Raw genomic sequence first — 57,671 nt, forward strand, 5'->3', positions numbered from 1 at the left:
TCTATCCCAGGCTGGTAGGCCAAAGGAGCGTCAGCATCATCGCTGTCTGTCACTTCCTCTTCTTCATAGAATCCACTTACGCTGGCGGTGTTCTCTATGTTGCCATCGTCGTCGTCACTGACATCGCCAAACTCTGCATCGCCTCTGCTGTCCAGATCCTCCTGCGTTACTTGGTAGGTTAGATCTACTGTTCCACCCAATCCATCACTGTCGCCGTCATCGATTGTGACGACTTCACCTACCTCCAGATCACCGACCAAAATGTTTACCCCAGTCAAGGGGTCAGTCACAGTAACGCCAGCCAGAGCCAGATTGCCCGTGTTTTCGATCACCAATTGATAAGTAATTTCATCCCCGGCATCTTCAGCTATTCCCTCAGAGCCTTCACCGTCCACATCGACAACCGTTTTGGTAATCATTATTTGTGGATTTGGAACCAAGTTTCCGATCTGGACAAAATCTGTATCTCCGGCCTCGGAAAGGTTCGCGACCCAGAAATAGGGATCATCGCCTTGACCATCCAAGGTGCCGTTGGTTGGCTCGGAGCCCGCCTCTAAACTAGAAATATCCTCACGAATAATTATATCGTCAGAACTAGTCGCGACTCCAAAGAAAGTGAAGTTACCATTTTCATCCGTGACAGTTGCGCGTTCAGTGTCTGCATCAAATATGCCATTATTGTTGCTGTCTATGTATACAACAACACCTTCCAGCCCGCTTTCTCCATCTTCTGGTTCGTAAACACCGTCGCCATCAAGATCCCCGAACTTGAAGCCATTAATCGTCCCAGCGCTTTGGATGTTCCACTCATCAAAGCCTGCCTCTTCGTCATATTCACCTGGGCGGCCCATTTCCGTATAAAGGTAGAAATAGTAATCTCCAAAAGACTCACTGGGGTTTGCTAAAAAGTACGCATCGATGACGCTTTTTTCGATCAATACCGTGTAGTCGTCAGTGCCGCTGCCTGTAGATGTTTCGGCCAAAAACAGAGTAGTTGGTTCAATTGCATCAATATCGTAGACCAAATTTCCAGTCGAAGTCAGGTCATTGTAGGTTCCGATTGTGCCATCGTCGGACAGGTAAACTTGAAATGTTTCTAGTGTTATGAGATCGTCGCTATTGCTCTCATTCAAATCCAAGCGAATTTCATAATATTCAACTCCGTCAACAACGGTGACGGGAATATCAGTCAGCTTAACTTCTCTCGTCTTTTGTTTGTCTAACTCGTTGTTACCAAATGCATTATTTATCGCGGAATTTGAATCGTTTACGGTATTGAATCCAGCGGCAACACCATTTGATGTGCTCGCTTCGTCGCTTGTAGCCAAAAAAGGTTCGAAATTTCCTGTACCGGATCCCTCATTTGGAGAGTTGATAAATGTCACTCCACCAATGGTTTCTCTGGAACCTTCCGCTTCGAGATTAAAGTCAGCCATAATGCCCCCCGGCAAACTATGAAAAAATCTCTACTCTGGGGCTTCAAACCATATTCTCATCTGCACTCATTATGTTTTTTTGACCTTTAGCCGAGGTACGCCTTTTGGCACCAAACAGTAAAAGCTCCCGCTAAAAGTATCGGAACGATAGAAACTCGTTAAAACTGAGTCAACAAACTAAAGGATTTGAACGTGCAAAACACGCCAATCGAACAGCGACTGGACACGACGGCATCGAAAAAAGTCCAGTGACGGCTGGTCCGCTTACGTCGCTAGGAATGTCTCTTTCCGGCCCTCAAAAAATACGGGAAATACCAACTTAACTTTCCCTGAGAGCGCGTCGAAAATAGTTGGCCAAAGGCTGAACGAGGTACGAAATCGGTGCACGTGCATCAGTTTTGATAAATGCCTCCACAGGCATTCCCGGAACGAGCAAAACATCCCCTGTCGCAGTCAGAGACTTTGTGTCGGGTTGCAACACCGCTTCATAATAAGGCACCTCCTGTGCATCATCTGTAAATGTATCAGCTGATATCCTGACTACGACACCAAGAACTTCAGGCGTTGTACGTTGGTCAAAGGTAGTAAAACGAAGTGAAACCGGCTGACCTTCGTAAACTTGGTCAATATGCACGGGGTCAATTCGCGCTGATACTTGAAGTGGTCTATCCTTTGGGACGATGTACATAATCGGATCAGCAGGTTTGATAACAGCCTGTTCCGCGAAAACCGATGACCCAAAAACAACGCCTTCGGACGGTGACCTAACTTCCAACCTCGAGAGTCGTTTCTTCAAACTTTGACGATTTTCCACCAAAGGGATCTCGCTGAAACGTAAATCACGCAATTCTGTAATGGCGCCTTCCCGGCGCCTATTTTCCAAGTTTATAATTTCGATTGAAACGCCCGTTTGCCGCCCTTTCGCCTCGGCTTTTGCAGCTTCTAGCTGGCCTATCTCTCCCTTTAGCCTCGCCTGCTCTCTCCTGAGTGCCAAAACCCGAGACGCTTGAACCAACCCTTGCTCCAACAGGGCCTCAAGATCCTTGATTTCGGTCTCGACCAGATCCAATTGATCTTTTAGCGCGCTCACTTGAGCCTCCATACCTCGGACTTGATCCTCGATTTGAAATGACTGTTGTTTCAGTTGATCGATTTCGCTCTTGTGTGAAGCCAGTTTCGCGTTGAAGAGGTTTCTTTGACCCTCAAGCTGTGAGGTCATCCATTCGTTGTCCAGCGTTGAAAATTCTCCTAAAGCGATATCCTGAAGATTTGAAAGCTGGTCTCTCTCAGCCTCCAACCTGAAACGTCGCACGAGAATTTCCATCAGTTGTCGTTCCACGACTTGCAACTCAGATCTTAGAAATGTGCCGTCAAGTTTGACTAATACGTCGCCCGCCTCCACTGAATCTCCATCGCGAGCTAAAATCGCTGAAACAACGCCTCCGTCTGGATGCTGAGCGACTTGTCTTTCGGTTTCTACTTTCACAGTACCGCTAGCAACAACAGCACCGGAAATCCTAGTAAATAAACTCCAGTAGCCAATCCCAAAAATCAAAACCGCTATTGAGGTCACGCCAATGTAAATAGGAACTAAGGCACTCCAATCAGCTACTTCTTCAATGTCAGTGTTTTTTCCTGACTGACTTAAAGCCTTGTGCTTTCTGTTTACCCAACTTTCTTTTACGGATTGAACGAAACTCTTTACTTGCTTTCGAAACTTTTCGATGCGCCCCGGCAGATCTAAACTCTTCGTTTTCATTGGCTTGAATTTGCCTCTTTATCGACATCACGTTCTTGAGCGAGGAACCAAGTACTTGGTCGCGAGGACCATAATCTTTTGTTTGACCGCCTTGGAGAATAAGTAACTTATCACATTCTGAAATAGCGACTGGGCGATGAGTCATAATCAGAACTGATTTGTTCGCGGCTTTCAACTCTGAAACGACTGCATTCAACGCATCAGACCCCTCTTTGTCCAATGCGGAATTGGGTTCATCCAGCACAAGGATCTTAGGATCACCATAGAGAGCGCGAGCAAGGGCAAGTCTTTGCTTTTGACCTCCTGACAACTTATCATCAAGTGGTTCAATAACTGTGTTGTATCCTTCATCAAGATTTAAAATGATACTGTGAACCTTAGCCCTTTTGGCAGCTATCACCACTCCTTCAGGAGAAATTTCGAGTGACATCTGAGCTATGTTTTCTGCAATCGTTCCAGCAAAAAAATGAACGTCCTGCGGTAAGTAACCAATCTGCTTACCCATTTCTTCCGGACCGTATTGCTTAAGCGTAGCGCCACCTAAACGTACTTCTCCGTTATGTGGACTAACCAATCCCATAACAACCCTAGCTAAAGTGCTTTTTCCTGAACCACTTTTCCCCAAAATCCCCAACGCTTCGCCAGGTGCTAGATGGAATGAGACATTTCCCAGAACAGGGTGTTCGCGCCCTCGCGCAAAGACCGTGACGCCATCGACTGTTAACGACGCTTCAGGTTTCGGCAATGTAGTCACTTCGTCATCGAGCTTTAATTGTTGCAACAGCTCATCTAGCCGACGCCAACCTCGTCTCGCCTTTTGCGCCAGCGACCATTGTGGAATACACTGTTCGATTGGAGCCAGTGCCCTGCCTAGTAATATTGAAGACGCGATCATCGCGCCTGCAGTCAGTTCATTTTGCAAAACTAACCAAGCGCCAAGCCCAAGCATCGCCGCTTGGAGAAAAAACCGAAAAGCTTTGGAAAAAGACGCAAAACCACCTGTCCAGTCATTTGCTAGAATTGAAGAATGAAGCGCTGCATCTTGAAGCTTTTTCCAACGCTTTTCCAAGTCTGAAGCCATTCCTTGCGACCAGGCCAAATCGCTCATTTCTTGGACTTGACCGGCAAATCTGTTTGCTGACTGAGAGATTGATTGGGCTTGTAGCGTTTTATTAACGGTTAAAATCTGGTTTATCAAAGCTGCAGCAACGAGCACGCAACCCCCAGCAAGCGCGAGCCAGCCGAGATAAGGATGAAAGATAAAAACTGCGACTAAAAAAATGGGCGTCCAAGGTAGGTCAAAGATAGCCAACAATAACGGGGACGAGAAGAATGCCTTAAGCGCTTCAATGTCCTGCAACCCGTGGCTTTCGATTCCCGAGCTTCTTTTGAGCGCCGAACGTTCCAGAAGCGCTTTGAACGCAAGCGGCCCGAAGGTGCTCTGAATTCGGGCACCTATCCTCGCAGAAACGCGTCCACGTGCGTATTCTAGAAACCCATAAATTGTGAATAACAGCGTCACCAAGCCGAATAGAACCAGTAAGGTTTCTTCAGAACGAGAGCTTAAAACTCTGTCGTAAATCTGAAGCATGAATACCGGGCCTGTAAGCATAAGAAGGTTAGTAAAAATGCTAAAAGCCATTGCAATCAACAACAAGTCACGACTTTTTGCGGCCGCAAGAGAAATTGATACGCGATGAGGATCGGCTTCTTCCAAACGGGTACTCGCTACAGTAAACACTGGAAACACAATCATTGTATACAAGAGCCACACGTTTCAACAGTGTTGTGATAAATTATAAAGGTGATCTACGAGCCCGATAGGCGGCCCAGGCGCGTTAAGTTCACCTAAAGCGAACTGACTAAGATACAGGCTGGGCTCCGAGCAGCACTCAGATAGGATGAACGTCAATTTCCACCTAAATGGAAACCAAGTACAAAACTCGTCAATTGTTACCCAAGTTGTCACCCAAACCCTTGTTAAAAAACAAAAACCAACGCTCAGACAAACTGCAACGAATAACTAAAACGCGCCAAAAATGGCATAGATAATTAGCGCAGCATTTGTCGCTCATGGCAGGAATCTGACGTTCTCCGCGGGTGAAAATTGGAAGTTTTTTGGCGCGTTCATTTGGCTTCCCAACGGTTCATAAGCTTAGTGGCCTCTCCACAAATTGCTACGGATAATACCCATTATGTGCGAATGTTGGCGGGCGGACTTAAGTCGTCCAAATACTCATTGCTTGGTATAGAATTGATGAAAGAATGCATCGACTAGTAAAGATCGCTCGATCCGGCAGTAGAGTATGGCCCTCGAATACAAGTTTCGATGTTTTTTTAACCATTCGGTGCTCATAGAATGCGAAGGCGCAAGGGGGAAGTTTTGACTAAAGTCCTATTGGGAGAAGACAATGAGCGGCCCCAAGGACGTGTGTGGAACCTGTGGATACAGCATGCGCGTCCCAGGCTCTGCTACGATCAGGCGGGTTAGAGCGTCTGCAATCCAGTTTTCTGAACTCAACCAATCACCGTAGTTGGTGCCTGAAGTCCTTTCGAGACTGGCTCGCAGTGTCACCAAGTCCTCCATCGAAATTTCCGCTGCTCCGGGTGTGTCATCCGGTGGAAGAATGCCGGGCGCGACCTCGCCAAGAGTCGAAGTGATCGACGGGATTTCGCCGTTTTCGATCGCCGCCCCGAGAAGCAGAGAGACGATGCTCTTTGAGCAGGATTTTATGTTTGTAGGTCGATTGCGACCGGGGCCGCGAGGCGCTTCGGCAAAGACAGTTTCGTCGCCTTTTTTGACCTGGAGGGAATGTAGCGGTGGGAGCTGACCAATCGCTTCGCTTAGCGCGTCGGGCCGCGCCCTCGCGATGTACGGAGCAGCAAGGCGGTAGTTGCAATAGCAACAAATTCTCGGCGGCTAATTATACTAGCAAATGTGGTTGTGTTTGCAGGAGTTTCCAGTCGTGCCGGTCGCTCAAGTTGTGAACTTAGATTGCCCTAATCTCTGCGCAACTTTCTACATGCAGACATCGCAGCCTTTGGTCAGAGGCAATCTCCTAGCTTATGACATGTTTTTTCCTATCTCTTAAATTTGCATGCGCGTACTCGATCGTTTTTTCATAGGCATCTTGAAACCTATAACTTTCTGGATACGGGTGGATTGCGGCGCAAAACACGCGACCAGTGTTTGTCTAGCCAGAATGTCCACTCTTGAGGATATAGTCTCAGAAGATGTTCAAGTTCACTAATCCAGTTTTGAGTTGTGGATACTAGATCCCCTCCAGCCATAACACTTTGGCCCAAAACCAAATGCAATTCCGTTTCGGTCTGCACTACAGTCGCAGGTAGTATCGGGACCCCTGCCTTTTGGGCATATCTTGCTGGCCAGGTTTGAACACCAACGATCTCACCGAACGCCGACACAGCGGCAAGATCACGTGCTGGGCTCAAGATTTGCGTGGGCGGCTCATCAATGCGATCAACCATCGCGACCACGATCCCGCCTCGCTTTAATGTTCTCAAAATGATCCTTGCAACGGAAGTTGGATCCGCTTCCCGCACATCTACAAACTCGCATCCAACACTATGATAAAGTTTATGTTGAGCTTCGGCACGGTTTTTGTCTTTTGACACCCGAACAATCGATAATATGGGGTACGAGTTCGAGAGGCATCGGGCCATCGGTATCGCACCGTGGGCGTGAGGTAAGACGAGGATAAAACTCCCATTCTCAAAGAGCCGTTCAAATCTTTCACGATCCTGGACAATTAAAGTTTCGTCGATTTCTTCACCGAAGCCATGCCGTATCCTTTCTGCACGATCAAAACCCAGCAAAAGCTTCCGCACGTATTCCTTAAACAATCGCCTAGGTGAGGGGTGGTCCACATGCGCCGATAGTGCGACTGCGGTATATCGGGCATGATTTCCCGGAAGCACGTAGATCAATCTAAGAACCCAACCGACAACGGCATAGGAGAACTTTCTGACAGGTCTGGAACGTCGGGCAAGCCAGCCGGAAAACGTTTCATAGGCGAGAAATATGCGGTCTTTTGTTTTGGAGAAACTCATATAGGCTGCCCAATTCTGAAAATACTAATACACAGTAAGCGATCAGTTTCTGCAACATCCTCATTTCTGCCTAGCCGCGGTACAAAAAAGGCCGAGCAATTATGATTGCCAAAATGTCAGCTTCTTCCGTTGGCACCATGAGAGTTCGCACATACAGAAAATGTCCAAAAACTGTTTACCTTAGAATGCCGTGAGTGAGATTGAGGTCCGCTCAGGACTCGAAGCGGTTTCGCGCTCTGTTTTGAATAAAGGCTGCTTAGCAGTCAATCTCGCTGCGATCTTTGTTCAACGCGCGATTGGCTGCTTCAAAAAGATCACCTAGAGCGAGAAGAGAAGGTGCTAGGTCGGCTACGTCAATTTCACCATTGTCGACCGACGGCCCGTCAAAACCAATTCGAAATGTACTCAGTGCTCAAACCTCGTTTTCGTCCTGTATTACATATGGACTCAGGTGGAGCTACGGATTTCTGAACTAAGCCAGGAATGGCTATTGCACACAAATGTTGCGGGATCGGTTTGAATCCCCCCCCCGACGGATTCGAACTTTAAAAACAAGAAGTTTTTTATCTTCAATCATTTAGGGGAAACCAGTGGCGGACCGAGGAACCGCCCTTACGTTGGCACAATTTATCTCCATACAGAGCATTATTTATTGAAAACATGAGATATTTTAAGATTCTCTGAAATTTCCTGTTGCAAACTGTAACGCCCAATATCATACTTTTTGGCGGGTAGGTTGGCGGGACAGGAACAGCAGGAATCGAACTATGCCAAAAAAGGCCAGAGAACTTTCTGCTCTTGAGGTAAAACGGCTTGAACACCCCGGCCACGGGAGCAACGCCACCATTGCTGTCGGCGGCGTCGATGGGCTTCTCTTGCAGGTCACGCCAAGCGGCGCTCGGTCTTGGTTGCTCCGGTGCAAGGTTGGCAACCGGCGACGTCACATTGGTTTGGGCGGATATCCCGACGTTCCGCTGGCAGAGGCGCGTGAACGAGCGCGAGAGGCGCGCCAGATGATCCGCGAAGGGACCGACCCCGTTGAGCAACGCAAAGCCAACAGAGCGGCACTCATAGCTGCTCAGAAGCGCGGCATGACGTTTGCTCAGGCGATGGAAAAGTTCTTGGTGGGCAAGCTGAAAGAGTTTGAAAACCCCAAGCACAAGAAGCAGTGGCGCGCGACCTTGGACAAATACGCCCTTCCGGCAGTCGGAAACATGCTGGTCGCGGATATCGAAGTCTCGGACGTTCAACGCATCCTGGAACCGATCTGGCTGACCAAGAACGAAACCGCGTCCCGACTGCGCGGGCGCGTCGAGGCCGTTTTGGCATGGGCCACGGTTGCAGGGCACCGGGCAGGCGACAACCCGGCCAGGTGGAAAAACAATCTGGACGCAGTTTTGCCGAAGCCGTCCAAGGTGGCGAAAGTCGAACATCATCCAGCCCTCAATTTGGACGATGTGGCGGATTGGTTTGCTGACGTTCGATCACGTTCCGGTTTCGCCACACGAGCGCTGGAGTTCATGGCAATGACCGCGGCCAGGTCCGGTGAAATCCGCGGTGCGGTGTGGTCCGAGTTCGATTTGGACAAGGGATTGTGGATTGTGCCGGCGGAGCGCATGAAGATGCGAAACGAACACCGGATACCGTTGACCGGTGAGGCCGTGGACCTGCTGCGCAATCTGGACCTGATGCTGGGCAGCGAGTTCGTGTTCCCCGCTGCAAGGGGCGGGATGCTGTCGGACGCGGCCTTATCCGCCTGTATGAAGCGGATACATGCGGCCAAACCCGACCGTTATCTGGACCGCCGTTCCGGGCGTCCTGCGGTGCCGCACGGGCTGCGCAGCACTTTCAGGGATTGGGCGGCGGAGCGGACGGAATATCCTAGCGACATGGCCGAAATCGCGCTGGCTCATTCGGTTGGTTCGGAAGTTGAACGGGCCTATAGGCGCGGCGACATGATCGAGAAACGGCGTGGGATGATGGCCACATGGGGGCGCTTTCTGTGCGGTGAGGCTAGTACCAAGATCTTGAAGATGGAGGTAGGGCAGTGACTGAAAGATTCATCGGCTTAGATGGGTATCCATGCGACTTTGCGGCCAGCCCTGTTGGGAAAAAACTTATATCCGCAATGAAATCTCTGGACGGAGCAGAAAGCATTTCCAACGCTGAAATTACTGCGAAAGCGCGAGCAATCTATTCGGCGTCTGAGTTCGGGAAAAACCAAGAGCTGCCCAGAAACCGGAAGGCCACTCGCAATAAGAGTGAAGACGAACTAAGGAAATTGTCGAAGATAACTGACAGCTTGTTGCAGCACATTAGCAATATGCGCGAACCGGCGGTTTCTGCGTTATACCGACAAGGCTGGGACTTGTTTGCTGTTGAAAGGGCGCTCGAACTTTGGCCTGAGGGATCGTTACGCGCAATCTCTGAGCTTGACGATGACCAAGGCCATTTTGGCGCGCCACAGAAGGCAGCTGCGGATAACGTCACAGCAATGGTTGCCGCATATTATTCCCAGGCTACCGGTCGCAAACCAACCGTGATCAAAGATGTTTATTCCAGTGAAGCATATGGGCCGTGGCCAACCTTTTTAGATCAAGTGTTCAGCGCATTGAAAATCAAAGCCAGCGCCGAAGGCCAAAGTAAAAAACTATTTGGGAAAAAAGGGTAGCAAGAATCCACCCCTTAACTCCCTTGGCCAGAAGGTCGGTCTTACGTGTACTTGGTTTGGTACCAGCAACAATCAGGTGCCGACATGACCGATACATACCTCACTGACACTGACATTGCGAAGCGTTACAACATCGCCCGACCGACCGTCTGGCGCTGGCATCGCGAGCGTCCCGACTTCCCCCGCGTTGTTCGGCTGACGCCCGGTTGCGCGCGCTGGAAATTGTCGGATCTGGAAGCCTGGGAGAAGGCCCAAGCAACGGAATCCGCAGCATAGAAAACCCCCGCCTGGGACAGTGCGGCGGGGGTTTCGCATTTCAGATGCATGGAGAGCGTCTAACCGCGAAATTACCACTCTGCGCCGTCAAGGGTAAACCTTTGAGGCAAGAGCAATGCAGACACTTCAAGTCAAACTATTGATGCGCTGCCACGGGTTGACAGAAGCCCAGGCAAGCGCGTTGGCCTTCCTGATCTGGGGAGGTTGAACCATGGCGGAAAAGCGGAAACTCACCCGGCAGGAGCAGTGGCGTCGGCACAACCCGAAAAAGGTTTGGGCGCATGTTGCAACCCAATCGGTCCTGCGGCGCGGCCTGATCCAGCGCAAGCCATGCGAGATCTGTGTGGAAGAAAAGGCCGAAGCCCATCACCACGATTATGACCGCCCCCTTCTGGTGAAGTGGCTATGCCGCAAACACCACAAGCAGGCGCACAAGCTTTCGGGGGCGCTGAAGTGATGGCCGGCAGTATTGGCATTTTCGCACAACATGCCGAGGCATATGCTGACGCTGGCCTGCCCGCCTTCCCGGTGGACACACGCAACAAGCGGCCCGCAGTTCGGGGATGGAAGAACGCCACCCCTCAGCGGGCGCGGACATGGGCAAACATTCCTAACCTCGGCGGTGCCGATGGCCTTGGTATCGTCATGGGCAAACCGTCAGGCCTGACCGAGATTGACGTTGACGGTGTTGGGGAGGCTTGGCTTGCCTTGGCGGTGGAGCGCTTCGGGAAAACACCCGTTGCCATCCGCACAGCCAGCGGCAAGGCAAAGCTTTGGTATCGCCACAATGGCGAAGGGCGGCACATCCGCCCGTTCCAAGGCCAACCGATAGACGTGCTGGGAAATGGGTTCACCATCGCACCGCCGTCATGGCGAGAGGATCTAGCAGCATCCTACACGTTCAAATCTGGCGGTCTGCATGACGTTGCCAATCTGCCTACGATCCCCTCAGAGGCGTTAGAGGTTGTCTCTGGGCATCGGGCAATTCTCACCCTGCCCGGTGAACGCAATCAAAGCCTATGGCGCTACTGCATGGCTCAGGCGCGCCATTGCGACCGCTTAGACGATCTCGTGGATGTTGCACGGACCTGGGCCAGCGCCTTCCCCGAGCCGCTGTGCGCAGCAGAGATTGAGCGCTGCGCACAGTCCGCTTGGAAATACGAGGCCACGGGCCGCAATTTTCTCGGTCTTCGCAAACCCCAAGTCACCGATGGAGACCGGATTATGGATGACCTCATAGACCATCCCGAAGCCTTCACGCTGTTTCAAATGTTCCAGCGCTGGCATGGCAACCGTTCGTCGTTTGCCATTGCACCAAGGGCCATGAGCGAGGCCGGAAGCCCGCCTTGGTCACGTCACAGGATCGCAACCGCGCGCGATGTTCTGTTGCAGCGGGGCTTTATCGAGGAACTGGCAGCCCCAGACAAGTTGCGCCGAAAAACGGGCCTCTATCGCTTAGCGACTGACTATCCCAGATCTGAGCACAATCACTATACACCCCTTTCCCCCCGCTATGGGCACCAGTCTGGCGAGGGCTTGGGGCAATCATTCAACCAATCGACTGCAAAGGAGGTCGGACAATGACGACCGAGAACGAACTGCAATTTCAGGTCGAGGCCAATCGCTCAATGGCAACACCGGAGCAGGCGCTTTCCACCTTGGATCAGGTCGACGGTAAAATCGCCATCTTCAGCTCATCGGTGTTGAGTTCAATCACAACGGCTCAGGGGGGGGGTGGTTTGATCTCTCAGGCTATCATTCAGGAAACCGTCGCCCCCGCTCTTTGCACACATCCCCAATTCAGAAATTTGAGGTAGAACATGCCACGACCTAAGACACCTATAGCCAAGGCCAAGCTGACAGGGGCTTATGACAAGCATCCAGAGCGCTACAGAGGCCGTAACGAGCCCCAAGGGCTGGCTGAGCTTGGCGAAGCTCCAGACTATCTCAGCGAAACAGAGAAAGAGGCTTGGACAGCCTTTGCAGAAGAACTGCCGTGGCTCGTTTACAGCGACCGCGCGTTGCTTGAATCGGCCTGCATTCTAAGGGCGCGAGTTCGGGAAGAAGATGTGGTGACCGCTTCTCTGCTACGCGAGCTTAGATTGCACGTCAGTGCTTTGGGTGGTTGTCCGACGAACAGGAGCAACATTCAGGTGCCAGACGACGAAGTCGATGACGAGTGGGCGCAGTTTCTCTAAGGCCAACGTCTGCTTTGGCTTTCAGAGCAGCCGTTCAAGCAAGTTGCAGCGAATGACTGCATTGAGCCCAAAGTGACTGATGCTGCGCGGCGAACGAAAGTCCGGTCTACCAGAGTGCTTAGTTGCCCTAAGGCTTTGTCGCAATCTGGCTTACGTAAGACATGAAACCGAAGAAGGTCTTCTCAGCCACCCGGCGTCTTGCCTCCGCCTTCAACGCCTCCGCTGTTTCGGGAAACAGTACGCGCTCTTCGATCATGCGGTCAGCACCTCGGTCTATGACAGTCAGGAAGTATGTCGCTTCTGCTTCGGCGACGTATCCATGCCCTCTTCTTGCCCCAAGTTGAAAGCCGGTCTTGGCGAGCATTCCGGAGACCTGACGCATTATCCAAAGGTTGGTGACATTTTGATTGATCATGAACCGAATGAGTTGATCCAGCGGATCGAAATCTGCAATCTGCGCCGTCGCTGTGTCGTAGTCGCCATCACAAATCGCCAATACACCACCCGGCTTCAGGATGCGGAATGCTTCCTGAACAACAACTTCGGGGTCAGGCACGTGACACAACAGGGTATGCATTAGGACAACGTCGAATGATGTGTCCTCAAACCCCGTGTCCTTTGCATCGCCGATATCGAAGCTGAGCCGCGCATCATCTCCAAAGCTCTTTTTCGCCCGTTCAACCATCACCGGTGAAGGTTCGAGCCCATGCGCTGTTTTCGCGCCTGCAACGTCCAGTAGGTCCTTAGTTACGTGGCCTGTACCGGACCCGAGTTCCAACGCACGTGCATTGCTCGGGAGCTTTAACTCACTCAAGTAGGCCTTGCGAATTGCGACCTGTGCAGGCTCAAGGCAACGGGCTTCCATCGCTGCTGCAATACGTTCCTGAAGCGCGGTGTCTTGTGCGCCAAGATCAGAATATGGATCAGACATGGCTTAGCTCTCAAAATACATCCTGCAGAAATGCTAAACACACTTAGCCACGAAATCAAAAGAAGCGGACCTGTGGGCAACCCGATCAAACGGCAGCAAAGTCCGCATAGCCGTCGCTCACAGCGAGTGCGGCGACTGTCTTCTTCAGAGTCCAATTTGACCGATGCTGCTCGATACCCCAACTACAGCAATGCGCAGTATGCGGACTTTGCAAAGTCTTTGGTACGGGTCGCAACAGAAGCCTATTTTCGCAGTATTGAACAAGTGCCCATTCTGTGGAGAACTCTGTTGTGTTCTCCTATTTCGATGTCGCGCTGAAACTGACAATTGTTCAAACGGTTATCGTGCCCTGAGGAGAGTTTCAGAAGGGCTTTCACCAAACAATTCACGATAATTCTTTGCGAAACGTCCAAAGCTTACAAATCCGTATTTCAGTGCGGCCTGCTTGACAGATTGAGGTGGGTCAGAAGGATCTGACAGCCACTCTTTAGCGCCAGTCAGTCGCAACTTATAAATGAACTGCATAGGTGTAATTCCATAAACTCCTTCAAACGCTTGATATAAGGTGGTTCTTCCTACTCCGGCGCCTTCACACAGAGTAGCCAAATTAACATCTTCATATCTGTTCTTTCGCGCGAATTGGAGAGCTCGACCCACAGTCTTAAAATCGCGGCTTGGAAGCAAATTCTTGTAGGCCTTCTTAGGCACGCATTCGAGAAGAAATTCGCCTAGAAAGGAAAACATATCTTTTTCATGTGTTGGTGGCATAAACAAACCGCCAGTGAAGTCTCTATGGAATTTAGTGACGGAAAACATGCGTGTAATGCGGGATTTAAGTTGGTGTAGTTGATTGTCGTGGAGTTGCATTAGCACGTGGTTCGGGTCGATCTCGATGAAATTAGATCCAGCAATGCGGTGAATCGCTTCGATCAACCGCGTTCTGCGTATTGCAAGCATAATGGATGTACGGTTGCTAGCGCTGGTAGTGAACTCAACTCTGCCATCAAGCAGGAACACATCTCCTGGTGCTGCTTCCCAACCATCCAGTTTGTAGGTTCCTTGCCAAGTGATTGGCAGGACAAGCCCGACCCAGTCTTTTGCAGCGAGCATTCTCCAAACTGTATTGGCATCACATTTGACCTTTGAGAGGACAGCGTCGGCGCCAAATACCATCTCTGCACCCAAAGCAAGCGGCCCACCACCCAGTTGAACCAACTCGGTCTCTCTGACCGGGAAGTCATTCATATAGGTGTGAAAAGTCGTTTTAGGTGACCACATTGCAATCAAAAATCTTTCAGACTCTCGGCGGTTATTCTGAAGAGTGTAATTCACGAACTTTAGTTGTCCCAACATTAATGCAAACTCGAAGTCGCAAAAATTTTAAGCAACGGAAGAATCGAACACTGAATCCTCTTTGATGAGAGCATCTTTCGTGGAAGCATCGCTAATTAAGCGGGTTAAAACCATTTAAATGCAGGAACTTAAGCAACTTTCTCCGAGGGCTTACGAGAGCTCGGTTCTCACGACCATTGGAGCAAATAGGTAAAGAAAAGGCGGGGGAGTTCCCCTGATGGGAGGCAAGAATGAACAAGAAACCATTAATTTCAGCAATTGGGCTTTCTCTTCTGTTAGCGCCATTTGCTTACGCCCAATCCTTTGACATCGTAATCAAAAATGGCCGCGTAATGGACCCCGAAACGGGTTTCGACGCTACGGCCAATGTTGGAATCAACAACGGCTTTGTTACTGAAATAAGCACTGACAACTTGGAAGGCATTAGAGAGATTGATGCGTCCGGACATGTGGTTGCGCCTGGGTTCATAGATTATCATTCACACGGTCAGGACCTATTTGCCCAACGCCTATATGCTCGTGATGGCGTAACAACTCCCATGGATTTGGAAATCGGTCAGTATCCGATAAACAGCTACTACGACTATTGGGACGGAAAATCGATTGTAAACTACGGCGCCAACGTATCCCACGCTTTCGCCAGATTGGCTGTTCTGGATGGATTGGACCCCGGGGGAAGGGTTTTTTACGAAGGTTCGGCCACGCGCGCGATGGATGATGGTCAGCAGTGGAAAACGAAGCTGTATGATCCCCTGGACGAGGCCGCAATTTTGGAGGCGGTCGAAGAAGGATTGCAGCAGGGTGGTATCGGGATTGCATACCCGATTGGGTACTACACCGTTGTTGGAAGTCCGGAGGTCATGGCCGTTACTTCTCTAGCGGCAAAGTACGATCTCCCGATAACAACACACGTTCGGTATCTCTCTCAAATTCCACCCAGCGGCTTCATGGGTATTACCGAAATGCTGACAATTGCCAGGGAAAACAACGTTCCGCTGCTGGTTCACCACGTTCCAAGCAATTGCCTTGGCTTGACAGAGAAGTGTTTGGATTTAATCGACAACGCACGTGCGCAAGGGCAGAAGGTCATCGGTGAATTCTATCCGTATAATTACGCAGGAACCTACGTGGATGCAGACTACAACAAGCCCGGATATAAGGAGCGATTGGGCGTTGAAGCGTCAGACTACATTGTAACAGAAACTGGAGAGCCGCTGAACGACGAAGAGTTTGATCGACTGCGGACGGAAGCGCCTGAAACACAGTTGCTAATGTACACAATGAAAGACGAGTACATCATGGAGGCGATGACCAGGCCTGGTGTAATCGTTGGTTCAGACGCGATGCCCTACATAGTCGACGGCGGGCTGAATGGTGATTTCGAGACGCCGTACGGTGCGGGCGCCGGGCACGCTCGGGGTGCTGGTACTCATGCAAAAGTACTCCGCATGGCGCGGGAAACTGGCGCCATCTCGCTGATGGACGCGCTTTCTAAGATGACCTACGAGCCAGCGGCATTTCTGGAAGACCACGTCCCGCAGATGAAACTTCGCGGGCGCATTCAGGAGGGCTCAGTCGCGGATATTACAATTTTCGATCCGGAAAACGTGACCGATAATTCCGGGCCGGAAAACGGAAAAAACTCTCTCCCATCGTCAGGTATTCCCTATGTGATAGTCAATGGCACCATCGTTGTGGACGACTCAGTGGTTCAGAATGTCTCGGCCGGCGTACCGATTAGAGGCGAGGTGAGCCAGTAGCCATAGCCGGTATACCCGACTCAAAACAACAAATGTCACACCTCATCAAGCTCCATGGCGCCGCTTAACCGAAAAATCTTTGACCGGTAGAGAGCCCTCCAAATCAAGGAGAACATCATGACTTGCAACAGATTATTCGGAGCAATTTTTTACACGGCCTCGATCTTTGGAGCCACAGCGAACGCGCAAGATAGCTCTGTACTCATTACCAATGTTGATGTTTTTGACGGCGTAAATGAAACGCTCATAGAAGATGTGAACGTCCTCATCGACGGCAATATTATCTCAAAGATTTCGCAAGAAGAACTTTCGGCAAACGACGGCCTGGTTGTTGAGGGCAATGGGCACACTCTGATGCCCGGCATCATTGAGGGACACTCTCACTTAGCTTTGTCTGGGATTACGTTCGCTGACGTGCTTTTCGAGTTGCCAGGTTACCAATCCATCCGTTCGGTCGATACGGCTCGAAACATGCTGATGAATGGTGTGACCACAGCACGCGATATGGCCGGTGAGGTTTTTAGCCTCAAGCGTGCGATTGACGAGGGTTCTATTGTCGGACCTCGTATTTACCCGTCAGGTTCAATGATATCTCAAACAAGCGGCCATGCGGATTTCAGATTTAGGAACGAGCGCAACCCATTGCTGGGTGGAGAACCGCCAATCACCGACTTAACGGGAAACAGTACACTGGTAGATGGGGTCCCAAAGGTGCTCGCCGCGACACGCGAGCAACTGCGGCTTGGAGCATCACAGGTCAAACTTGCTATTGGCGGTTCAGTTAGCGGACCCAATGACCCATTAGACACTACGCAGTTTACGTTTGAAGAAATCCAAGCAGCTACAGCAGCCGCTGAAAACTGGGGAACTTACGTTACCGTACACGGCTACACTCCTCGAGCCGTTAATCAAGCAATTGATGCCGGAATTAAGGTGGTCGAGCATGGTCAACTTCTCGACAAGCCAACGTTGGAGAGGATGGCGAAAGATGGGATCTGGTTGAGTATTCAACCGTTTACGCTATGCAGCGAGCCTGGACTGAATGATGCGCAGAACGCAAAACAAGCTATTGTGTGCCAAGGTACGGGATCAGTCTATGAGTGGATCAAGGGGCTTCCTGAACTAAAGGTTGTCCACGGAACCGACATCTTTATCAGCCCTGGGCCAGGAATTGGTGTCAGTGAGCAGGTCGAACAGATGGAACGGCTGCTGGACTGGTTTACGCCCTACGAAATACTGAAAATGTCGACCGGTAACTTTACAGAGTTGCTCCAGCTTTCCGGGCCAAGAAACCCATACCCAGGTGTGATCGGGCGCGTTGAAGAAGGCGCGTTGGCAGACTTGTTGCTAGTCGACGGCAATCCTCTCGAAGACCTAAGCTCAGTGACGGATCGCGAAAACATCAAAATCATTATGAAAGACGGGGTGATCTACAAAAACACTCTCGAGTGAAGATGTTGTACGCAATCGGAAGGGATGAAAAGTGAATTTTCTCGAACCCAAAAATCTACCACAACTTACACTATCTACCCTCGCCGCAGCGACACTTACAGCATCCACGGCAGCAGCTGAGGAAGATTGGCAATGGGGTGCCCAACTCTACTTCTGGGGAGCGTCCGTTGGGGGAGAAACCACAACTGGTGGCAATGTCGATATCAGCATAGACAAGATTGTCGAGGACCTGAATTTTGGTGTCATGGGCACTCTCGTCGCGCGAAACGACCGATTGTCTTTGATAGCTGACGTCATCTATCTTGATGTTGATGAGTCTGATAGCACTTCCGTCAACTTGGGCGGAGCAAGTGTTCCAGTTACTGCGGATATTGGTCTCAAAGGCTTCATAACCACACTTGGAGCCGGCTACCGCGTGCTTGAGACTAGTGGTGGGTCTCTTGATATCACCGGTGGTGCAAGGGCCTTGTATTTAGACGGCGACGTAAGTGTTAGTGGACTTGGCGCTCCAATCGCCGAGTCGGAATCTGGCACAAACTGGGATGCGGTTATTGGCTTCAGAGGTGAGACAAATATCAATGAGTATTGGTATTTCAGCTACTACGCAGACATCGGCACCGGCGACAGTGATCTAACGTGGCAAGCAGCGGCAGCCATTAACTACAGGTTAAATTCCGTCGACCTAACCGTCGGCTACCGATACTTGGACTGGGACTTAGGCGAATTTGGACCTTTCAGTGAAGTTACCCTTTCCGGCGCATTTTTGGGAGTAAAAGTACCTTTCTAACGTTGCGGTACGTAAAAGTTGAGCCCCGCGAAACTCGAATGGTTCAACTTAAAAATCTGAACGGAAGGGATTAGCCGGATGCCAAGATTCTCGATGCGCGGAGCCGCAATGGCTTTTCTTACATTCGCTTTCTTCTTTGCGGCAGTGCCGTTGCTGGCCGCAGAAGATAACCTTGTTTCGTGGGATGCCCTTGTGCCCTCGGTAGAGCCTTATGACGACCCGTTTCTGGAAATGAAGTACGAGCATAAGTCCGACCTGCGGAAAATTCTGCTTGACCAAATTGCCAAGGAACAAGGCCAAAATGACCCCGAAGCTAGCAAAGCAGCCGAGCAGGCCCGCAACAGGTTAGATGCAGCTGGGCTCAATGCTGACCAGCTTTTGGAACAGCGTCTAGTTGTCATGGAGCGGCGCGAAGAAGAATCAACGGGTGTGACCACCAGACTCCTAGGTGCTGAGCTGACTTTGGACGGCTATGCGCCGCCACTGTCTGTCACGGCGGGAAAAGTTTATGAATTCCTTCTGGTGCCTTGGATAGGCGCTTGTATCCACACTCCGCCTCCACTGCCAAACCAGATCGTCCATGTGTCGGTCCCAAAAGGTTTGATTCTAGAAAACCGTTTTCAAAGTATTCGTTTGTCCGGCGTTCTGCGGCACGAGCCTGGGGTACATCAACTGTTCCTCGTCGACGGATCTACTGACATCCCTGTGTCATACAGTATGGCAAACGTCACAATATCCGGAACGCCGCAGAATATTGTTGCATCATCAATGTCGGATCTGCCTGTTCTGGACCGCGCGCAGGTATGGGTAAACAGCCTTTTCACAACGGCCATGACATCTATCCGGAACGGAGAAACAACCGGGGCATTGTTTACAGCCTTATTTCTTGCCTTCGGATACGGCGCTTTACACACCTTGGGCCCGGGGCACGGAAAAGCGGTCGTTATTTCCTATTTTATCGGCTCTGGCGGTAGCTTGCGGCGCGGACTCGTGATGGGCTTCCGTATAGCAATAATTCACGTTGTTTCGGCCGTGGTAGTTGTGTTCTTGTTGGATTTCGCCGTACGTCAAACCACTGGTGCAGCACCTTCAGACTATCGAGCCATTCGCCTAGTCAGCTACGGGCTGATTATTGCGATTGGTATGTTCATGCTATGGAAAGCGCTTTCAGCAACGCGGCTTGCGTTGAAAGCTGGGGATCTCGGAGCCCAGGCACATGATCACGATCACCACGATCACCATGTTCACGGATGCGCCGCCTGCGCCGCGAGCACTGCTCCAGCGGGCAGCGTTTGGATCGCGGCGGCTGTCGGTATAGTGCCGTGCACCGGCGCTTTAATTGTCATGCTTTTTGGGCTTGCAAACGACTTAATCGTACCAGCAATTCTGATGGTTTGCGCAATATCACTCGGCATGGCTATGGCAATGTCAGCCATTGGCATTGCTGCCCTTTGGGGCCGCAGCTGGGCCCATGGCCGCTTTGACATGACGGATAAGCGGCGACAAACCTTCGAACTGAGTACGCGCTTGGTAGGTGCCATTTGTGTTCTTGCAATCGGCGTGACCCTATTCTGGATCAACTACAAGCATTCACCCGTTGCGACTTTGCCTCAAGCAGAGTTGGCTTCAAGCTTTTATTAGCGAGAGTTTTTGTAAATTGACGACAGCAGGTTTACTCGCCCCGCTTCTATTAATCTTGATCTGGCGAGCGGTACGTCGAGCTAGAAGAATTCAACATGTTCTGACAGCTCACCTGTGGATCTACGCAATTTGGAGAAAAAGCGTTCCACACATATTTGCTCTCGGTAACAAAGTGAAACGATTTGGTACTGTCAAACTTGAGAGTTCGCAGACCAAGGACCTGTCGAAAGCAACATGTAACCTTGAGCTAAGCGGTCGGCTAAAATCCTTTTTCGTGGCTTCCTTATTGTTGGTTTTACCCTCAACCCTGTGGGCCTTGGATCCAGCTAACCGAGCCGTGAGGATTACTGATGATGTAGCAACTGACTCCGACGTGGGCGTTCGAAGTGGAGATTTTATAGCTGCACCTATTCCGTTTTCGAACGAAACGATAGGAAGTGGCGCAACACTTGGCGCTGGATACCTATTTGCCCTCCCAGGATCAAAGACTTCCGGTATTGGTGCCGGATACTTCGGAACGAATGAGGGATCCTCGGGATATGGAATCGGAGGAACGGTTAACTTCAATCAAGGGAGATGGACTGTAGGTGCAATTTATGTAGATGCCGATTTGAATTACGATCTACCGATATCCGGCAGCTTTGAACTACCTTTAACGCAGTCAGTTGATGGTTATGCCATTCGTATGGAGTATGGTTTCACAGACACGACCAAAATCGGGTTTGGATATGCTTTTGCGGATTCTCAGTTGTCACTCAACTCCGATTTCATCCGCCAACTCCCAGATTTTCTACAACCCGATTTGCATATCCTATTGAAAAGGCTGACATTCGATGTTGTGCACGACACAAGGGACGATACCTTTTATCCAAGTTCAGGACTGTTGGTGACCGGCAACTTCTCGTATGGCGATGTCACAGACAAAATTCTCAATGATAGACTGACAATAAGTGACAGAAACTACGGTAAAGGTGTCCTTTCGTTGGCGTCCTACAATCCGGTGGGACGGAAAGGCGTTATCGCTTGGCGGGCGGTAATGTGCGGTGCAGCTAAAGAAGCTCCATTCTTTGATGGGTGTGGTGTCGGATTCGTCGATGGGTTGAGGGGGTTTTCTGCATTTGATGCTCTCGCTGACTGGTCGACATCCGCACAGATCGAATACCGCGGCCGCCTCTCTCAACGTTTCGGATATGTCTTGTTCGCAGGAGCAGGTGGTGGTGGATCAGGTTTGGATTCCTTGTCATTTGACCGAGGTGGTGCCGGGTATGGTGCAGGCTTGCGTTATCGGTTGTCGAAGCAGAACAGGCTCGACTACTCTATCGACTACGCCTTCAATGACGATGGTGATGGCTTGCTCTATCTATATATCGGCCAGCGTTTCTGAGACGAAAATGAAATCTGGGGCAAATGAGAAATTGATTCAAGCAAACGGCTTTAACTGTCTTGGCTCTGACTCCAAAAAAATGGTCCCAGCCCGTGTCATCGCTAAAATCAAGGTAAGCGTAGAAGATACCGATGTCTAATCCATCCGATGTTTTGACGGCAGAGTCAACACAACTCGTCCTCGCCTTTGCGGCCGTCGTTTTTCTTCTTGTTTGGCGCCTTGCGTTGCTAAGCCCACACATTCGAAATTGCGCGCGCGTTCATCTTTGGCCAGCAGCCATACTTGACATGTTCCTCCTGCCAGCTGGGGCACTTGGACTTTATGAGTTAACTGCCGCCCTGTCAGAAATCGGTGAGTCATTCTACTGGACGCGACATGTCCTGACACTATCCGAACTCCTTGTGTACCTCGCTGTCGCATCCAGTCTCGCAAGGCTGGTTGAAACCTGGGTTCGATATCACACGTACAGTGGCCACTCTGGCCAACACTCGCATCTTACACTGACAATTCTCTATGCACTCTTTTGGCTCATCGGCGTTTTGGTCTTTCTTGCAGTCAAGGATATAGCACCAACCGAGCTGTATTTGTCGACAGGGGCTGTTGCCGCAGTTTGCGCTTTTGCAATGCAACAAACTCTTGGTGACTTTTTTGCCGGGATAGCCGTGGGAATGGAACGGTCTTTCAAAATCGGCGATTGGCTGCGGTTCGATGATGGAACGGAAGGCAAAGTCATCGACATCAATTGGCGCTCTACTCGGTTAAGAGGATGGAGCGGAGGAACTTATGTCATTCCAAATGGACAGCTGTCACGACAGCGTTTTTTGAACCTTCACGGTCAAAACAGCCCATATGCGGAAGTGTTCGAAGTACAAATTTCCAACAAAGCAGACCCTACCACCATAGTTAATCTGCTTTCGGATGCGGTTGGAAAGTGTAGCACGGTCATGAAATCACCACAGCCGTCAATTCGCTTGAAGAACGGATCAAGCCAGCCCTACATCTACTATGCATGGGTATTTTTCCCTAACTATCCCAGCATGTTCCAAGGCCGGGAGGAGTTGTACACAAACATCCATGAAGCGCTGCTGAACGCCGGATTGGAAGTATCTGCGGATGTTTACGAAATCAACAGCAACAAAGTATCGAACAAAGACTAATCGTTCTCCCGCAGCACCTTTTGTTATTCATCCGATCTTCGAACACTCGAATACACTTAACAGTTCCACCGCTTTTTGTCGGATGTCAGGAACGGCGTCGCTAGATCAGTGTTAGACGGGTCATGTGTGGCTTACTGCAAAATTCCCCTCTAAGCGACTTTCGGATACGTACCTCTTCCTGCATCTCTGGAGTTGCGAGTTCCAGTATCGAATGTCCGGTTTGGGCTGCGACCAGTCAATCATGCAAGCCGCAGAGAACGGAAACACTGAGCCCATAGTGCTCAATGCCGCTGCGTTATCAAACACCCCATGATACATGCTTGAGAGCTACTGGAAAGCCCACCGGTGGTGTGGCTTTAGAGTGCGAGGCTTAAAGAGGTCTGATACTCTAAAGGCAGCATCATTTTCTATGTGGGAACATATCGTGCTCGATCCGATTCAGCCGAAAAAAGAGAGACAAGGCATTGCATGTGCGGGGAATTGGATACTTGATACAGTTCACTCAATTTCGCACTGGCCTGAAAAGTCAGGTCTAGCACTAATAAAAAACCAGCATGTCGACCTTGGTGGCGGACCCGCCAATGTAGCCTTGGGCCTGAAAGCCATGGGCGTGTCTTACCAAGTAATTCCAATTGGTCTGATAGGCGCAGGCGCTTTGGGCGACGAAGTCTTGCGTCTATGCGCAGAAGCGGGGTTGCCTTTAGACGGCCTACTGCGAACAACGCGTGCAACAACATCCCAGACCCATGTGATGAACGTGCAAGGTGACAGCCGCACCTTCTTTCACCACCGAGGTGCTAACAGTTTATTTGATGCGGCGTCGGTTAATATTGATGAGCTATCGGACGCCGGGATTAAGTTATTGTATCTTGGCTATTTAACGTTACTAGACAAACTGGATGAGGTCCTGCCAGAGGGCAAAACTAGAGCAGCATTGCTGTTGTCAGCTGCCCGCGCCAAAGGCATGAGCACTTGCGTTGACCTCGCATCGTTCAGGTCCGACGCCTACGCGGATATTGTGTCAAAGACGCTTGCCGAAATCGATTTTCTGTTTGCGAATGAGCTCGAAGCCGAGGCGGCAACAGGCATTAATCTCACGCAAAAGTCTGATCCCAACGAAATGATGAAAGCAGCTCGCTTTCTAAAATCCGGTGGGGTCAATCGAGCGGTCATTATTCATAGCCCAACGCAAATCGTATGTTGTGAAACCGAGGTTGAAATTGCCTTCGCGCCGGACCCGATACCTGCTGAAGAAATCATCAGCCCAGTGGGAGCGGGTGATGCTTTCTGCTCCGGCGTTGTTCATGGTCTCCATGAAGATTGGCCCATTGAGAGTTGTCTTAAATTTGGTGAGAAAGTTGCCGCCGCCTGCTTGTCTGGGCATACCGCCACCGATGGACTCAAAACAATCTCAGTTCCGTCGAAACCTCCATAGAAAAGTCGCTCAAACCAAAAGCGGCTATGTCCGCATCTTAGAGGGTGCAAAGCTCATAGTGAAGGTCCGCTTCGGGCTGTCTCCAGTCATCTAAACGGGAGGCAGCGAAGGTCGATTACGAGCCCATACCTACCAAATGCTGCACACTGCACGAATGGCCACTTTCGAGCCGACCTACGCCCGAATCTCTTCACGCATAAACTCCACAAAGGCCCTTACACGCGGCTTTCGAAAGGCCGAAGGTAACTGCACGCTTTGGATCGGCAAAGTGCGGGAATGGAACTCCGGAAAGAGTTGCACAAGACGTCCGGTTTCAAGGTCGTCCCCCAAAAACACATCTGGGCATATGAAGATGCCGCTCCCGGCACGCGTCGGTACGAGGCAGGCGGGAGGACTGTTTGCCAGAAATGGGCCAGAGACAGGCACCTGCACGGTTTGCCCTTCGATCTGGAATGGCCAGCGGTTTGGATCGGGGTTGTTCGCATCTCGAATGCAAATGTGGTCCGAGAGTTCCGCAGGATGTGAAGGTGTGCCATGTTCTTCAAGGTAGCAAGGAGTCGCGACGACTTTCATATGCGTTTCACCGAGCTTGCGAACGACCAAACTGGAGTCGCTGAGCGCGCCGATCCGTATTGCGATATCGAAACCGCCCTTGGCCAGATCAGCATAATGATCCGACAAGTCCAATTCGACTGTGACGTCCGGGTGTTGCTCTACGAAACGGCTTGCTGCTTTAGCCACCGCCGTGTCGCCATAGGTAAGGGGCGCCGCCACACGAACGATGCCCTTCAAGCCCTCTGAAGCGTCAAACTCAGTCTCCAACTGCTCCAATTCAGCCAGCACCCGTCGCGCTCCTTCCAGATATCGCTCCCCCTCGTGGGTCAACGACATAGACCTGGTGGTGCGATGGAGAAGATTCAGCCCAACCATGTTTTCGAGCTGGGCCACACGTTTGCTGACCAGCTTGTTTGAAATGCCAAGCCGTTGTCCGGCGGCGGCAAAAGAACCGGATTCCACAACAGCCACGAAGCTCTGCATCCCGTCGATCCGGTCCATAGCATTGTCTCCATTTGTGCGATACACACTCGCTCTTATCGCCATTTCATGGAGAAAAGACCATCGCTAAGTTCCTCTCAAGCTGAATCGCAGGAGAAAAGAACATGGCAACGTCAGACGCCCCCATCTCAATAGGTCAGGTCGCCCTGACGGTGCGCGATCTGGATAAGACCGCAACCTTTTATGAAGACGTGATCGGCCTTGGCCTAGTCGAACGCAACGGTGAAAGCGCCCGCCTCGGCACCGAGGCCGGCACGCTGATCGAGCTGCGCCAGGACCGCAATGCCAAACCCTTTCCCAAAGAGGCGGGGCTGTTTCACACCGCATTTCTGTTGCCGTCCAAACAAGACCTCGGCGCATGGCTGATCTACGCGGATGAGCGCGGTGTTCGCCTGGATGGCGCATCCCACCACGGTGTCAGCGAGGCGCTGTATCTGAACGATCCCGAAGGAAACGGCATCGAAATCTATCGTGATCTGCCTCGCGAAGCGTGGAAACGCCAAGGCGATACCATCCACATGACAACGCACCCGCTCGACCTGAAATCACTAACGGAGGATGCCACACAGTGGCAAGGCGCACCGCAAGGCACAGTCATCGGACACGTTCATTTACGTGTCGGTGATGTCAGCAAGGCAGCCAAGTTCGTTACTGACGAGCTGAGTATGGTTCAGACATTTGAGCTGCCCTCAGCCCGCTGGTTCGGGTCCGGTGGCTACCATCACCATCTTGCCGCGAATGCTTGGCAATCAAAGGGGGCAGGCCCGCGCTCTGTCGAAACCACAGGTCTCGCGAGTGTTGAGCTGTTGGCTGACCCCGCAAGTCTCACGCCCGGCCAGAAGGTCGATCCCTGGGGCACAGAATTCACGATCACCTCAGTGCAGGCTTGCGCCGCGTGAATGTCGTCAAATCAAACCAAGAGAGGACTACAACAATGACACCTAAAGAACTCGTAATGGAGGCCGTAGCCGCCATTTTTGTCAACTTCGACGCAACTGCCGCCGAACAGCTTCTGGCAAAGGACTATATCCAGCACAACCCAGCCGTCCCCACGGGGGCTGCGCCGATCCTTGGCTTCATTCCTGGTCTGAAAGAAAGCGGGATCGAGGTGGATATCCACCGGGTGATCGCGGAAGGCAACATGGTTGTCCTGCATACGACCTACAACAACGCTCAGGCGTTCGGTGCTGACACTCTGGTGGGGTTCGATGTTTTCCGCGTCGAGGACGGAAAGGTTGCAGAGCACTGGGACAACCTGACCCAAATTACACCGCCAAATCCTTCGGGGCATACTCAGACCGATGGTTCAACTGAGATCACAGATCTGGACAAGACCGCTGAGAACAAAGCGCTGGTCACAGACTTTGTGAACACCATCCTGAAAGATGGCGACGTTGACCGGATCACCGAATTCCTGTCCACGGAGACCTACATCCAGCACAACAGCAACATTGCTGACGGTCTGGACGGTTTACGTGCTGCTCTTGCTGGCATGGCCGAGCAAGGCATCCAGATGATCTACACGGATGTCCACATTGTTGTGGCCGAGGGTAACTTTGTCTTCACCGCCTCTGATGGAACGTTCGCTGACAAACCAACAGCGTTCTATGATCTGTTCCGCGTCGAAGACGGCAAGATCGTTGAGCATTGGGACGTGATCGCCGATATCCCTGCGGAAATGGCTCATGACAACGGCAAGTTTTGATCGGGTGCCAATATGAAAGCGTTCCTGATCACCTTAATGATGACGCTGGGAGGCGCGGCTATGGCTCAAGATGCTGGTGTAATCGAGATTGTGACAATGGACCTTGCCGAGGGTGTTTCAGCTCAAGCGTTCGAACCGGTCGACAAGGCCATTGAGGACGAGTACGTCAGTAAACAGCCTGGCTTCATCTCCCGGCAAGCCGCCTTCGCAGACGACAAATGGGCGGTTGTCGTCAATTGGGAAAGCGCGGAGGCAGCGCAAGCATCCATGGACAGCTTTGCCTCTGCTCCGGCTGCTGAGAAGTTTATGAGCATGATCGATGCATCTTCTATGTCGATGAAGCGCTACCAACTGGCACGGTAAGAGCCTTCATACTAACCAAAGCGCCCATGGAAACATTGGTGCTTTGTTGCATTTTGATCATCAGCATTCATCACCGGACAATCGGGCTATCCAGGCGGACGGCAACTCTGTCCGCACAGCAGACATTCATGCTTTGGACAGCGAATGTCTTCTTCGAGCCCGAAGCGGACACCGAAAAAATGTCAGACGACGCCAAAAAGTAGCGTCGCCCGATAGTCGCGGTTGTCGCTTTATTCTACCAGTTCCAGATCACCGGGACGCCAGGTCTTGTCGAACCAAGGCTCGAGCGGGCCGTAGAGGCGCATCATCACGTTGAAGCTTTGCCCGGGCATGGTTTGCGCCCAGTTGTTCTCCCAACCTTCTGGGGCTTCTGGACCAAAATAGATGCTGGTACTCCCATCCTCATTAGGTTTTATCCCCGGTCTATTAGAGTCGATACCACCGGATTGCTGGTCAGTTTCAAGGATTGACCGAGTCTGTCCGCTATACAACATAAACGACGCAAAGTTTTCGGCGGGAACCGGCGCCGGTAGCGTTACCTTATAGGTTTTTGAGCCGTCAAGGTACTGTCCGTTGCTGTCTCGCGCTGTCATCGCATAGACAGACCCCGTCCCGACCGGTGGCGAGGTCATCGCAGGCGTTATGCCCGTTGCCATATAGAAAAAGTACGACCGATCATCGAGGATGCGCGCGCCGTCCTCAAGAAAAAGATAGCTCTGGCGTTGGAACGGTGAGTTCCATTGCCGGTCTTCATAAAAGAAAACTCCCGGATCGCGCGAGGCATACGTGATCGCTCGCGCCGTGGCGTTTGCGATTGCTGCTGCCTCCTTGAAAATGGCCTGCATACGGGCATCGGGTTCGAAGGGCTCGCCCTTCCTGATCCCTATGGAAGCAAACGTTCCTACAATTTCCGGACTGAACGCACCAATTGGATTGTTTTCGAGTGCGACGTGGATCTCTTCAAAGAAGTCTTCGTTGTTCGCGTGAACAGTGTTGTGTTGAACACCGGAGATATTCAGGAAAATTTCCGCGGGAGGATTGTCCGCTTCACTAAGCGGATAGATATTCAGACCCGCCTTGATCTCGGCAACAGGGCCAGCCGTATCTCCGTCTGCGTCTGGCGAGCGTCTTAGCAACAACCAGTGCTCATATGTCTTTGTGCGTAGTTCGAAGTAGCCCTCGGGCACCGGCGTTTCATCGTCGTTGTGCAAAAGTAGATACTTGCCACCTTCTCCCTTATCCGCGCCAAGCGCCCCGATATCCGTCACATAGTCAAACGCGGCGTCATCAAGCAACCCAAGCAGGCCTGCCGGAACCTCAATCACCATCGGGCCATCCGAGATATCGACATTCGAACCAATGTAGATTGTGGTTGTATTGGGCGTCAGCCAGATGGACCGCGCGTCCAGCAGGTCTTCTGCAATCACGACGTCATTGGGATTGACGCCCAAGTCTTCGTATCCCTGAAACATAGCTCGAAGCGAAGCGATCTTCATGCCATCCAGGAAAGCCGTCGTTGCTCTGATCAGATCAAGGTTGTCGAAGACTTTCTCCACCGTCTCAGGTGATGGCATACCATCGAAGAATTCCAGATCACCAAGCGTCTGGGTCTCGACCTTGTCTGGTGTAAGAACATTCTCAGGAACGTCGGCTTTGAATTCTTGGGCTGAAGAATGCGATGCGAGTATCAGGGCAGTCAGCACAGCTAACGACTTTGTTTTCATTGTTCGCTCCATTGGGAATTACTGTTTGTTTTGATCAGTTTACTTTTTCTAGATCGCCTAGCATCCAGCCACTCTCCAGCCATCCTTCTTGCGGCCCATATAGACGAAACAAAAGGAAGTACGGCTCTGTGGTTGGTATCCAGTTGCTTTCCATGCCTTCCGGTGCTTCTGGTCCAAAAAAGATGTCGTAAGAACCGTCTTCATTAGCCTGCATCGCATCAGTGTCGCGCTCGGACAAACCGACAGGATCAACGTTCCGAATGAAGCTCTTGGTCTCCATCGAATAAACAATCACGGACCAGAAATCGTCGGCAGGTGTATCCGCTGGGACGTTCAGTTTATAGGTCTGATTGTGATCGTACATTTCCCCGTCGCTGTCGCGCAGGCCTGTCAGATAAAATGTACCTCCGCCCAGTTGTTTCGGCAGGTATGTAATCCAGAAATAACTGCCGCCCGCACGCGCATCCACAAGGACTTCGGTCTCAGTCTCATAGGGGAAACCAGCCTCGGGTTGACCATCCGCGAAATCCCAAATCAACCACTGGCTCCTCATCTCGCCGCTATCGTCGACCCAAAGTGGGATCATGGCTTTCCCGGGCGTCACAAAGTAGTTCTGCATCGAGGCGTACGCGAGCAACAATCCCTCGTTCATTGCCTGCATTTGAAGTTCACTTGGTTCGAAAGGCTTTCCCTTCTCGATCCCGAGATCTTTCAGAAAATTCACCATAACCTTGTCTTGTGGACGGATCGGGTTGTTTTGAACGTAATCGTTCAGGTCCTGAAAGAATGTCTCGTTGTAGTATGGAAGCGAGTCGTACGGCACTTCTGACGCTTCGAGATAGTTGTTGGGTGGCGGATTGTCGGCCTCGGACAGGTAGTACACTTTGATCGTCTGAGCGTACTCGGCCGCATCGGCGTCCGTTCCGCCATTCGTCAGTTTTGGCCGGAACGAAAAACCATATTCGTAGGTATCTGTTTCAAAGGGAAGGTATCCCGCTTCAGTTAATTCCTCCAGCGACATTTCCCCTTCGTAGCCTGGGGGTAGCATGAGGTACTTGCCGCCGACACCTTCATCGAAACCATCGGGACCTACGTCCACAATAGGAACATCCCAAGCATTCACGATTGTACCGAAGTAGTTCACCTTGTCGGTGGCAGCGGGCACTTCAATGACAAGGGGACCGGGTTCGGAGGTCATTGAAGCCCAAGCATAGGCCGTAACATCGTTGGCCGTAAGAAACCCATGTTTGGAGTCGAACGGCTTGTTGAGATAAATGATGTCATTGTAGTCGCCACCGAGGTCGCGGCGAATGCCCTTGAGGAAATCGATCATACCGGCGGCAGGCATTCCCCAAATGGCCGTCTGGGTGGCACGCTGCACCATAATCTTGTACTCGATGTCCTCGACCTCGGCTGATCGTGCAAGGATGTCGCCCGTGTCGTTGAAGGACTGGGAGAAAACTGGTGAAGCAGAAATACCTGCGCCGAGCACCATTCCCAAAAAATGCATCGAAAAACCGCCGTGTAATGGCCGAAGTATTTTCATATTGCAATGCTCCCTGCTGTTTAGGGAAAGCTTGCACATCCGTTCAGCCGATGCGTATCATTTCACGACACGCGGGCGAACAAGCGGGTTGACGGATTGAACCTACCACCGATGATTTCGGCCAAGGCCTTGGGCGCGATGCCCCAGTTTGTGCTTGAGGCCGCTGGGGAAAGACGCTTGTTGCGTGCTTTTGACTCTGCCGATCTTCCTGTTCACTTCATTGAGGAAAGAGGCGGTTACATCTCGGAGCATGCCTTGGCGACCTTTGTGCACGAAGCCGCACGATCCACGGGACAACAAAACATCGGATTGTTGTGGTCACCGTATCTCACTGTCGCTGACTACGGCGCCTGGGGGAGTTACGTTCTTTCTGCTCCAACGCTGGGGGCAGCGCTAATACGAGCTTCTGCCGTCATGCCATTTCATTCGTCCACGGATCGCGCGTGGCTTGAAACTTCGGGCACTAGCGCGCGCTACTGTTATCGTTTTGGACTTCGCTCGCATTTCGCGTATCCGGACATCGGTTTCTCGGCCGTTGGGGTTTTTCTGAGCATATTCCGCGCGTATTTAGGAAACGATTGGAAGCCATCGGCCGTGCTCTTGGACTTCCCGAAAGTTCCTGGGTTTGTCGAGGCAGAAGACACTTACGCTTGTCCTGTAATCTGGAACGCCACCCGCCTTGGGGTTGAGTTTGAAGCTTCGGCTTTGAGCTCCGAAGCCGCGCCCAAAAAACTTAGCGGAGGCTCGACAACTGTCGGAGATATTTCACGCGAACGATTGGGCGGCCCACCTCAAACACTTAGAGGACAAGTCGAGGAGGTGGTTTGGCAACAACTTCATCGGGAGGAAATGTCGATTGATGCCACCGCGCGTTCGCTCGATCTTGGCGTTCGCACACTACAACGGAAGTTAGCAAGCGAAGGGGTTCGTTTTCGCGAAATCGTCAACGATATCAGGGTAGCAAGGGCCGAGGAACTCCTTACAGATACGCGCGAGACAGTCTCCAGTATCTCCTCCATGCTAGGATACGAAACCGCAAATAATTTCAGCCGCGCATTTAAGAAGGTAACGGGATTGGCACCCTCTGACTATCGCCAAAGGAATTCCGGTCATACTTGAATGGTCGTCTGCAAAAGCAAGCCGTTGGCGTCTGCATTGCTCACAAATTTAAGTTCAGGTTGGATGCGACGAGTAACCGCGTCCAGCCCGAGTAGGGCGGGAAGCTAACCTAGTTCGATCACTTTATACGTTTTCTTTTAGGATCAAGAAACAAAGTGAACTGGAACAATGACAAAGTTGCAGACTATTTGCTTGTAGAGGTGATTCTATCTGTTGCCCCGCGTCGATTACCCTAGGATAGGATCAACGCGGGGCTGTAGGAAAGTGCTAGGTAATCAAATGACGCCCGCACTCACTACGGGAAACATTCTGATATTTCGATGCTTGCTCTATTTATGTATCCAATTTGGATATTTGATAGATCCAACTGCTTAAAAGTCGGAGCATGCAATGCGCACACCCCTCGAGATGGAGAGCTTTGGTCGCGAGTTAACCGAGCACCTTCTTAGAATTGTACGGTTGCTTATGTTGGTTGATACTTTTTTGGAGCTATTCCAAACAATTACTCAAAAAGCATCCACGAGATGGAAAATACTTCTGTAAATGCAGCGACGAGCTTTTGTAGTTCTGTTTTGGGTGCAGCCCCTAGTCATTTCCAGACACGAACCAATGGAACTGGCGAAAAAACCCACGGTCGTTCATGGGATGGGAGACGACAGTGGGTATCAGTTAGGGGTATGATAGGTACGAAGCCATCATGAGTTTGGATCAAAACTCCCACAAAAGATTTGTATTTTGAAAGAAGAGCTTGCGAGTTGTTCAGGCTATAGGTGTTCACCGACGTTCCGCAGTGCTTTTCGAGCAGTTGTTTGCAAACGACGCTTTCACTCGTTGAAATGAATTCACATCGAAATATTTGCTTTTGTTGCGTCGTAGGTAGCTTCGCGACGCATCATCTAATTGGGAGGAATACATGAAATATGCTGCCATTTTTGCCGCCGCGGCAATCTCCGCATATGCAACTGTTGCCGCTGCCAAAGACCCGGTTCCGGCAAGTAGCGACAACTTCGAGATTTACAGTGAGGTTGAAGGCTGGACGGTTTATGCTGACAACGACTCTGGTACATGCCTGATAGAAAAAGTCTTCGAGAGCGGGAACGTCATGCAAATGGGTCTAACCAAAAACCAAAAACACGGTTACTTGGGAGTATTCACGCAAGCTGACATAGACATCAAAAACCGTCAAAAAATAGAAATAGCAATTGACGACTTCGTGTATGAAGGTCGCGCAAAAGGCATAAAAAGCAAGAAGCTAGCGGATGACTACTCTGGTGGCTATATCGTTGTAAAGGACGCGAATATGGCGACTGCCGTGGCCGAAGGACAGACTTTGATCGCATTTCCAAAGAAGTCCGCAAATTTCATTGTGGACCTAACCGGTACAAAGAAGGCTATGGAAGAAGGGCGTAAATGCAACCTTGCACTTGCCAGCTAACTTAGGCCGTCGCTCAACCTCAAAAAAGTTGAGTCGCCTTTTCGTCAAACCCTTTGTGGCCCCGCAGTTTGCGGGGTCATTTATTCGTCATTTTTTGTCTCTTCGCCTCAAGCATCAAGGTTTTGGTTAGCCCGCCGAAACTGGTGCGGGCGTTGTTTAGAAAGCAACGAATTTTGGTTTATCCGAGTGAGTGGCCAGATCGAGTGCGATATTCAAACAAGGCAACGCGGTCTGTTATTTCCCGTGTCTGCTTTGACCGAAACTCTGCCGTTCAGCAGATTTCAAAGAACGTCCAGCGCCGTTCAATGCAGACGTTCAGGCGAAATTTCTCGGAATGACCACCAACAATGACCGCTATCCGTTCCTAAGCCGTCATCTGACTTAACGACTCAGATGACTGACTTGAGCCCAAATTGCCCAATGCTGCGCCAAGTACAGATGACGGCAATGCGCAGTTAGCAGACATTGCAAATCTGCAAAGTCCACTCTCAATCCGCCAAAGGCGCGATCCTGATCGATAACCGATTTTTCAACTATTGCACGCTTTCAAAGCGGAAACTCATCAATTGAATTGTGACGTGCGTTTAGAGGCTAAGAAGCATTGGACCTTTGCTGTTGACGGCAAAAAATCAAAAACGCTTTTGGCCATAAGTGAGTTCATTCGACGATCTCCACCATGAGACCTTCCGGAGATCGAACCACTGCTTCATAATACCCGTCGCCCGTTTGCCTCGGTTTGGACACTAGCAGCCCAGCGTGTTTGAAGCGACCTGCGACCTCATCAACCTTCGATACACTACCTACTGAAAAGGCAACGTGTGCCCAGCCACCTTCCTCGTGCGAGCGAGGTTTTACCCATGGTCCTTCCATTAGTTCGATGCGAACGTCATCGTTTGGCAGCGTGGCGAAGCGGGAGGTAAAGCCGGGGCGGTTCACACTCTCATACCGGTCGCTGAGTTCCGCTTCAAAAAACTCTACCCAAAATTTCGAGGAGCGCTCCAAGTCTGTTGTCCAAAGAGCAACGTGGTTCAATTTCATCCCAATCTCGCTCGCATCTATTCAGTATTGACGGACGTCGCATAAGAGCATATGCGGTTTATTGCAATATTTTGAAGGTTTCTGCATGAATCTGAATGTCCCAGACACTCGTCAACTCGAACTGGCTCGGCGCTTGCAGGAAGGTCAACAAGTCATTGCGGTCGAGGCTGCTCAAGAATTTGACGTGTCAGTTGATACGATCCGGCGGGATATTCTCGCCCTCGAAGCAGAGGGAAAGGCCCAACGCGTTCGCGGTGGTGCAGTGCCTTTGTCCACTCCGGCACCGCCATTGCATGAAAGACTGTCGGGAGATGTCGCGCCTGACGCGAAGCTGGTTTCTGCCGCTATCCGAGAGATAGGCAGCGCGGCGACACTCCTGATCGATGGAGGCACGACAACACTTGCCATAGTCGAACACTTGCCCCACGAAGAGGGTCGCCTTGTGATCACACCGTCGCCCTGGATTGCGATTGCCTGCCAGCGAAAGAACGTCCCGGTTTACGTTTTGGGTGGTAGTCTAAGGCCGCAAGGCGGCATTGCGACCGGAGACACGGCAATCGAACGGGTTGGGGATGTCTCGGCAGATGTTGCCATTCTGGGAGCATGCGGACTGGATGCTGAGTTCGGTTTAAGCTCGGACGATGCAGAAGAAGCCATGATGAAGAAGGCAATGCACCGGGCCGCAAGCCGCACTATTGTTGTGACTAGTCACGCGAAAATCGGCCTCAGAGCCCGTCATCGAACAGTAGCGATCCCAGAGATAGATGCCGTTGTAACAGATTCAAACAACGCGACAACAGATTTGCTCGCGTCCCATACGCGTGTGGTGACCAAATGACCGACAGTTCTCGTGTAAGTGAACTGACCCCGAGAATTGGCCAGCCGACCAATCATTCGGCTACAAACTCGGCGCGTTTAGCCACACGTTTGGCCTTTTTTACGGCGGGTTTCTGCCTGGCCTGCTGCGCGCCCCTTTTTCCCTTTTTCAAAGAATCCGTTGACGTCGATAAAACGCAATTTGGGCTACTCCTGCTTTGTCTTGGATTTGGATCTATAGTCGCCATGCCGATTACCGGTGTCTTGGCAGCGCGCAGTGGAGCGCGTCCACTTATTTTGCTTGGAGGCTATGGTCTGATCGCCATGCTTCCCCTACTGGCACTATCGCAAACGCCAATAGCTTTGGGTGCAGCTTTATTCGTTTTCGGAGCATCACTTGGAACCATCGACGTCGCAATGAACGTTCATGGCGCGGAAATTGAAGCTATCGAAAATCGCTCACTTATGTCGAACTTTCACGCCCAGTTCAGTATTGGTGGGTTTTTCGGCGCTGGTTTGGTTACACTGTTGTTGTCGTTGTCCATCCCAGTTCTGGCTTGTGCCATCGTGGGGGCTACCGTGGCATTGGCTTCAATGCTGCTGGCCCGCTCCGGGTTTTTGGAGGTCAGTGGCAAGGATCCGGAACCCATTGTCGTTCCGCGCGGGGTTGTTCTGCTCTTAGCCATTTTGGCGGCAATCACGTTTTTGATCGAAGGTGCTCTGCTGGACTGGGGCGCTCTTCTGATCATTGATCTTGAACTCACCGAACCCGAAAGCGCCGGCGTCGGCTACATATTGTTCTCTATCGCAATGGTATTAGCCCGCCTGACTGGTGACCGAATTGTTGAGCGATTTGGGGAATATCTCGTGCTGCTGGTTGGCGGATCAATCGCAGTTCTTGGCATCGCGAGTATTCTGCTATCGACCAACTCGGTTGTTGCTATGCTTGGGTTTGTCTTGATTGGGCTCGGAGCCGCGAATGTGGTGCCGATCTTATTCAGCGCTGCTGGACGTCAAAACTTGATGCCACCGGGGATTGCTATCGCCTCGGTTACTACAACGGGGTATGCAGGCATCCTTATGGGGCCAGCATTGATTGGTTTCATATCTGGGGCATCGACACTGGCGACGGCATTCTGGATTCTTGCGCTGCTCATGGTATCAGTTCCGATTTTCGCGAGACTGGTGGCAAAAGTCTGAACCCAGCATAGGCAACAGTCTCGATAATTTTCGTCAGTACCTACTCAGTATTTCAAGTATCATATTCCGCGTTTTGACGTCGTTGTGGAAAATCCTGTCGGCGAGAAACTCATGCCATACGCATTTTAGCGACGAGCCGTTTGGCTTATTCTGGTTTTCCTAACTGATCGCGCGCAACGGCTCGGAGAAAAAGCGTATGAGTACTCGCGACTGGGGCGGCGAAAACAACAGTATTAAGGCTGTTAACCCTTCGGCTCGCTTCACGTCCGCTAACTCAACTTGGTGAATAAAGATCAAGCACGGATAGCACACGTGAACGAGTCTCAGGATCTTTCACAAAAAAACGTTCTACAACGCTGCGGGCAGGGAAGTCTGGCCAAGTGTCCAGCATTTCGACAATTGCCTTCTCCGCCCCCACAGTATTACCTGTTTCGTGATAGGCGGTGGCGAGCAAAAAGAGGCTTGGCGGACTCACAGGATGGCCTCGCTCTGCTGCTTTGGAAAAGGCATCGATGACTTCACCATAGTTCTCCAACATAAGTTGTGCAGCCCCATAGATGTTGTTGTATGCGAAACGACCCACGCCTAGTCGAGACCGTTGTGGATTAGAAACTTCGGCCATTAACACAGGATCATCTACAACTAGGGCCGTGATGCCTATCAGATCCAAAGTATGTCCGTCTTGAGGGCTAAGATCCAAGGCAATTCGGGCACGTCTAAGCGCTCCTTCACTATCTCCAGTCACAGCAAGGGTCCAGCCATGAGCGGCTTGCGACCAACCATCCAAGGGATCTAGCGTGGTAGCGCGTTCTGCCATTTCCAAAGCTTCAGCAACTAAAGCGGTTGAAGCGTCAGCATCGCTTGTCAGAAGTGACTTAAGTGTGAGCACCTGGGCCGAACCCGCATAACCTGCAGCAAGTTGCGGATCGAGGTCAATCACATACCGAAACGTTTCCAAGTTAATGGCTTGCCGTCGGAGGTCGAACAAAGGAAAAAACAATCCCCGTGTTTGCTCAGCTAAGTTTGCAGCCTGAACACTGGTGAATGACTTCTCCCGAAGCGCAGCCAATTCTGCGGGGTTTTTATTGGTTGCGAACTGTGTGTTCGATTGGGAACCGCGTAGTCCAAAATATCCTAGGACACATGCCAACAAAAGCGTTGTTCCGATGAGCGGTAACAGGAATTTGCGACGCCAGAAACCGCCAGAGTGCGATGATGCCGACTGGCTTTGCCCGCTACTTGGCTTCGTCGCGACGGATGGTTCAAATTGTGGTCGATACCCCCCGGTTTGCATAGTTATGCGTAAAGGGTCTGATTTGCCCGCGTCACTGTAGTAGTTCTCCAAGGCACGCCTAAGGCGACGGGCCTCAACCCGAACGAGGTTTAGTGCCCCACCGGTCTCGTCAAGCTCCTTATCGTAGACATCTGTCGCGATAACTTTGCCCTTTATGGAGCGCCCGTGACCGTCAAGTTCCTGTTCGACAATGTATCTTAGGAAGGACTGCAGCCTGGGTGAGCCAGCAAACTCTGCGGATGAAAGGACCCGCTCAAGTGTTCGCCTAATTTCTTCAGCCTCTATCATTTCCCCAGACTCACATCCATTTTCTTATTTTTTTCAGTGTTTTAATGACCATCCCGCCTCTCTGAATCTAAGCTGAACTCACCCCTAGCTCACCGTAACTCACTTTATTTCCGCTCCACCCACCTTCTAACATATTGGCTAAAGTGAATACAAAAAGGCCACACTCAACCATGAACTGCAGGGAACTCCACGCCCTCATACCTGAGTATTCCGAGGCGGCTCTGTCCCGAGCGCTAAGGAACGAAAATGTACGTGAGGCGGTGGAAGACCTTGATGAAGTTCTTAAGCATGTAGCCCTCTCACCAGAAAAGTCTCCTGTACGAAAAGAATGGGAGACTGTTCGAGACGAGCTGCTGTCCGAAATTCGACGACTTACGCAGAGGCTCAGCGATGCTAGTTGATATCGGCGATGGTTAGGAAACGCAGGTCCTTGTCTTCAGGAACCAAGAAAAACAAAAAACTGTGCACCAAAAAAACTCTCGGAGGATCCAAAAATGAGCCAATCACGCAACCCTTACGGGCAACGCCCCGGCGGTGGCATTACGCTGCCGGAGTATTTCCGGCCGACACCCGGCTGTACAAGCAACAACTTTTTCCCACCCAACGAGCTTTTGCCAAAAGGCGAGATGCGGATTTGTTTTCCGGGTAGCACGCCTTGGCCTCCGACGATGGTACAGTCCGGCACATGCATTGTCTTGGAGCTGGGGAACGGTACTCCATTCCCGCGCCGCCTGTTCTTTGATTTCGGCAATGGCTGCGTAAGGAATATTATTCAGCTTGGCATTTTGCCGCCGATGGTGCGCGACATCTTCATCAGCCACTTGCACGTCGACCACTATGCAGACCTGCCCTACTTCATGCCGTTCCGCGCATGGTCGGGAGGCTGGCGTAACGGTTTGCGCATTTTCGGCCCATCAGGTGACCGGCCAGAGACGGGCACCCAATATATGGTCGACAAGATGCATGAGATGATGACATGGCATCTTGAGAACTTTGACCACTGCCCGATTGGCGCCGGCTACGACACCGAAGTTGTTGAGTTCGACTACAAAGACGAAGGCGGTGTGGTTCTGGAAGAACCCGGTTTGAAAGTCACGCACTGGGCGCGAAGCCACGTGAAAAGCGGTGCGTCAGCATATCGCGTGGATTGGGAAGAAGCCGGATTGTCCTTTGTCTGGACAGGCGACGGGCGCCCTGATGAAAGCACAATCGAGTTTGCGAAAGGTTGCGACATTTTCGTGACCGAAGGACAAGCCGATCTGCCGCAACTACTCAACTACAAATACGGCACGCCAAAAGAAGTTCTGGAATTCACTCTGGATACCTACCACACGCCTTACTATGCGGCGGGATATCTGATGAACGAAATTCAACCTCGGGCTGGCGTGATCTGCCACTACACCGAGGAATCGGCGGGCGAAGCCATCGCGGAAATTCGCGCGCATTGGGATGGTCTATTCCTCTTTGGTGGACCAGACACTAAGGTAATCAACGTCACAAAGGATCGTATCTGGGAACGCATGGCCCTGCGTCCGGAAATGCCGGCGATGCAACCACCAGATCCCAGAACGATACCGTTCCCGGATGGCGAGATGCCGGATTACATTCAGATTCCGAAACCGCGTTTGCCGCGTGAGGAACAACAGGATGCCTTCCTGCGGGAACGGGAACTAGATCCGGCCCTCTACATGCCTGAGGACGTACTCCGTCCACTGACGCAGCACTACGACGAAGAAACTTTCCGATTTGACCTCCACGCCCTGATTGCTGCGCGCGATCATACGGATTGATCTGATTATTGACCAAAAATAAGCGCCGCGTTTCTAAGCCACGCGGCGCGATCACAGTTCTTGCAAAGGATGCAGCCATGAACAACGCCCCAAAAGAACCTGTCCCACTGACGATCCTAACAGGGTTTCTGGGTGCGGGGAAAACTACTCTGCTGAACCGGATTTTAAAGGGTGAACATGGGTTGAAAATTGGCATTCTTGTGAATGATTTCGGCTCGATCAATGTCGATGCAGAACTGGTTGTCGACGTCGAAGATGGAATGATTAGCCTCGCGAACGGCTGCGTCTGTTGTCAGATCCGAGATGATCTCGTTGAGTCGGTCGCAGCGTTGATCGAGCGTGATGATCCCATTGAGTACATACTGCTTGAAGCCAGCGGAGTTGCAGATCCGGCAAGCATCTATATGACCTTCGTGGATTCGGCATATCGCGATCTGATACGGCTTGACAGTGTGACGTGTGTCGTCGACGCCGATCAAGTCTTTACTTATGACGACCCGGACCTTGCCAAGCTCAAGCTGCAGCAGATCGGATTTGCGGATCTTGTAATCCTTAACAAAGTTGATTTGGCAGGAGTCGAGGAAACTGCAAAGGTAAAGAGGTGGATAGACGGCTTCTTCTCAAGGGTTCGCATCGCTCCTGCCGTCAATTGTAACGTTCCACTCGAAATCCTGCTGTCTGTCGGTCGTTTCGATGTTTCTCGCGCAATGGCTGATCAAGCGCATAGCCACGACCACGAACATCATCATAAGCACAATCACGGTTCTTTCTTTAGCACCTGGAGTTATACGCGCAACGCGCCATTGCAGCGCAAAGCATTGGAACGAATGATCAAGAGAGAACTGCCTTCAAATATCTATCGCTGCAAGGGATTTGTTTACCTGGATGACGACCCGAACAGCCGTTATTTGCTGCAAGTTGTCGGGCGGCGGGTCGAGTTGACAAAAGACCGCCCTTGGGGGGGCGAGGATCCGGCAAACCGGATCGTTGCCATCGCACACAAAACAACTCTTGATCAAGCGCACTTGTGTGAGTTGTTCGATGCTTGCTCTGGTTCGTCTGTCGGGAACGAAAATAGCGAAGTTGTAACTGTCGCAACAGGATAGTTACCATGCATGAGTTGGAAATCCTGATCGTTCAAGCGGCGAGCTACATCCAGGTTCTATTCGAAGCGGCGAGCGTCATCGTTGTTGCTGCTGGAGGAATCGCCTTTGCACGAGCGTTCATTATGCATCGGAAGTCGGATGCCGAGCCTGTCGCACGGCGCATCCTTGGAAAATACCTGATTGTGGCGCTCGAACTGCAACTAGGCGCGGATATTATAGCGACTGCAACAGACCCAACAATCGAAGAATTGGCGAAACTGACAGCCATCGCCTTCGTCCGAACCTTTCTCGACTATTTCCTCGTTCGGGAAATTCGCGAGGAGAGAGTCGAGGATAAACCAAGTGAAACCTGATTTTCTGACTGAGGCCTCCAATGGACTTTGACGACGAGGACATGCCGCACCGTTCTAACAATCAGTTGGCCGGTGAACGAACAGATCTGGCGTTCGAGCGGTCCCGGCTCGCGTCGGACAGGACAACCATGGGATATATGAGAACGGCTACGTCGCTCATTGGGTTTGGCTTCTCTATACCTGCACTATTCAGAATTCTGACTGAAGTGCCTGGGTTGGAAGAAGTTCCGGTGGAACATGCACGTTTTGTCGGATTGTTCATGCTGATACTGGCGGTTCTGATGCTGTCAGTTGCGCTAGTTCAGCAAATTACCTTTCTCAAGCGGATTTCTGATATCTCTGGAAAGCCATTTCCGATTTCACCAGCGCTGGTCTCAGCCGGGTTGATCTTGGCGGTCGCTATTTACGCTACGATCAGCATCCTTTGGAATGTGGAACCATTGTGATGGAGTCGCCGCTGCCCTTTGAGCAATCCGTCACCCTGTTCATCCATATCTTCATTACCCTGGCCATGCTTTGCATCGGGATGAGTGCCACGCTGCGCGAAATGAGTGCTGCGGTTCTGGAACGCGAAAAGCTAACGCACCTGCTTGCTGCAAATGTCTTTATACCGCCCGTCATTGCAATCCTGATTATCGGAATTTTCCCCCTACCCAGACCGGTCAGCGCCGTTTTGTTTTTGTTGGCGGTCGCCCCCGGCGGCATCAACGCTGTCCAGTTTTCGACCAAAGCGCCGGGACAAGTCAGCGCGGCCGGGGCCCTGCTGGTTTTACTTTCAATCATCGGCTTGGTTCTTGCGCCGTCGGCCGCTCAGGTCGTTTTGCCAACCGCCGCACTGGAACGTGTCGCTTGGGACCAACTAGTGATCCGCATCGTGGGTGTGATCGGAATTCCCTTGCTTCTTGGGATTTTGATCCGACGATTTTACCCGGATGTCGCCGAGCATATCTACAAACCGGCGATGCTTATATCGACAGTCTCCTTCATTGCATCTGTCGTAGCAAGTATCAGCATCCGGCAGGAAGCCGCTGTTGGATTAGGACCTTCGAGCCTGATCGCGATATTGGTTTTTATTCTGTCCCTAATGGCGCTCGGCTGGTTTTTAGGCGGCGAGAATAAGGAGTATCGGCAGGTGCTTGCGACCTGCACAAACCTTCGCAATGTCGGTCTTGTCTATCTACTTGTGGATGCGTGCTGCTTTGATCCGGCCTATTCAGCGAGCGTTCTGGCCTTCATGATGCTGATGGTTCCAATCAACCTTGTGTTCACTATTGCCTGCGCAGTGGCAAGAAAACGGCATAGCCAATCTGGTAGTGATGACAGAGGCTCCAATACATGACGATTGGGCGAACGACATCGCGAAAATATCTTGCAACCATGCTCGCTATAGCTGCTTCCACTTCTTGGGCTCAGACCGGAGAAGACGAAAAACTATCGGATGATCCGACAAAGATCGTAACGAAAATCGGCGTTCGTTATAGTGACTTTGGCACCGTATTCGGCTCGGTTGCTTTCGGGCCCGTAACGAAGATCAATGTCTCGGTCTCAGAAGACGATCAGTGGCGCGTTGGTGGCTCTTATCTCTTCGATTTTGGAATAGTTAATTTCTCAGCGTCCGAGCAAGAGCTGGAAGGTGGCGTCAAACAAACGCAATACGCCATAGGGACCTTTGTACCGCTTGCCGCGTTGGGCGTTCAGCCTAAAGGATGGCTTTTGTTCCCGGCACTGGGAGCAAACTATACCGACGGTCGGATCGGTAATAGCGACATTGAGTTTGCTAATGCCTTTCCCGCTGAAATTGCCAGCAAGGGCGGTTATATCGGTATACTTGGCCTCAAGCCATTGTCAGAACGATGGGTTGTGAAGACCGGTGGTGTCCTATCTGCCGGTTCCAACGATTACTCTGGGTACACCGTTGGTGCGGGCGTTACCTTCAATGCGTCGCCGAACGACAGCATCAGCGTATTTGGCAGCCATATCGACAACACTTTCGGAACACGTGATCTGGTTGGCATCAGCTATACGCACGAGTTTTGACGGCAACTGAACAAAAGAAACACAGTGAGGGCAATTCACGATGCTCATTATTCTCGGTCTTTATTTTGGTATTGTTTGGCTGGTTTTTGCGAAGCTCAAAATCCTGCCTTGGAACGGGTTCTTCAAGACAGTCGTGTACGGTGGAGCTTTGGTCATCGCGTTGGTTGTTGTTGGAGCCTTAAACCACACGACACCATCCGGGACTGTGTCCGTGCAAGGTGCTGTCATCAACATTGCACCGAACGTATCCGGCCCAGTCACTGAAGTAGCGGTCACGGCAAACCAACCGGTGGCGAAGGGTGATGTATTGTTTCGAATAGATGACACCACCTACGCGGCTGAAGTTGCCCGACTTCAAGCCTCGCTCGCATCAGCACAGTCCGCAGCAGACCAGTTGCAGACAGACTATGAGGCGGCGCTTGCAGAAATTGATTCTCTTGAAGCCCAACTTTCTTTCGGTTTGCAGCGTCGCGATGACATCGTCCAGCTTACCGGACGCGGTGCTGCAGCTGAGTTCCAATTGCAGGAAGCCGTTTCAACGATTGAGCAACTTGAAGCCGGGCTGCGAGCAGCACAAGCGCGTAGGCAGAGCCTTGAACGACGCATCGCGGCTCAGGTGGACGGAGTCGACGTCGGTGTCGTTGAAGTTCAGGAGGCGCTGGCCCAAGCTGAGTGGGCATTGCAGCAGACGGTCGTTCGAGCGCCGGATGACGGTGTTGTAACGGCGCTCTCACTCCGCCCAGGCAATCGTGTTACGACGTTACAAGGCGCCGTGAATTTTCTACTCCCTTCAGATCGGCTGCTCATTGCGGCGTTGCCGCAAAGCAGCTATCCCAACGTGGCAGTTGGCGATACGATCCGGATTGCTTTGGGCACTATGCCAGGTCAGGAATTTGAGACCACAATACGGTCAATCCCTCCGGGAACACGAGAGGGCGCGTTGGATACGAGGGGCGGGCTGCCTAGCCTGCGCGAACTTACAGGCGCGTCGAGCTACATCGTAACTATCGATATCCCAGAAGGCCTTCCGTCTGATCGTGCACAGCTTGGTACGTCAGGAACCGCATTGGTAATAACCGAAGGGGCTGGCGCAATCTCAGTGCTGGCGGAAATCCTGTTTTGGATCAACAAGAAACTCAACTACATCTGAGCCCAAATTCGATAAATGGGACAACCCGGCCTTGCAAACACAGGAAACTAAATGCGGCTGATCAGAGTATGCTTGATTGCGACAACAGTGATTGCACTAACCGTAGTTGGCTTAAGGTTGGCTTTTCCGCTGCCTGAGCAGAATTTTTCGCGGCAAACGCTGAAACTGGATGCCGATTGGGCCGGAGCATTGGGCGAAACCATTCAATATGCTCTTGATCGCAACCCCGGTCTCGACGGGGTTCGGCCTTTAGGCGATGGACGCGCCGCATTTGCGGCCAGGGCTATCCTTGCGAAAGAAGCGGCCTCCTCAATCGATGTGCAATACTATATCTGGCAAGATGACGTAACAGGCTTGATGCTTCTTGACGAGCTTTGGGCGGCAGCAGAACGCGGTGTTCGCGTCAGACTACTGGTCGACGACAACGGTATCTCAGGGTTGGACGATCTGCTTTCAGAGCTAGACACGCTCCCCAACGCGAATGTGCGTATTTTCAATCCGTTTACGCTGAGAAAACCCAAGTTACTCTCTTACGCATTTGACTTCAGCCGACTGAATCGGCGGATGCACAACAAATCAATGACTGTAGATGGAGTCGCAACGATTGTTGGAGGGCGCAACATCGGCGACATCTATTTCGACTATGGGAGTGGAACGCACTATCTTGATTTAGATGCGATAGCCATCGGGCCGATTGTGGACGAGGTTTCTAAATCGTTCGACGCTTTTTGGAACAGTGCATCTTCTTACGATGCTGGACTATTCTTAGATCCTCCAGCCGTGGGCAGTCTGCAAGCTAAGGCGGATGCGGCACGGCGAACGGCCGTAGGCGCAGGTTACCAAAAGGCAATTCAGGAAAGTGAACTGGCCGACAACATCGCAGCACATACTCTGAAATTTGATTGGAGCGAGGTTACACTTTTTGCCGACGATCCGGCGAAGGGCTTGGGCGAAGTCAAAAGTGAAAACCTATTGGTCGAACAACTGATCGAATTCGCTAAAAGCTCACGGACCTCACTGGACCTTGTTTCGGCATACTTTATTCCTGGTGAAAGAGGCTCTAGCGTCTTGGAGGAGTTGGCCAAGTCAGGTGTTAGGGTCCGTATCTTGACCAATTCTTTGGACGCGACAGACGTCATGCCGGTTCACGCTGCGTATATGCGTTACAGATATGATTTGTTGAATAGCGGAGTAGAACTGCTGGAGCTACGTGCCTTGCGGCGGGAACATCGCGACAGAAGCCTGCCAGAGATCCTAGCTGGGTCGGCATCAGGGCTGCATGCAAAAACCTTTGGGGCGGATGGCGAGCGGATCTTTATTGGCTCATTTAATCTCGATCCAAGGTCTGCGCATCTCAACACTGAAATGGGCATCATGATCGAAAGTCCAACGATTGCTGCATCACTAACAGAGCAATTGAACAAACCGGAGTTTTCGTATCGCGTTGAACTCAATAACAGAAATGAATTGATTTGGGTTCAAGAAGAACAAGATGGCACAGTCACTGTGCATACTACGGATCCGGAAACCAATGGCCTACAGAGAGGTCTTACTACAGTCGTCAGGTGGCTACCGGTAGAATGGATGCTGTGAGCAGTTTTTTGAATTGGTTGTATCATTGAAAAGGTTATGCTCCCTCTTCCATTCCGTACCAATGCGCCTTTTTAGTGTTCGACGTAACGCTAGACTGTTTCAGATTTTGCCGATTTTGACCAAGAAAGAGAGTGCATGGAGCTAGGTTGGACAGAATTGCTTTTGACCTTTTTGGTAGGCATGGGGCCGCTGAAAGCAATGTTGGTGTTTATCGAGAAAACAGAAGAATACGATATGAAAACCCGCGACAAGGTGGCGTTCGTCGCTGTCGCAACGGCCGTAGGTTCTGCGATGGCCCTATTAGTATTGGGCGCAGGCTTACAATCGCTCTTGCATTTTAGCCTTGGGTCGCTGGGGCTGTCCGGCGGGCTTATTCTACTGTTGTTCTCCGTACGGTTAATTTTGGAAACAAAAGACGATGAAACGTCAGAAACGCAGGATCCTGTAGATCTAGCAGTATCTCCAATTGGTCTGCCACTCATCCTCAATCCCGTAGGGGTAGTGGCGCTTGTGACCTTTTCGGCAGAGGCGACTGACATGGCCGCTTTGGTTAATGTCGGTATCGCAATATTGGTCATTGGCGTGGTGGACATATTGGTTCTGTTGGGAGCCGGTCGGCTTGGCATATTCATTCCACATGCAATGATTGCGCTGTTGGAAAAGCTATTTGCAATTCTTGTTGCTGCACTTGCCGTGGAAATCATGGTTGATGGTGCGCGATCATTGGGTCTTTTGTGATGACATTTTATGAGTTCACATGCCGCGCTAGGCTTTCACTTTTCCACAGCCAAATAAACCACACGCCCGAAGGCGAACGGTGGCCTGGTCCGCATGCCGGAAGTTACAAAGTTCAGTTTTGAAGGTCCGCTTTGGGCTGCGAGCGGGAGTAGGCGTCTGAAGGGCTAAAGTCAGATTTGTCCGCAACACGAAAATTGCAAAGCCGGATTTTGAAGGTCCGGTTTGGGCTGAGAGCAGACATTAAACAGATAGTGTTTAATGGCAGCAAAGTCCGCATAGCAGTCGTCCACACCGAGTTCAGCGAACGTCTGCTTTGAGCTCATAGCGAACGATGTTGAGGTTGCCATCAACGTCAGCGATGCGCAGAAACCGGACATTGCAAAGACTATTAGACCGCCCAGAGCGGCCACTCGGCGCTGCACCGCGCGTCGAGCGCTTGTGAGTCCTGAACGCAGCTGCGCTGGTTCATTTTGGTGACGACAACTATTGCAGTTTGAACATGGAACTGCGCATCTCTTTGAGGATGACGTGTTCATCGATCCAAAGCTGCGAGGATTCGAGCATCTCGTTCGTATGGATCCTCACGGAAATGAACGGCCCCATCTTCGACCCAAGCAGTCCAATAGGTCAAAAGGACCGGCATGGGCTCGGGTAGGTTAACGCGCGTTGTCTTCCCGCTATCCAATATGGATTGCATCTTTTGCCGACTCCAGTCGGGCTCTCCCTCCATCAAAAGGCTGGCAAATTCGAACGGATACTCAAGACGAACGCAGCCGGAACTTAGGTTCCGCTCATTTCGGTCGAAAAGACTGCGGTCGTTGGTATCATGCAAGTACACTGCATATTTATTGGGAAACATGAACTTGACTAAACCTAACGCATTGTCTGGGCCCGGCTGCTGAACCAAAGTCACGGCGGGGTTCTTTGCCCCCCAGTTGACAGCGTTGGCAGGAATTGTCTGCCCGTCTTTGTTCCGAACTACGTAATTGTTGCGCGCCAGATAGGCTGGATCCTTGCGGATCCGCGAAAGCTTGTCTTTCCGAAAAATCGAGGCGGGAACGGTCCAAGTCGGATTGAATTCCATGTATTCAATTTCATCTCGGAACACTGGGGTTTTGCGGTAGGCTGAACCTGTGATTGATCGGGTGGTCCAAAGCGTCCCGCCAGATGTGACCAAGTAAGTACGAGCGCCTGCAATATTTACCAGCACGAACTCTTCGTCGATTTCCCGCATGAGCCAACGGCCTCGTTCCAGGCTGAGGCGCAACTTGTTTATGCGATCTTCGACAGGTTTGTTGAGAGACGCGAAAGTCTTACCACCAACGACGCCATCTGCTTCCAAGCCATGACGATTTTGAAAGGATTTAACCAACTGCACCAAGTAATCGTCATAAACCCAAGCTGGATCTATGCCGTTTTGCCTGATTTCTGGAAATTCATTTGTTCCATCGTAGCCTTCTGTCGCTAGCCTTTTTCGCAGTTCGGCGACGGCAGGATCCACCATTTCCGGCTTCAGAACTGTTTCTTCGGGGACTTTGTTCCAGCCTCCCTTTGATGCAATAGCTCTGTATTTGCGCAATGCATCAACGAGCATCGTATATTGCGCATTGTCGATATCGATGCGTTCAATCAAAGCGCTGAAGCCTTCACCTTGAAGAAATTGGTTCAATACAATGGAAGGGTCTTGTTGAATTATTGGTTTTGAGAAGTTCCAATCGTCGTCCAACGCGTTTGGATCGACTTTTCCAAAAACCAAATGATGCACGAGTTTTACTGCGGCGTCGGTTGCCAAAATGTCGAACAGCGCTTTATTTGAGGCATCGCCAGCCTGTGAGTCTTTGAATGCGGATCGAAGCTCTTCTAGCTTGAAATCACTCGGCGTAAAGCCCTGATCAATTGCTCCATCCAACTCCTGAAATAGTTCGTCGACCAATTCAAAACTTGTCCAAGCTGGCGCAAATTCTCTGTCTGTATAGAAACGAGGCACAAGGATTCCTGCGTCCAAACTCTTACTGTTAGAAAGTGTGCCACTCGCATTCGTATTTGACCGTAGCAGCGCTTCTATCTGCTCCGAGACTTGGTTTGCTGCGCCTAAATTGGGGCATGTCATCAACGTTGCAGTTAGTGCAGTTGCAACTACTGATTTAAGACCTTTCATCATCCGCCCCGCCACCTTCAATCTATATATTGGTTCTCCATCGGAAGATACTCCAACATTATGTATAATCAAATTGGAATTTATTGGTCTCGGATCTTGCTCGCGCCGCATCGACGACAATTATTTGCGAATGGCTGCGTTGCCCGTAGAACAGACGGCGGGTGAAAACTTGAGAACGTCTGCTTTGGGCTAAAACAGTCGTTGCCGATTGAAGCAATGAGCGATTGCTTAGAACCTTTCGAGAACAGTGCGCCAAAATTGGATCTACCTTTGGCACGTTTTGTCTGCGGTAGTTTGCGAGCTTTGGCATTTGGACCAACTCTACGGCTTAACACCAGCTTTCTTCAGGCCTTCGACCAAAAGCGCATTGTGTTCGGGTAGACGGAAGAGGATCAAAGCGCCGGAGACAATGCTGTCTAGAAACGCTGGGGCAAAATCCGCCAGCGCCTGCTCATGTGGCAGGCCTGCTTCGGCACGCCCGAGGTGGGCGGCACTGGCGATCATAAGAGCCCGGCGGATCGGCGCACGCGGCGTCATCTGAATCGCGCGCTCCCCCCAACGCATTGCGTCTTCAAAATCAGCGTCGGCGAAGGCAGCTTGGGCGAGCGCCAGATAGGCGTCTCCTACCCAGAGATCAGTGTCGCGTGGGGAAAGCTGGAGGGCAAGGTGGGCATGTTCACGCGCCTCTGTGGTTCGCCCGACCAAAGACTCATGCCAGGCCATGAAGAAGATGTTCCGGGCAAAGTTCGGGTTCAGTGTGAATCCCAAACTGAAGTCGGCGTTGGCCCCGTCAAAATCCCCACGGAAATGACGAACCACACCGCGAACGCATAAGGCGCGAGGGTCGAGTTGACCACCAAGAAACAGAGGTTCAACGCTTTTCTCAGCTAGGCCCAGGTTTTCGGTGGGGTCCTCATCGAACTGGTATAGATAACGCATCAGGTAGGCAAACGCTTTGATCCAATGCGCCTGGACATTGCGCGGGTCGAGATCAATGGCGCGATCAGAGGCTGTTATGACCTCATCGAACTTATCCTGAGAGTAGAAGCCTCCTGCGTAGAAGATCGCCATTGCACGTAGCGAGAGGTCGTAGGAGTTGAAGTCGATATCTCGAGCCACAGACGCGCGATCTATTTCGGCAATGGATATCTGGGGGGCGATGGCGCCGACCACGCTGCGTGTAATCTCATCCTGTAACGCGAAGATGTCGTCTAGCGTGCGGTCGTAGCGCTCGGCCCAAACATGGGCTCCATTTGTGCAGTCGATGAGTTGGGCAGTAATGCGTACGCGGTTTTGGGCTCGACGGAGGCTACCCTCTAGCATGTAGCGAACACCGAGTTCACGAGCGACATCTATATGGGTGACGGGGCGACCTCTGAACGAAAACGAGGAGTTGCGGGCGATGACGAAAAGCTCGGGAAAGCGCGAGAGCTCTGTGATGATGTCTTCGGAAACGCCGTCACAGAAGTATTCCTGTTCTGGATCATTGGACATGTTCTGGAAGGGCAAGACAGCGATTGAGGGTTTGTCAGTGGGTTGCGATTGGTATTGCGTGGAATCAGATTCGCCCTCCATCGCCAATCTGTAGGCGCGAACTGGCTTCGAGATGTTTTTGAGCGCTACTTCGCCAAGGTCTATGATGTCGTGTTCAATTTTGCCTCGAACCTGCCGGCATGCGTCGTCAGACAGAATGACACCGCCTGGGTCAGCGACGCCTTCGAGTCTGGCGGCAAGATTAACACCCTCGCCATAAATGTCGCCCTCGTCCAAGATTACGTCTCCAATGTGCAAGCCTATTCGGAAGCTGATCCGGCTTTCGGTGGGGCTCTCGGCTTCGGCGGCGTGCAGCGCCTTCTGGAGCGCCGCTGCGGCCTCAACGGCAGAAACGACCGAGCTAAAAAGGGCAAACAGGCCATCACCGGTAAGCTTGATAATCTCACCTCCGGCACTTTCGATACCTGGATTGATGATGTCCCGGCGTAGGTCTTTGAGACGAGCAAGTGTTCCCGCCTCGTTAGCCGCCATAAGCCGTGAGTAGCCGACCATATCGGCGGCAAGTATGGCGGCAAGTCGGCGTGTCATGCGCATTTCCCAATAGCAACCTTTTTTCGAATCTATCAAGTTCGGTAGTAGTGTGCCAATTTTCGAAAATGTCCGGTTTGGGCTATCTACGGTCCTTCGGTGAAAGCGGGCCAATGGCGGCGAAGTCCGCAACCCGGTCATTCCTCAAGTTTTCGTCGACTTCCGCTCTTGTGCGAAGCTTTTGTTGAGAGCGGAAAGCGCGATCTTTCGCGACCAAACGACTGATCAGCGGCTCTTAGCTGTCATCAGAGAATAACAGTCAGATGACCGGTTCGAGCTCTGAGTGCGTTTTTCCGCGCGATGAATGATTGTCTGCAATGCCGTGATTGCGGGACGCCATCAATGCTGAGGCATTCCGGAAGCCTCCATCGCGACAAGCCAGCGATCCAGTGCCCCGGGGGCGGTCCACATCCGGGATTCTATGCCCTTCACCCGCGAAACGGTCCAGTCAGGGTTCTCCGCAAGATAGTCGCTCATGGCTTTTGCCGCATTGTCTTTGTCGCCAAGGCAATGGTGAATGGCCGCAAGGAGTTTGTTTGCCGCGACCGGCATCGAGGGCGCTGATTTGAACGAGTCCAGAGCGGTGTCACAGTCCCCTTTCTGCCACAACGCCCACGCCTTGTTCCATTGCAGGTCAAAGTGTTTGAGCGGGTCAATGCGCTCCAGCTGACCAAGTGTCGCCAGGGCCTCATCCGTCTTGCCCTGATATATCTGCGATACCGCGAGCCCGTTGCCAACGATGGTGGACGAAGGATTCAATTCGATCCCGCGCTGGAATGCGCGTGCCGCGTCTTCGACATTGCCGTCGAACATCAAGGCCCGCCCGAGCGCATGGTAGGCCAGGAAATTGTTGGGATCGAGCTCGACGCCCCGGCGGGCGAGATCGTTCATCCGTTTGCGCAGGGCCACTTCGTCGCCTTCGATCCAGCCATTGTGGAGCCCGATACGCAACGACAGGGCCTGCCCCAAAAAGCCCCAGGCGGAGTCCGGGTAGTCCTTCATGGACTGTTCCTGTTCCTCGATATTGATCAGCAGGTTTTCGCGGGTGAAGTTGCGCATGATCCGGCTTTGCGCTGCATTCGAGATCATCAAGGCGCTGACATCGCCAGCGGACATGCTGGCATCCGCGGTATCAATCACGTTTGTGCCCACAGCCTTGGCGATTATTCGGCTGATTTCGCTGTTTGCCTCAAGCATCGCACTCAGCGGCACGTCGAACTCATCCGCCCAGATATGGGCTTCTGTTGCGCCGTCGATCAACTGGGCGGTGATCTTCAGCCGCGAGCCGTCATATTGCTGGCTGCCTTCAAGAACCAAATCGGCCCCAAGCGCCTTGGCGATCTCACTAATCCCTTGAGGCGAGTCGCGAAACTGAAAGCTGGAGCGGCGCGAAATGACCGCCATCTGTGGAAACCGTGCCAGGGCGGTTATGATGTTTTCACTGATCGCGTCGCTCAAGAAGCCCTTGTGCGGCTCGACAGAGAAATCCTCAAACGGCAGGACGGCGACCACCGGTGCATCGATGTCGTTGTCAGGGCGCGTCAGAACATAGGCGGTGATCAGGGCGAAAACCGCGAGGGCGGCCACCATCGAATAGGCGCCAAGCCGTTTCTTCGAAGTCGTGGAGTGGGTTTCCGGGGCGGGCAGGACCAGCCTGTAGCCCTCACGCGGAACAGTTTCGATAATGCGTTTTTCGGTATCGCCCACCACGCGCCGGATTTCCGCGATGCATTGCGCGACGCTGTCGGCTGCAACGGCGCGGCCTGACCAGATCTCGTCGATCAGCGCTTCGCGTGTTACTGTCTGGTCGGCTTTTTTTGCCAATGCCACAAGGACTTCGCGGGATTGATGCCTCAGCTCTATTTCGTTTCCGGCCAAGTCGTAGACCCGGCCGGTTGTCCGCTCGACAATCACGGTTCCCAGGCGGATTTCGGAAGATTTCAAGGTTTTTCGTTTGGTAAATCGCACCGGCTGGTCCTCCAATTCGACCATCGCCAATGCCCACTGTCTCGACTTTTTCGACAGTGGCCCTTCGGCAACGGGGAGGAGCATCTTCCGCTCCCACGAACGAGGATACTTGATGAAACGTGTGACGAAAACAGCGAACCATCTTCTAATGCGAACTGCACGTGCGGGCCTGCCGCCGCGCATTCTTGCAATTTCAATTGCATTGCTTCTCGCCAACTCGGCTGTTGCCGAGAGTTTCGATTTGACCACACCTCGTGCAGATGCCCCTGTTCGCCATGCGGACGGAAGTGAGAGTTTCCGGCTTCTTCCTGGCGAGTGCAGCGATCGTGAATATTTTTCTGACGAGTTACAACGCAACACCTCAGATTGTGGCCGCTCCCGAAACAGGATCGAGTACTTCGAAACATCGTCATCTGGCGCCGGAGACCGGCGTATGTACGAGTGGGAGATCTTCATTCCGGAGGATTTCAGCTACAATGCACTCAACGCACGTTTGACCGTCGGCCAATTCGAAACGGGCGCCGATATGCTTTATGGTTTCGAACTGAATAATGATGGCTACACCTTCCGAGCACGCGACTGCATCTCTGCGGACGATTTCGGTGACTGGCACAAGGTCTCTGTGCGCATCCAATACGATTCTACGCCGCGCAAATCCCTCAAGGATAAAACGCCCGGTGTGTTTGTGGTCGAATGTGATGGAAAGGTTATTGCCGACTCATCTGGCAGACCCAATATGGCCGAGGGCGGCGAGATTCAGTTCAGATATGGCCTCTTCGGTGCCAAGAATATCCCTGACACCGACAACGTCTCGGTATCATATCGGAACGTCCGAATCTCGGAGTGGTAAGGGCTGCAGGCCACGCAAAACCGGCGCCTTCGTGTTCCGGATACTCTCGGCTATGCGCCGTGTCCGTCACGTGTCGTGCGTCTTGATCCCCCCCTTACATATACGGACCCGCTCGAAAAAAAGCGGGAACCGGTTCTTGGGTAAGATAATTGGCAGCAGGCGGCGGACACCCGACTTTGTAGCTTGAAAGCTCAGTTTCGCCATCCGTCGAGTTGGCGTATTGATATTCGCAATCATGGCAGCGGAGGCTGCACACAGAGGGTCCAAAAACAGCTCTATCTCTTGGAAGCTGACCTTGGTACGATGCGCCGCGAAGGTCAGGAAAGTCCCGCAAAGCAGATATTGAGCAGATTCCACGAAATGTCCGCTCCGAGCCCGAAGCGGACAAACTTGTCGTGAAGTGGTATAGTGTAAAAATAGAGGCGCTCATGCATCCAAGAACCGCACCTTACGGAGGACGGATGAATGATCATGCGCATATTTCAAGTCGTAACCAGGCCAGGCAAAGAGGAAGAGTTCGGAAAGTTCTTTCATGAAACTGCGATGCCCTTGATGAAGGGCACCAAGGGCATCGTTAATGTGCTTCCTGGAGCCCCGCGCACCGATACACCAAGGGAATTCAGCTTTGTCATGGTGTGGGACAGCCTGGAGTCACTGAAGGCATTTGTCGGCGAGGACTACCAGAGCCCACACATCGATCCTGCAGAGGCAGAGTTGGTCGAGTCACGGTCGATCAAGCACTACGACCTAGTCGAATAGAAGTCGTTGATCGCAGTTTGAATCAGCCGTTTGGAGGATGAGATGCTTAAGGGGAAATGCGGCTGCGGCGCCGTAACATATCAAATGACGACACCACCAATGTTCGTGCACTGCTGCCACTGCAACGAATGCCAGCGACAGACCGGAGCAGCCTATGTATTGAACGCAATAATCGAGGCCGATCGGGTAAAATTCGAGGGACCCACCACAGAACATGAGCTTCCTACTCCGAGTGGAAAAGGTCAGATTATCACTCGTTGCCGCGATTGCGGTGTCGCCGTGTTCAGTAGCTATATGATCCGCCTCGGCAAGCTAAGGTACGTGCGAGTCGGAACTCTGGACGAACCGGATCATTGCCCTCCCGACGTGCAGGTATTCACAACCAGCAAGCAAGCCTGGGTGCCACTAAGCAAGGACATTCCCATCTTCGAGGAGTTCTACAAGTTCGATGAGGTGTGGCCGCAGGCATCGCTTGACCGCCTGGAGACTGCGCTGGCCTGACCGGACTAGTCGTCAAGGCAAGATGGCAGTTCCGTCCCGTTTGAGCGTCGTTGGTGGGTTTGACAGGCCAACTAACTCGACCAAATCTTTCAAATGGCCGCTCCGAACCCAACTTGTGAATTTGATTTTCTCGCTGCGCGCCACACAGCACAAATTTCGCCGCAATTGCGCAAATTCTTTGGCTGCCGTGCAGAAGGAACAGCCAAAATTGCGCATCCGAAGCAAAATCGAAAAGGGCAATTACCGTTGGTCGCCAGGTCTGATGGAGGGCGCCACCACAAGCCGTGACGCTCTTGCGCGTCCGCTTGAACCACAAGAGATGGTTGATTTTGTCATAGAACATGGGGAGCCGAATTTTCCGCCTGGTGCGGAAGGTTCCTGGAGTTACAGCAATACAGGATACGTGCTTCTCGGGATGGTCATCGAGAAACTGGAGAAAAAGCCGATTGGAAAGTCGTTCGAAACGCGGATCTTCGGACCTCTTGGCATGAACAAGACCTATATATGGAACGGTATTCCGAGGCCTGAGTTTGGATTGCCACGGTCATTCCTTGAAGGCGACCACTACGAAACGACCGACTGGAACATGACTCAGGGGTGGGCTGCTGGCGCTTTGATTTCAACCGTCGACGATATGCATACCTTCATTGAAGCGCTTGTCGCAGGTGAACTCTTCCAGCAACCGGAAACGCTGTCAGAAATGATGAATACCATTCAAACCACACATCCGGCGCTAGCCGGATACGGGCTGGGGCTGGCGATGAAAGGGGACAATCTTTGGGGCCACGGCGGTCAAACCCTTGGTTTTGAGTCTGAGGTGGCCGCATTCGCGGACCGAGACATGTCGATTGTGGCCTGGGCTACGTCTTCGAGTAATGCCCTCGGATTTGGTGCGTTGTTGATTTCAGATGCCCTTCGCAAAGCAGGCGCCCTGCCAGAATAAATGTACGGGGGACTCCAAAAATCTAACTTACCCGTCGTACCGGGTGTACTGCAGGGGTCTTGTCACGTAAAACCAGTGTAAACGGTTATCCTTCCTTCCAAAGGTTTTGTGGTCTGAAAATAGGTGTGATTCATGAGGAATAGACTGCGCATCTTTGGCCTTGCCAGTCTTGCTTTGGTTGGCTTTTCATGGCTTGGGGAGATGGTTTTCTATGGCGATGTCAACGCAGAAGGAGTCCTTCAGGAGAGCCTCTTCTTGCCTCTGACATTTATCTTTGCGGCGCTCGGCGTAGCGCTTGTCATGCTATCGATCATCCTGGATCGGCGTCGATAGAGCGCCCTCATTATCAACGGTAGGGAATGCTGAAAAATGTGAAGCTGTCGGTCTGTGTGACCATTGTCGCTCCTGTTTCCACCATCAGGCTGACCCTCGCAAGTGCAGCAATGTGAACGCCAAAAAGGAGTATCGTATGATGTTTTTGAGAACCAGTGTCGCAACTATGGTTGTGGCAATTTGGGCAACGTTGGCAGGCGCGTCTCAACACGTCACTCCCGGGACCCTGCCAGAAGGGCCAGACGGCGACATAGATGCACTCACTGAGGAGCAGTTCTCCGTGGATGGATCGGCGTCCAGCGCGAAGGTATTCACGTTCGCGAACGGATCACGGTCTCTCCACTTCATTCCGATGATCCACCAGGCTGAGCCCGCGTTTGTCCGGCGTCGTATCCCTGCCCATAATTCATTCCGCTGTGCCTGGAGTCATATGGTTCGTTGTGGAGACCATCTCTGTAGCCACGTTCAAACTGTGCTTTTGCCTCAGAATTTTTTGGTTCATAGCCTTCGTGATAGTGGTTCTTGTTATGTGCCAAAGCAGCAATTCCCAGAATGGCCGCAGCGGCCAAAGCAGTCTTTTCGTCGTCGCTCAATGCAATTGCAGAAGTTGACGCCAAAGGGCCAACGAATATGGCGCTGGCCGCAATAACACGAATGATGTCTTTCATTTAAATTTTCCCTCCAAAACCTGAATTTCTATAAGATTGCTTTGTGCCTTCAGCTTTGACGTTTCCCAGATTGCAGGTCATCGATCCTGCAGGACAATATCCCATCGCGCTGGGTTTTTAGGGTCTTGTGCCTCGATAAATGCGTAGTGGGTTTTATTCCAAGGCAGCACCCGGTTGGTCAGGTTGTCCAACACATAATCTCCTTTGGATGTTCTAACGACTAATACAGCATGACCTTCGTGGTGAAGATCCAACACTGCAGCGAGAAGTAAGTGATCTGGAGAGACGCCCATTTTCTGAAGTTCAATCTTCTTGAGCATCGCGATGTCTTCGCAATCTCCGCCAAGTTGTGAGGGCAGTGCCCACTTTTCCAGAACATGATACTGGCTCTTATCAGACACCTGCGGAGTTTTTTGGTTAATGCTTTGGTTTACCTTTTTTATCTTCTTCCACTCAGCATCAGTAATCTGATGAGGTTGCGGTGATTTTTGACAAATTGGCGGATAACTCGAGCAGACACCTTCAAACCCTTTTGGCGCCGGCCATTCCCGACCCAAGTGCATAATGGTATCCGCATTGGCGGCAGGTGTCAGAATGACAAGAACACCACAGAGCTTAAGAAGCAATCCGAACCGGCCAATCATTCTCAATACTCCCTAATCTTGTATGCACAGCTAAGTTCAACTCGACCAAAAAACTAAATCACTTTTGTATGAACAAAAACTTAAGATCAAGAGGCCTCCCGGT

51 protein-coding genes are annotated in these 57,671 nt (G+C 51.7%); 35 read left to right on the plus strand and 16 right to left on the minus strand.

Annotated elements, in window-relative coordinates; translation table 11 throughout:
* The 4 genes from ABWV79_RS19995 to ABWV79_RS20010 all read right to left on the minus strand — a co-directional run.
* Positions 1 to 1,436: CLIPPER-2 domain-containing protein (locus ABWV79_RS19995; RefSeq protein WP_353394271.1), on the minus strand; the 1,436-nt coding region annotated here is incomplete at its 3' end.
* A 319-nt stretch (positions 1,437 to 1,755) separates the two neighbouring features.
* On the minus strand, positions 1,756 to 3,009 hold the full coding sequence (locus ABWV79_RS20000; RefSeq protein ID WP_353394422.1) for an HlyD family type I secretion periplasmic adaptor subunit: 1,254 nt from the start codon (positions 3,007 to 3,009) through the stop codon (positions 1,756 to 1,758).
* 49 nt (positions 3,010 to 3,058) lie between these two features.
* On the minus strand, positions 3,059 to 4,912 hold the full coding sequence (locus ABWV79_RS20005) for a type I secretion system permease/ATPase (RefSeq protein WP_353394274.1): 1,854 nt from the start codon (positions 4,910 to 4,912) through the stop codon (positions 3,059 to 3,061).
* 1,421 nt (positions 4,913 to 6,333) lie between these two features.
* Positions 6,334 to 7,266 carry a lysophospholipid acyltransferase family protein gene (locus tag ABWV79_RS20010; protein WP_353394276.1) on the minus strand — a complete coding sequence of 311 codons (933 nt, stop codon included), beginning with the start codon at positions 7,264 to 7,266 and terminating at the stop codon, positions 6,334 to 6,336.
* Between the two features lie 767 nt (positions 7,267 to 8,033).
* Here ABWV79_RS20010 and ABWV79_RS20015 point away from each other — a divergent pair.
* The 7 genes from ABWV79_RS20015 to ABWV79_RS20045 all read left to right on the plus strand — a co-directional run bounded on the left by ABWV79_RS20015 (position 8,034) and on the right by ABWV79_RS20045 (position 12,411).
* On the plus strand, positions 8,034 to 9,317 hold the full coding sequence (locus ABWV79_RS20015; RefSeq protein ID WP_353394278.1) for a tyrosine-type recombinase/integrase: 1,284 nt from the start codon (positions 8,034 to 8,036) through the stop codon (positions 9,315 to 9,317).
* Entirely contained in the window at positions 9,314 to 9,937 is a 624-nt protein-coding gene (locus ABWV79_RS20020; protein ID WP_353394279.1) for a hypothetical protein, read from the plus strand. The genes ABWV79_RS20015 and ABWV79_RS20020 overlap by 4 nt, the downstream gene beginning before the upstream one ends.
* Before the next feature lie 84 nt (positions 9,938 to 10,021).
* Entirely contained in the window at positions 10,022 to 10,213 is a 192-nt protein-coding gene (locus ABWV79_RS20025; RefSeq protein WP_353394282.1) for a helix-turn-helix transcriptional regulator, read from the plus strand.
* 211 nt (positions 10,214 to 10,424) lie between these two features.
* Positions 10,425 to 10,670 carry a hypothetical protein gene (locus ABWV79_RS20030; RefSeq protein WP_353394284.1) on the plus strand — a complete coding sequence of 82 codons (246 nt, stop codon included), beginning with the start codon at positions 10,425 to 10,427 and terminating at the stop codon, positions 10,668 to 10,670.
* Complete coding sequence (locus tag ABWV79_RS20035; RefSeq protein ID WP_353394286.1) at positions 10,670 to 11,797, plus strand: bifunctional DNA primase/polymerase; 1,128 nt, start codon at positions 10,670 to 10,672, stop codon at positions 11,795 to 11,797. Before ABWV79_RS20030 ends, ABWV79_RS20035 begins: the two co-directional genes overlap by 1 nt.
* The gene (locus ABWV79_RS20040; protein ID WP_353394288.1) at positions 11,794 to 12,030 is read left to right on the plus strand and encodes a hypothetical protein; all 237 of its coding nucleotides are present in this window, start codon (positions 11,794 to 11,796) and stop codon (positions 12,028 to 12,030) included. The genes ABWV79_RS20035 and ABWV79_RS20040 overlap by 4 nt, the downstream gene beginning before the upstream one ends.
* Before the next feature lie 3 nt (positions 12,031 to 12,033).
* Complete coding sequence (locus ABWV79_RS20045) at positions 12,034 to 12,411, plus strand: hypothetical protein (protein WP_353394291.1); 378 nt, start codon at positions 12,034 to 12,036, stop codon at positions 12,409 to 12,411.
* 127 nt (positions 12,412 to 12,538) lie between these two features.
* On the opposite strand, the gene ABWV79_RS20050 is transcribed toward ABWV79_RS20045, so the two are convergent.
* Together ABWV79_RS20050 and ABWV79_RS20055 are read right to left on the minus strand one after the other, a co-directional pair.
* Positions 12,539 to 13,342 (minus strand): methyltransferase domain-containing protein, encoded by an 804-nt coding sequence (locus tag ABWV79_RS20050; RefSeq protein WP_170570595.1) that lies wholly within the window; start codon positions 13,340 to 13,342, stop codon positions 12,539 to 12,541.
* Between the two features lie 339 nt (positions 13,343 to 13,681).
* On the minus strand, positions 13,682 to 14,674 hold the full coding sequence (locus ABWV79_RS20055; protein WP_353394293.1) for an AraC family transcriptional regulator: 993 nt from the start codon (positions 14,672 to 14,674) through the stop codon (positions 13,682 to 13,684).
* A 251-nt stretch (positions 14,675 to 14,925) separates the two neighbouring features.
* Between ABWV79_RS20055 and ABWV79_RS20060 the strand changes: the two genes are divergently transcribed.
* The 7 genes from ABWV79_RS20060 to ABWV79_RS20090 all read left to right on the plus strand — a co-directional run bounded on the left by ABWV79_RS20060 (position 14,926) and on the right by ABWV79_RS20090 (position 24,311).
* Positions 14,926 to 16,455, plus strand: a complete 1,530-nt coding sequence (locus ABWV79_RS20060) for an amidohydrolase family protein (RefSeq protein ID WP_353394296.1) — start codon at positions 14,926 to 14,928, stop codon at positions 16,453 to 16,455.
* Between the two features lie 117 nt (positions 16,456 to 16,572).
* Positions 16,573 to 17,907 carry a metal-dependent hydrolase family protein gene (locus ABWV79_RS20065; protein WP_353394298.1) on the plus strand — a complete coding sequence of 445 codons (1,335 nt, stop codon included), beginning with the start codon at positions 16,573 to 16,575 and terminating at the stop codon, positions 17,905 to 17,907.
* A gap of 31 nt (positions 17,908 to 17,938) precedes the next feature.
* Entirely contained in the window at positions 17,939 to 18,694 is a 756-nt protein-coding gene (locus ABWV79_RS20070) for a hypothetical protein (protein ID WP_353394300.1), read from the plus strand.
* 108 nt (positions 18,695 to 18,802) lie between these two features.
* A complete protein-coding gene (locus tag ABWV79_RS20075; protein WP_353394302.1) occupies positions 18,803 to 20,335 on the plus strand; it encodes a HoxN/HupN/NixA family nickel/cobalt transporter in 1,533 nt (510 codons plus the stop codon).
* A 172-nt stretch (positions 20,336 to 20,507) separates the two neighbouring features.
* A complete protein-coding gene (locus tag ABWV79_RS20080) occupies positions 20,508 to 21,719 on the plus strand; it encodes a BamA/TamA family outer membrane protein (RefSeq protein WP_353394304.1) in 1,212 nt (403 codons plus the stop codon).
* A 131-nt stretch (positions 21,720 to 21,850) separates the two neighbouring features.
* Positions 21,851 to 22,876 (plus strand): mechanosensitive ion channel family protein, encoded by a 1,026-nt coding sequence (locus ABWV79_RS20085; RefSeq protein WP_353394306.1) that lies wholly within the window; start codon positions 21,851 to 21,853, stop codon positions 22,874 to 22,876.
* Positions 22,877 to 23,300: 424 nt separating this feature from the next.
* The gene (locus ABWV79_RS20090; protein WP_353394309.1) at positions 23,301 to 24,311 is read left to right on the plus strand and encodes a carbohydrate kinase family protein; all 1,011 of its coding nucleotides are present in this window, start codon (positions 23,301 to 23,303) and stop codon (positions 24,309 to 24,311) included.
* Positions 24,312 to 24,485: 174 nt separating this feature from the next.
* On the opposite strand, the gene ABWV79_RS20095 is transcribed toward ABWV79_RS20090, so the two are convergent.
* Positions 24,486 to 25,367, minus strand: coding sequence for a LysR family transcriptional regulator (locus ABWV79_RS20095; protein ID WP_170417145.1), 882 nt, complete (start codon positions 25,365 to 25,367; stop codon positions 24,486 to 24,488).
* A gap of 104 nt (positions 25,368 to 25,471) precedes the next feature.
* On the opposite strand from ABWV79_RS20095, the gene ABWV79_RS20100 reads away from it, so the two are divergent.
* From ABWV79_RS20100 to ABWV79_RS20110, 3 genes are read left to right on the plus strand one after another with little or no spacing between them, the layout of a single operon-like run.
* Positions 25,472 to 26,266, plus strand: a complete 795-nt coding sequence (locus ABWV79_RS20100) for a VOC family protein (protein WP_170417147.1) — start codon at positions 25,472 to 25,474, stop codon at positions 26,264 to 26,266.
* A 35-nt stretch (positions 26,267 to 26,301) separates the two neighbouring features.
* Positions 26,302 to 27,072, plus strand: coding sequence for a nuclear transport factor 2 family protein (locus tag ABWV79_RS20105; protein ID WP_353394312.1), 771 nt, complete (start codon positions 26,302 to 26,304; stop codon positions 27,070 to 27,072).
* A gap of 12 nt (positions 27,073 to 27,084) precedes the next feature.
* Complete coding sequence (locus tag ABWV79_RS20110) at positions 27,085 to 27,435, plus strand: antibiotic biosynthesis monooxygenase family protein (RefSeq protein ID WP_170417151.1); 351 nt, start codon at positions 27,085 to 27,087, stop codon at positions 27,433 to 27,435.
* A gap of 230 nt (positions 27,436 to 27,665) precedes the next feature.
* On the opposite strand, the gene ABWV79_RS20115 is transcribed toward ABWV79_RS20110, so the two are convergent.
* Both ABWV79_RS20115 and ABWV79_RS20120 read right to left on the minus strand, forming a co-directional pair.
* A complete protein-coding gene (locus ABWV79_RS20115; protein WP_353394314.1) occupies positions 27,666 to 29,159 on the minus strand; it encodes a DUF1254 domain-containing protein in 1,494 nt (497 codons plus the stop codon).
* A gap of 34 nt (positions 29,160 to 29,193) precedes the next feature.
* Positions 29,194 to 30,705 (minus strand): DUF1214 domain-containing protein, encoded by a 1,512-nt coding sequence (locus ABWV79_RS20120; protein WP_216601803.1) that lies wholly within the window; start codon positions 30,703 to 30,705, stop codon positions 29,194 to 29,196.
* Between the two features lie 111 nt (positions 30,706 to 30,816).
* Between ABWV79_RS20120 and ABWV79_RS20125 the strand changes: the two genes are divergently transcribed.
* Together ABWV79_RS20125 and ABWV79_RS20130 are read left to right on the plus strand one after the other, a co-directional pair.
* Entirely contained in the window at positions 30,817 to 31,824 is a 1,008-nt protein-coding gene (locus ABWV79_RS20125) for a helix-turn-helix domain-containing protein (RefSeq protein WP_170704306.1), read from the plus strand.
* Between the two features lie 913 nt (positions 31,825 to 32,737).
* The gene (locus ABWV79_RS20130; RefSeq protein ID WP_170804574.1) at positions 32,738 to 33,259 is read left to right on the plus strand and encodes a hypothetical protein; all 522 of its coding nucleotides are present in this window, start codon (positions 32,738 to 32,740) and stop codon (positions 33,257 to 33,259) included.
* Between the two features lie 657 nt (positions 33,260 to 33,916).
* Here the strand turns inward: ABWV79_RS20130 and ABWV79_RS20135 are convergent.
* Positions 33,917 to 34,297 carry a VOC family protein gene (locus ABWV79_RS20135; RefSeq protein ID WP_353394317.1) on the minus strand — a complete coding sequence of 127 codons (381 nt, stop codon included), beginning with the start codon at positions 34,295 to 34,297 and terminating at the stop codon, positions 33,917 to 33,919.
* 85 nt (positions 34,298 to 34,382) lie between these two features.
* Between ABWV79_RS20135 and ABWV79_RS20140 the strand changes: the two genes are divergently transcribed.
* Both ABWV79_RS20140 and ABWV79_RS20145 read left to right on the plus strand, forming a co-directional pair.
* Positions 34,383 to 35,135 carry a DeoR/GlpR family DNA-binding transcription regulator gene (locus ABWV79_RS20140; protein WP_353394319.1) on the plus strand — a complete coding sequence of 251 codons (753 nt, stop codon included), beginning with the start codon at positions 34,383 to 34,385 and terminating at the stop codon, positions 35,133 to 35,135.
* Positions 35,132 to 36,313 carry an MFS transporter gene (locus ABWV79_RS20145; protein WP_353394321.1) on the plus strand — a complete coding sequence of 394 codons (1,182 nt, stop codon included), beginning with the start codon at positions 35,132 to 35,134 and terminating at the stop codon, positions 36,311 to 36,313. The genes ABWV79_RS20140 and ABWV79_RS20145 overlap by 4 nt, the downstream gene beginning before the upstream one ends.
* Before the next feature lie 274 nt (positions 36,314 to 36,587).
* Here the strand turns inward: ABWV79_RS20145 and ABWV79_RS20150 are convergent, their stop codons facing one another.
* Positions 36,588 to 37,895, minus strand: a complete 1,308-nt coding sequence (locus ABWV79_RS20150; RefSeq protein ID WP_353394323.1) for a tetratricopeptide repeat protein — start codon at positions 37,893 to 37,895, stop codon at positions 36,588 to 36,590.
* Between the two features lie 494 nt (positions 37,896 to 38,389).
* On the opposite strand from ABWV79_RS20150, the gene gntH reads away from it, so the two are divergent.
* The 9 genes from gntH (at position 38,390) to ABWV79_RS20195 (ending at position 46,662) form a co-directional block, all read left to right on the plus strand.
* Positions 38,390 to 39,685 carry a guanitoxin biosynthesis MBL fold metallo-hydrolase GntH gene (gene gntH / locus ABWV79_RS20155; protein WP_152456705.1) on the plus strand — a complete coding sequence of 432 codons (1,296 nt, stop codon included), beginning with the start codon at positions 38,390 to 38,392 and terminating at the stop codon, positions 39,683 to 39,685.
* 77 nt (positions 39,686 to 39,762) lie between these two features.
* Positions 39,763 to 40,791, plus strand: coding sequence for a CobW family GTP-binding protein (locus ABWV79_RS20160; protein WP_353394325.1), 1,029 nt, complete (start codon positions 39,763 to 39,765; stop codon positions 40,789 to 40,791).
* A 5-nt stretch (positions 40,792 to 40,796) separates the two neighbouring features.
* The gene (locus ABWV79_RS20165; RefSeq protein ID WP_152456707.1) at positions 40,797 to 41,144 is read left to right on the plus strand and encodes a DUF1622 domain-containing protein; all 348 of its coding nucleotides are present in this window, start codon (positions 40,797 to 40,799) and stop codon (positions 41,142 to 41,144) included.
* Positions 41,145 to 41,164: 20 nt separating this feature from the next.
* Positions 41,165 to 41,590 (plus strand): YidH family protein, encoded by a 426-nt coding sequence (locus ABWV79_RS20170; RefSeq protein WP_353394327.1) that lies wholly within the window; start codon positions 41,165 to 41,167, stop codon positions 41,588 to 41,590.
* Entirely contained in the window at positions 41,590 to 42,483 is an 894-nt protein-coding gene (locus tag ABWV79_RS20175) for a bile acid:sodium symporter family protein (protein WP_353394329.1), read from the plus strand. Before ABWV79_RS20170 ends, ABWV79_RS20175 begins: the two co-directional genes overlap by 1 nt.
* Entirely contained in the window at positions 42,480 to 43,181 is a 702-nt protein-coding gene (locus tag ABWV79_RS20180) for a hypothetical protein (RefSeq protein ID WP_353394332.1), read from the plus strand. Before ABWV79_RS20175 ends, ABWV79_RS20180 begins: the two co-directional genes overlap by 4 nt.
* A gap of 40 nt (positions 43,182 to 43,221) precedes the next feature.
* On the plus strand, positions 43,222 to 44,331 hold the full coding sequence (locus ABWV79_RS20185; protein WP_353394334.1) for an HlyD family secretion protein: 1,110 nt from the start codon (positions 43,222 to 43,224) through the stop codon (positions 44,329 to 44,331).
* Between the two features lie 51 nt (positions 44,332 to 44,382).
* A complete protein-coding gene (locus ABWV79_RS20190; protein ID WP_353394336.1) occupies positions 44,383 to 45,924 on the plus strand; it encodes a phospholipase D family protein in 1,542 nt (513 codons plus the stop codon).
* Positions 45,925 to 46,059: 135 nt separating this feature from the next.
* Positions 46,060 to 46,662 carry a MarC family protein gene (locus ABWV79_RS20195; protein ID WP_353394338.1) on the plus strand — a complete coding sequence of 201 codons (603 nt, stop codon included), beginning with the start codon at positions 46,060 to 46,062 and terminating at the stop codon, positions 46,660 to 46,662.
* 532 nt (positions 46,663 to 47,194) lie between these two features.
* On the opposite strand, the gene ABWV79_RS20200 is transcribed toward ABWV79_RS20195, so the two are convergent.
* The 3 genes from ABWV79_RS20200 to ABWV79_RS20210 form a co-directional block, all read right to left on the minus strand.
* Entirely contained in the window at positions 47,195 to 48,823 is a 1,629-nt protein-coding gene (locus tag ABWV79_RS20200; protein WP_353394340.1) for a L,D-transpeptidase family protein, read from the minus strand.
* A 318-nt stretch (positions 48,824 to 49,141) separates the two neighbouring features.
* Complete coding sequence (locus tag ABWV79_RS20205) at positions 49,142 to 50,908, minus strand: adenylate/guanylate cyclase domain-containing protein (protein WP_353394342.1); 1,767 nt, start codon at positions 50,906 to 50,908, stop codon at positions 49,142 to 49,144.
* Between the two features lie 333 nt (positions 50,909 to 51,241).
* Positions 51,242 to 52,954, minus strand: a complete 1,713-nt coding sequence (locus ABWV79_RS20210) for a winged helix-turn-helix domain-containing tetratricopeptide repeat protein (RefSeq protein WP_010443842.1) — start codon at positions 52,952 to 52,954, stop codon at positions 51,242 to 51,244.
* Between the two features lie 28 nt (positions 52,955 to 52,982).
* Between ABWV79_RS20210 and ABWV79_RS20215 the strand changes: the two genes are divergently transcribed.
* The 5 genes from ABWV79_RS20215 to ABWV79_RS20235 all read left to right on the plus strand — a co-directional run bounded on the left by ABWV79_RS20215 (position 52,983) and on the right by ABWV79_RS20235 (position 56,256).
* The gene (locus ABWV79_RS20215) at positions 52,983 to 53,720 is read left to right on the plus strand and encodes a polysaccharide lyase family protein (RefSeq protein WP_010443840.1); all 738 of its coding nucleotides are present in this window, start codon (positions 52,983 to 52,985) and stop codon (positions 53,718 to 53,720) included.
* Positions 53,721 to 54,185: 465 nt separating this feature from the next.
* Positions 54,186 to 54,479 carry an antibiotic biosynthesis monooxygenase family protein gene (locus tag ABWV79_RS20220; RefSeq protein ID WP_353394345.1) on the plus strand — a complete coding sequence of 98 codons (294 nt, stop codon included), beginning with the start codon at positions 54,186 to 54,188 and terminating at the stop codon, positions 54,477 to 54,479.
* 42 nt (positions 54,480 to 54,521) lie between these two features.
* On the plus strand, positions 54,522 to 54,980 hold the full coding sequence (locus tag ABWV79_RS20225; RefSeq protein WP_496906097.1) for a GFA family protein: 459 nt from the start codon (positions 54,522 to 54,524) through the stop codon (positions 54,978 to 54,980).
* Between the two features lie 115 nt (positions 54,981 to 55,095).
* A complete protein-coding gene (locus ABWV79_RS20230) occupies positions 55,096 to 55,923 on the plus strand; it encodes a serine hydrolase domain-containing protein (RefSeq protein WP_353394348.1) in 828 nt (275 codons plus the stop codon).
* Between the two features lie 132 nt (positions 55,924 to 56,055).
* Positions 56,056 to 56,256 (plus strand): DUF3955 domain-containing protein, encoded by a 201-nt coding sequence (locus tag ABWV79_RS20235; protein WP_170805382.1) that lies wholly within the window; start codon positions 56,056 to 56,058, stop codon positions 56,254 to 56,256.
* Positions 56,257 to 56,600: 344 nt separating this feature from the next.
* Here ABWV79_RS20235 and ABWV79_RS20240 read toward each other — a convergent pair whose 3' ends face one another.
* Together ABWV79_RS20240 and ABWV79_RS20245 are read right to left on the minus strand one after the other, a co-directional pair.
* Entirely contained in the window at positions 56,601 to 56,924 is a 324-nt protein-coding gene (locus ABWV79_RS20240) for a hypothetical protein (protein WP_353394350.1), read from the minus strand.
* A gap of 77 nt (positions 56,925 to 57,001) precedes the next feature.
* Positions 57,002 to 57,568, minus strand: a complete 567-nt coding sequence (locus tag ABWV79_RS20245) for a transglutaminase-like cysteine peptidase (protein WP_353394353.1) — start codon at positions 57,566 to 57,568, stop codon at positions 57,002 to 57,004.
* Between the last annotated feature and the right edge of the window lie 103 nt (positions 57,569 to 57,671).

The sequence above is a fragment of the Ruegeria sp. HU-ET01832 genome (assembly GCF_040371315.1).
Taxonomy (GTDB): Bacteria; Pseudomonadota; Alphaproteobacteria; order Rhodobacterales; family Rhodobacteraceae; genus Ruegeria; species Ruegeria lacuscaerulensis_A.

Excerpts from the sequence above, each read along its gene's own strand:
- ABWV79_RS20120 (WP_216601803.1), bottom strand. The coding sequence starts at position 30,705 with ATGAAAATACTTCGGCCATTACACGGCGGTTTTTCGATGCATTTTTTG.
- ABWV79_RS20140 (WP_353394319.1), top strand. The coding sequence starts at position 34,383 with ATGAATCTGAATGTCCCAGACACTCGTCAACTCGAACTGGCTCGGCGC.
- ABWV79_RS20015 (WP_353394278.1), top strand. The coding sequence starts at position 8,034 with ATGCCAAAAAAGGCCAGAGAACTTTCTGCTCTTGAGGTAAAACGGCTT.
- ABWV79_RS20075 (WP_353394302.1), top strand. The coding sequence starts at position 18,803 with ATGGCTTTTCTTACATTCGCTTTCTTCTTTGCGGCAGTGCCGTTGCTG.
- ABWV79_RS20220 (WP_353394345.1), top strand. The coding sequence starts at position 54,186 with ATGATCATGCGCATATTTCAAGTCGTAACCAGGCCAGGCAAAGAGGAA.
- ABWV79_RS20200 (WP_353394340.1), bottom strand. The coding sequence starts at position 48,823 with ATGATGAAAGGTCTTAAATCAGTAGTTGCAACTGCACTAACTGCAACG.
- ABWV79_RS20130 (WP_170804574.1), top strand. The coding sequence starts at position 32,738 with ATGAAATATGCTGCCATTTTTGCCGCCGCGGCAATCTCCGCATATGCA.
- ABWV79_RS20195 (WP_353394338.1), top strand. The coding sequence starts at position 46,060 with ATGGAGCTAGGTTGGACAGAATTGCTTTTGACCTTTTTGGTAGGCATG.
- ABWV79_RS20165 (WP_152456707.1), top strand. The coding sequence starts at position 40,797 with ATGCATGAGTTGGAAATCCTGATCGTTCAAGCGGCGAGCTACATCCAG.
- ABWV79_RS20010 (WP_353394276.1), bottom strand. The coding sequence starts at position 7,266 with ATGAGTTTCTCCAAAACAAAAGACCGCATATTTCTCGCCTATGAAACG.
- ABWV79_RS20170 (WP_353394327.1), top strand. The coding sequence starts at position 41,165 with ATGGACTTTGACGACGAGGACATGCCGCACCGTTCTAACAATCAGTTG.
- ABWV79_RS20040 (WP_353394288.1), top strand. The coding sequence starts at position 11,794 with ATGACGACCGAGAACGAACTGCAATTTCAGGTCGAGGCCAATCGCTCA.
- ABWV79_RS20150 (WP_353394323.1), bottom strand. The coding sequence starts at position 37,895 with ATGATAGAGGCTGAAGAAATTAGGCGAACACTTGAGCGGGTCCTTTCA.
- ABWV79_RS20035 (WP_353394286.1), top strand. The coding sequence starts at position 10,670 with ATGGCCGGCAGTATTGGCATTTTCGCACAACATGCCGAGGCATATGCT.
- ABWV79_RS20175 (WP_353394329.1), top strand. The coding sequence starts at position 41,590 with ATGGAGTCGCCGCTGCCCTTTGAGCAATCCGTCACCCTGTTCATCCAT.
- gntH (WP_152456705.1), top strand. The coding sequence starts at position 38,390 with ATGAGCCAATCACGCAACCCTTACGGGCAACGCCCCGGCGGTGGCATT.
- ABWV79_RS20180 (WP_353394332.1), top strand. The coding sequence starts at position 42,480 with ATGACGATTGGGCGAACGACATCGCGAAAATATCTTGCAACCATGCTC.
- ABWV79_RS20105 (WP_353394312.1), top strand. The coding sequence starts at position 26,302 with ATGACACCTAAAGAACTCGTAATGGAGGCCGTAGCCGCCATTTTTGTC.
- ABWV79_RS20135 (WP_353394317.1), bottom strand. The coding sequence starts at position 34,297 with ATGAAATTGAACCACGTTGCTCTTTGGACAACAGACTTGGAGCGCTCC.
- ABWV79_RS20065 (WP_353394298.1), top strand. The coding sequence starts at position 16,573 with ATGACTTGCAACAGATTATTCGGAGCAATTTTTTACACGGCCTCGATC.
- ABWV79_RS20205 (WP_353394342.1), bottom strand. The coding sequence starts at position 50,908 with ATGCGCATGACACGCCGACTTGCCGCCATACTTGCCGCCGATATGGTC.
- ABWV79_RS20235 (WP_170805382.1), top strand. The coding sequence starts at position 56,056 with ATGAGGAATAGACTGCGCATCTTTGGCCTTGCCAGTCTTGCTTTGGTT.
- ABWV79_RS20210 (WP_010443842.1), bottom strand. The coding sequence starts at position 52,954 with ATGCTCCTCCCCGTTGCCGAAGGGCCACTGTCGAAAAAGTCGAGACAG.
- ABWV79_RS20045 (WP_353394291.1), top strand. The coding sequence starts at position 12,034 with ATGCCACGACCTAAGACACCTATAGCCAAGGCCAAGCTGACAGGGGCT.
- ABWV79_RS20240 (WP_353394350.1), bottom strand. The coding sequence starts at position 56,924 with ATGAAAGACATCATTCGTGTTATTGCGGCCAGCGCCATATTCGTTGGC.
- ABWV79_RS20125 (WP_170704306.1), top strand. The coding sequence starts at position 30,817 with ATGATTTCGGCCAAGGCCTTGGGCGCGATGCCCCAGTTTGTGCTTGAG.
- ABWV79_RS20145 (WP_353394321.1), top strand. The coding sequence starts at position 35,132 with ATGACCGACAGTTCTCGTGTAAGTGAACTGACCCCGAGAATTGGCCAG.
- ABWV79_RS20060 (WP_353394296.1), top strand. The coding sequence starts at position 14,926 with ATGAACAAGAAACCATTAATTTCAGCAATTGGGCTTTCTCTTCTGTTA.
- ABWV79_RS20030 (WP_353394284.1), top strand. The coding sequence starts at position 10,425 with ATGGCGGAAAAGCGGAAACTCACCCGGCAGGAGCAGTGGCGTCGGCAC.
- ABWV79_RS20115 (WP_353394314.1), bottom strand. The coding sequence starts at position 29,159 with ATGAAAACAAAGTCGTTAGCTGTGCTGACTGCCCTGATACTCGCATCG.
- ABWV79_RS20050 (WP_170570595.1), bottom strand. The coding sequence starts at position 13,342 with ATGTCTGATCCATATTCTGATCTTGGCGCACAAGACACCGCGCTTCAG.
- ABWV79_RS20085 (WP_353394306.1), top strand. The coding sequence starts at position 21,851 with ATGTCTAATCCATCCGATGTTTTGACGGCAGAGTCAACACAACTCGTC.
- ABWV79_RS20215 (WP_010443840.1), top strand. The coding sequence starts at position 52,983 with ATGAAACGTGTGACGAAAACAGCGAACCATCTTCTAATGCGAACTGCA.
- ABWV79_RS20245 (WP_353394353.1), bottom strand. The coding sequence starts at position 57,568 with ATGATTGGCCGGTTCGGATTGCTTCTTAAGCTCTGTGGTGTTCTTGTC.
- ABWV79_RS20100 (WP_170417147.1), top strand. The coding sequence starts at position 25,472 with ATGGCAACGTCAGACGCCCCCATCTCAATAGGTCAGGTCGCCCTGACG.
- ABWV79_RS20225 (WP_496906097.1), top strand. The coding sequence starts at position 54,522 with ATGCTTAAGGGGAAATGCGGCTGCGGCGCCGTAACATATCAAATGACG.
- ABWV79_RS20190 (WP_353394336.1), top strand. The coding sequence starts at position 44,383 with ATGCGGCTGATCAGAGTATGCTTGATTGCGACAACAGTGATTGCACTA.
- ABWV79_RS20025 (WP_353394282.1), top strand. The coding sequence starts at position 10,022 with ATGACCGATACATACCTCACTGACACTGACATTGCGAAGCGTTACAAC.
- ABWV79_RS20185 (WP_353394334.1), top strand. The coding sequence starts at position 43,222 with ATGCTCATTATTCTCGGTCTTTATTTTGGTATTGTTTGGCTGGTTTTT.
- ABWV79_RS20095 (WP_170417145.1), bottom strand. The coding sequence starts at position 25,367 with ATGGACCGGATCGACGGGATGCAGAGCTTCGTGGCTGTTGTGGAATCC.
- ABWV79_RS20110 (WP_170417151.1), top strand. The coding sequence starts at position 27,085 with ATGAAAGCGTTCCTGATCACCTTAATGATGACGCTGGGAGGCGCGGCT.
- ABWV79_RS20160 (WP_353394325.1), top strand. The coding sequence starts at position 39,763 with ATGAACAACGCCCCAAAAGAACCTGTCCCACTGACGATCCTAACAGGG.